Source organism: Pseudomonas sp. LAMO17WK12:I5 (genome assembly GCF_900215165.1).
Lineage (GTDB): Bacteria > Pseudomonadota > Gammaproteobacteria > Pseudomonadales > Pseudomonadaceae > Aquipseudomonas > Aquipseudomonas putida_A.
On record NZ_OBDS01000012.1, the window covers coordinates 56,322 to 113,992 of the forward strand.

Below are 57,671 nucleotides of genomic sequence, written 5' to 3' on the forward strand. Positions count from 1 at the left end.
GTTGGACAGATCGACCATCGTCGATTCCAGCCGTGCCAGACGAATGCTGTCCAGGCGCCCGGCTTTGTATTCCCGGGCGAGCAGCGCTGCGGAACCGGTGAGTATGTCGTTGGCAAAGTTGTTGGTGGTGCCGCTGCGGGCGAATTCATCGGCCGGGATGAACGCGCGGACTTCCTCCGGGCAGGGCTGACCTTGCAGATGCGCTGCGAGGCAATTGACGTACGCCACATGGCGGCGCAACAGCGTCGCCTTCACCGGGTTCACTTCGTTGTCGGGATCATCCAGCAGCGTCAGCACCTGCCGGGCGAAGCTGCGCGAGCTGTTGATCATCATGCCCCACAGCGTGCGCGCTTCCCACCAACGGTTGTAGGCGCTGCTGTTGCGGAAACTGATCAGCACCACCAGCGCCGAACCGAGCAGCGTCAGCGGCATCAGCGGCAAGTTGATCTTGGCGTTGAGGAACAACATGAAATCGACGGTGACGGCGATGTCCCAGAGCAAGAGCCAGAACAGCGACCAGCCCACGTAGCCCATGGTCTTGATGATCAAACGGTATTTTTTGACGATGGCTGCTTTCAAACGGAAACCTCGTGGCGAGCGGTAAGCGTTAACGCCCTAGCTCCGACGCTGGTTCGGGGGTAAAGGTTCGGTGTCGAGTGAGCTTCTTGGTTACGACAATTTTCAGGCAATAAAAAACCCGGTCATTACGCCGGGTTTTTTATTGCCTGCAGTTCTGCCAGAAGTCAGAGCGAAGCTTTCACCTGCAAGCCAAACACCAACGCATTGTCGATGTCCTGCCCGGAAAACGCGCCCGGTTCAATGATGTATTGCATGTTCGGGCGCAGCGTCAGCCAAGGCGTGGCCTGGTAGCCGTAGCCGAGTTCGATCAACTGCTCGCCACTGTCCAGGTTCGGGAACTGCGTGCCATTGGCCATGGCGGCGTCCTGCTGTACGTCGCGGCTGCGCGGGTTAGGCACGGCGCGGCCATAGCCCAGAGCGACGGTGTCACGCGGGCGACCTTCGAACGGTTTGTACAGCACCAGACCGGTGCCGTACCACTTGCTGAATGGCGAAGCCGCTTCGCTGGCCGCCGAGTATTGGCCGAACGCATGCAGGCTGCGGCCCTCGGACGTTGGCGAACTCCATACGGCCTGATCGATCAGCAGATAGTGACCGCCACGGCCGGAGACTTCCTTGTCGCTGCCGATGCGTTTCACGTCGGAGCTGTCGTAGTAGTAACCGAGCTTGTATTCGCCAGGCAATTGGCCCGCGTGCTTGTAAACCAGTTCGATCGGCACCACGGTGCCGGTGGTGTGTTTCGGGCCCAGATGCCAAGCGCGGCTGGAGTTGCCGTTGCTTTCCGGATCGACGTTGAACGCGGCCACGCGCAGTTGCCAGGACGGCGACAAGTCGTATTTCACCCGCACACCCAGGTGTGCGTTCGGGTAATTGGTCCAGCCGCTGCCGCCGGACATGTTCAGCGGATGGCCGCAGAAACCGGCGTTCATGAAGTTGCACAGAATGCCGCTGTCGAGGCCGCCGAGGTCGTTGCCCATGGCCATGTAACCCAGCTTCACGTTGAGCGCCGGGGTGAACAGGCTGCGCTCGTAGCTGAGTTCCGTCAGGCGGGTGTAGAGGCCGCCGTAGTTTTCCTGGATCGGCAGACGGTTGCCGACCAGGTCTTCGGAGGCGCTGTTGCCGCGGCGGTCGTTGATGGTCAGCTGAACCTTGCCGGCGTTCTCTACGCCATACAACTTGCTCAGGTCGAACTGCGCGCCGAGCTTGATGTTCTGCGAATAACGACCGGAGCGGTGCAGGCCGCCGTCGGCGTTGTAAGCCATTTCGCCGGTGTAATCGCCGGTGAACTTGATCCCGTCTTCGTCCATCTGGTGGCGCAGGCCACCCCAGTCACCGGTCAGGGTGTTGCGGGTCAACAGGTTCGAATCGGTATCGGCGAAGGCGGGCAGGGTGGTGCAGGTCAGGCCCAACAGCACGCCGTTGACCCAGCCGTTACGAGTAAAACCAAACATGGAGATCTTCCTGCTCAAAGCGGTAGCAATATCGGAAAGCGGCGCGGCACCCTCAGGTGCCGCGCGCAAAAAGAAAGCGCCCGTGTTCAGCACGGGCGCTGCGGTTTACGGCAAGGCGTAAGCCATCACGTAATCGCCGCGATCGGTCGACTGACGTGCACCACCGGCGGTGATGACGATGTACTGCTTGCCGGTCTTCGGCGAAACGAAGGTCATCGGCCCGCCCTGACTGCCAACTGGCAGACGCGCTTTCCACACCTCTTCACCGTTGCCGCTGTTGAAGGCGCGCAGGTAGAAGTCTTGAGTACCGGCGATAAAGATCAGGCCACCTTGGGTCGACAGGGTGCCGCCGAGGGTCGGCAGACCGATCTTGATCGGCAGGTGCATGCGGATGCCCAGCGGACCTGTGTCTTCAACGGTGCCGACCGGAACCTGCCAGGCAACTTTCTGGGTCTTCATGTCGATCGCGGTCAGAGTGCCGAACGGCGGAGCCTGGCACGGAATGCCGGCCACCGACAGGAAGCGGTTTTTGTTCACCGCATACGGCGTGCCTTTGAGCGGTACCGCGCCCATGCCGGTGTTCAGCGCTTCACCACCGGACGAGGCCTGCGCCTTGTTCTGCGACGGGATCATCTGAATCCACAGACCCAGGCGCATGTCGTTGACGAAGATGAAGCCGTGCACCGGGTCAGTGGAGATGCTGCCCCAGTTCATGCCGCCCAGCGAACCCGGGAAGCTCAGGGATTTATCGGTACCCGGCGCGGTGTACAGGCCGTCGTAACGCATCGATTTGAAATCGATCCGGCACAGCAACTGGTCGTACGGGGTGGCGCCCCACATGTCCGACTCAGTCAGATGCTGGGCACCGATCTGTGGCATGCCCACCGATTTCGGCTGGGTTGGCGAGTACGGTTCGTTCGGGATGTTCGCGGCTTTGACCGGGACTTCTTTAACCTCGGTCAACGGTTTGCCGGTGGCACGATCGAGCACGTAGATCTGCCCGGCCTTGGTGCCGATGACCAGCGCCGGAACGCTTTTGCCGTCCTTGGTGAAGTCGATCAGGCTCGGCTGCATCGGCAGGTCGAAGTCCCAGAGATCGTTGTGCACGGTCTGGAATACCCAGCGTTCATCACCGGTGGTGGCGTCCAGCGCGAGGATCGAGGCGCCGTAGGTGTGATCGAGTTTGCTGCGCTCGACACCATAGATGTCAGTGGACGAGCTGCCCATCGGCAGGAACACGGTGTTAGTCGCCGGATCGTAGGACATCGGCGCCCAGCTGTTCGGCGTGCTGCGTACATACGTGCTGCCGTCGGCCGGGGCCTTTTTGTCCTGCGGATTGCCCGGGTCGAAGGCCCAGCGCATGGCGCCGGTGATTACGTCAAAACCACGGATCACGCCGCCCGGCATGTCGGTTTGTACGTTGTCGGCTACACGACCGCCGACCACCACAGTGGTACCGGCCATCAACGGCGCGGAGGAGAGCTGGTAGTAGCTGTCCGGCACGTCACCGAGACCGGCCTTCAGGTCAACCTGACCGTTGTTGCCGAAACCCTGGCAGAACTCGCCGGTGTCGGCATCGACCGCGATCAGGCGGGCGTCGATGGTGTTGGTCAGCAGACGGCGCTGGCAATTGGCGGCCGGCGCCGGTTTGGCTTCGATGATGCTCGAATTGCTTGGTTGAGCGATGCTTTTCGTCGCATCGAAATAGGCCATGCCACGGCAACGCTGCCAGACTTTCGACTGGGCGTTGATCGCGTTCTTCCACAGCTCTTTGCCGGTGTCGGCATCCAGCGCGATCAGGTTGTTGTGCGGGGTGCAGATGAACACTTTGTTGCCGATCTGCAGCGGAGTGAGCTGGTCTTCGGCACCGTTGCCATCGCTCTCGGCGACGTCACCGGTGTGGTAGGTCCACGCCACTTTCAGCTTGTCGACGTTATTGCGGTTGATCTGGTCCAGCGCAGCAAAGCGGCTGCCGCCCTCGGTATTACCGTAGTGCGCCCAGTCTTTTTGCGCCTTGTCTGGCTCAACCGGGGTCAGGCCCGGGCCAGTGCCGGTGGCAGCGACGGTCGGGTGCGCAACGAACATATTGCCGGCAGCCACCGCCAGTCCCACGGCCAGGACAGCGGCAACGCCGTAAGCGCCACGACCCGGAACATCACCGTTGGCACGCTTGAGCAGCGGATAGACCAGCGTCACCGCCAGACCCACGGCGCTGAACATGAACAGACGCGAGAACACCGGCCAGAACACCAGCCCGGCATCGCTCACCGCCCAGATCGCTGTCCCGACCAGAAACGCCGCGAACAGCCAGGCGCCGGCCGTCTTGAAGCGAGCGATCAGCAGACCGGAAACGGCCATCACCAGACCACCCACAAGGAAGTACCACGACCCTCCCAGGCTGACCAGCTTCACTCCGCCAGCCGCAAGTGCCAGGCCGAGCAGGGCGATGATCACCCCCAGCCCGACCAGAATGAATTTTGATATGCCCGAGAGGCGTTGACTCTGCTTCACGTTGAATGTCCCGTTGAAATGAGGCGTGCATTATATAGATAGGTAACTACCTAGTTAAATCACTAATTCAGTAATGAACTGTTGTTCATTGCGAAATCCCCGTCCTGAGCGGGGACCTGCGCTTTCAAGGGGTTGCAAAGATATTTTGAATGCCTGAAAAAGAGCCTTTTTGTCAGAAAAAATGCGAGTTATGACAGCTGCCGTCATCAACCACGGTTATTGCGCAGAATCGAGAAATTCAACGCCGCCGCCACACACAACCAGGCCAGATACGGAAACAGGATCAACCCGGTGATCAAATCCAGGCGCAATGCCATAAACACCATCACCGCGACCACCAGCCACAACAGCAGCAGAATCACCATGGCGGCGGCCACCTGATGCGCGCCGAAGAACACCGGCGTCCACAACGTGTTCAAGGCAATCTGCGCGGCCCATAGCGCCAGTACTGTCTGACTGCCAGGAATCAGACTCAAGCGATAACCGGCCCAGGCCAGCAATAGATAGATTATTGTCCAGGCCACCGGAAACGCCCAGTTGGGTGGAGTAAATCCGGGTTTATTGAGCCCTTCGTACCATGGCCCGGGCTTGAAAATCACCCCGGTAGTCGCCGCAGCGCCGCACGCGATCAGAAAAATCAGAAACGTCACCATTTTTCACTCCTTGGCCGCAGCCACTATCTCTGGGATTACAGCGCCGCAACGGTCGCTCATTCGGATTTCATCGCCATCAGGTCGCTGACCCGCGCCACCAGCGTGTCGACGGCAAACGGCTTGGTCAGCACCTGCATGTCCGGGCCCAATTGACCGGCGCCAATCACCGCGTTTTCTGCGTACCCGGTGATGAACAGGGTCTTCAGGTTCTGGCGGATTTCCCGGCCGGCATCGGCCAGTTGCCGACCATTCATGCCACCCGGCAAGCCGACGTCGGTGATCAGCAAGTCGATGTGAATGTCCGAGCGCAACATCTTCAGCCCGACCACACTGTCAGCGGCCTCTATCAAGGTGTAGCCGAGATCGCCGAGCACGTCTGTCAGCAGCGCACGCACCGTAGGCTCGTCGTCCACCACCAGAATTGTCTCGCCAGATTTGGGCAAGGCTGCCGGCGTGTTGTCCTTGTGATCCTGATTCGGCACGGGCTCGCCATGGTAGCGCGGCAGGTAAATGCACATCTCGGTGCCCTGGCCGACCTGCGAATGCACGCGCACCTGACCACCGGACTGCTTGGCGAAACCGTAGATCATCGACAGCCCCAACCCGGTGCCCTGGCCCAGCGGTTTGGTGGTGAAGAAAGGGTCGAAGGCCTTGGCGATCACATCGGCAGTCATGCCGGTACCGGTATCGGTCACGCACAGGCACAGGTATTCGCCCTCGGGCATGTCCAGGGTGCGCGCCGTCTCGCAGTCCAGCGCACGGTTGGCCGTTTCGATGGTGATGCGCCCGCCATCGGGCATCGCATCGCGAGCGTTGATGCACAGGTTGAGCAGGGCATTCTCCAATTGGCTGGCATCCACCAGCGTTGGCCAGAGCCCCGGTGCGGCGCGGGTTTCCAGGACGATGCTGGGGCCGACCGTACGCTGGATCAGTTCGGTCATGCCGGTCATCAGCGTGTTGACATCGGTTGGCCGCGGATCGAGGGTCTGGCGTCTGGAAAACGCCAGCAGACGGTGGGTCAGGGCGGCGGCTCGCTTGACCGCGCCCTGGGCGGTCACCATGTACTTGTCGACTTCGTTCAGCCGGCCCTGACTTATGCGCGCGCCCATCAACTCCAGCGCGCCGGAAATGCCGGCCAGCAAATTGTTGAAGTCATGCGCCAGGCCCCCGGTCAGTTGGCCGACGGCTTCCATTTTCTGCGACTGACGCAGCTTCTCTTCGGCCTGCATCAACTCTGCGGTGCGCGATGACACGCGCTGCTCCAGCGTATCGTTGAGCGCGCGCAACGCGGCGATGGCGCGGTCGCGCTCCGCTTCGACATTGCGCCGCTCCTCGACATCGATCAGCACGCCGGGAAAGCGCAGCGGCGTTCCATCATCGGCACACTCAACACGGCCGTTGGCTTCGATCCACTGATATTTGCCGTCTGTGCGGCGCACACGGTACTGGTGGGAGTAGGCGCCACCACGGCCGATGGCTTCGTTGATCGCGGTGGTCAGTCCATCCTGGTCTTCGGGATGCACGGTCACCATGACTTGTTCGAGGCTCAGCCCTTCGCGGCCCAGCGCCGGGTCGAGGTCAAACACCCGGGCGAACGCTTCGTCCACGGCAAAACGGTCGGTGAGCAGGTCCCAGTGCCAGGTGCCGATGATCGCACCGGCGGCGAGCGCCAGTTGCACACGCTCGACGTTCTCCCGCGCCAGCGCTTCACTGGCACGCAAACGCTCCTCGGCGTCGCGCCGCTGGGTGACGTCGTTGAACAGGATCGCGATCTGCCGGTCGGCCGGATCGCCGACACGCACCGCGCGCACGTCGAACCAGCGTTCGAAGGTGTTGGCGTAATTTTCGAAGTTCGCCGGCTCTCCGGTTTTGGCCACATGGCCGTAGGTTTCGAACCAGAAGCTTTCCAGATTGGGCGCGAACTCGGTCACCCATTTGCCGCGCAGGTTGACCCCGCATTGGTGTTCGAACGCCGGGTTGGCTTCGACGAAGTAGTAATCGACGGGTTTATCGTCAGCGTCGAATTTGACCTTGACGATGGCGAACGCCGATTCGATGGTTTCCAGAATGGTGATGAAGCGAGCCTCGCTGCGGGCGAGCGCATCCCGACTGGCTTGCAGTTGCGCCGCCATGTCGCGATCGAGGTCAACGTCCTGCGTGTCGACCTGAGGGCACTGAAGCGCCGCGCGCAATCGCCTTACCTCTGACTCAAGCGCTTCGCGACTAAGGTGTTCAAGGGTATCCATGTGACCTGCTTTATTGAATGTTCAGGGGCTGGCTTCATAGAGCGCGTAGGCACAACGCGAGCAGTGAACGTCGCGCTCGCAGGGGACTTGAGCGCCAATCATCCGTTGACCGGGCGCGCTGTGCTTAAGTTTCACCACTCACGCATGCGAGCACTCATTTCAGATCGATTCGCCGTTATCCAGACGCGCCAACAGGTTTTGCCCGCGTTGCCACAGCGCCTCCTGTCTGGCTGGTGGCATGCGGTCGAGGTTCTTGTACATCATCGCCATGCGCTGATTGCCGCGCAGTTGTTCGCCGTGGCGCATCAGAAAATGCCAGTACAACGCATTGAACGGGCAGGCATTGTCCGCGGTACTTTCGCTGACCTTGTAGGCGCAGCTTCGGCAGTAGTCGGACATGCGATTGATGTATTGGCCACCGGCGCAATAGGGTTTGGAACCGAGGTAACCGCCATCGGCATGCATGACCATGCCCAGCGTGTTGGGCAGCTCGACCCAGTCAAAGGCGTCCATATAGATCGCCAGGTACCACTCACAGATCTGGCTCGGCGCGATGCCGGCGAGCAGGGCAAAATTGCCGGTGACCATCAGCCGCTGAATGTGGTGCGCGTAGGCGTGCTGCAGACTCTGGCCAATGGCCTGGCGCATGCAGTTCATCTGCGTAGCGCCAGTCCAGTAGAACTCGGGCAGTGGCCGGTCGTTGCCGAATGCGTTGCCCAGTGCGTAGTTCGGCATTTTCAGCCAGTACACGCCGCGCACATATTCCCGCCAGCCGATCAGTTGCCGAATGAAGCCTTCGGCAGCATTCAGGGCAATCCTGCCGGCCCAATAGGCCGACTCGACGTCACTGCACAACTGCCGCAAATCCAGCAGGCCTATGTTGAGCGCAGCGCTGATGCGCGCGTGAAACAGGAACGGTTCGTCACTGGCCATGGCGTCCTGATAGTCGCCGAATCCTGCCAGGCCAAAATCCAGAAAATACTCCCACAGCGCCTGCGCGTCGGCGTGGGTGACCGGGTAGTTGAAGTCGTCGAGTGCACCGTAATGCTGACTGAAGCGCGCCTTCACCAGATCCAGCACTTCGCCAGTGATGACGTCGTTGCCGAAACGGATAGGGTAGGGGGCTTTCACGCCTTTGGGCAGGGCCTTGCGATTCTCCGAATCGAAATTCCACGCACCACCCACCGGCGTGCCGTCGCCATTGAGCAGCAAGCGACTCTTGCGGCGCATCTCGCGATAGAAGAACTCCATTCGCAACTGCTTTTTGCCGGCGGCCCAGGCGGCGAACTCGGCGCGACTGCACAGAAAACGCGTATCCGCGTGCCAATGGATGGGCAAGCCACAGTCCCTGATTGATTGCTCCAGGCGCCAGTCCCCGCATTCGGTGACGTGCACTTCTTCGACCTGCAACCGCTGTTGCCAGCGGCGTAATTCCCCCGGCACCGAGCCGCTATTGTGCGGATCATCCAGGGTCACGTATTCGACACGAACGCCCTGATCTCGCAGGGCCTGGGCGAAATGGCGCATGGCACTGAAGATCAGGGCAATTTTTTGCGGGTGGTGCGGCACATGGCTGGCTTCTTCCATGACCTCGACCAGCAGCACAGTGTCGCGCTCGCTATCGAGCGTCTGCAAGGAAGCCAAGTCGAAGGACAACTGATCGCCCAGTACCAGGCACAACCGACGGTTCTGGTTCATTCACAGCATCCGTTTCATAGCGATGTGGTCAACGAAAACGGAATCCGCAGCTCTTCGACGGGCCCGCTATCACGCCCGCACATTTCGTCGTGCACGCATTGCTGCACCAACACGCAGGGGAATGCCGGCACAGTCTGCAGCAGGTCACGCAGATGGGTGATCGAGCGCAGATGCATCGGTTTGGCTGCATCGTCGAGCAAGGTGAACTGGCCGTGATCCAGACGGATGCGGGCCAGATAAAAACCACCTTCAAGCGACAGCAACTCCAGCTCACGTATTTCGCTGTTGGCCGCACGTTCGGTCAGGGTTTGCAGATTCATGCTTCACTCCTTGCCTATCAATTCAGCACTGTTCATTGATTTTCTCCCGCGCTCTGGCGACGGAAGAACAAGGTCACCTGACCGACTTCAACCCCGAGTTTGGACATGCGGGTGCGATTGATCAGCGTGTCTTCGTCCATCTGGTACATCCAGTCGTCCATGCTCATTTCATAGGTCGAGCCATCAACCGGCAGGTTCAGGCGATACCGCCAGTGCAGCGCATTTCCGGCGACCTGACCTGTGGCGACGCCCACCACATCACCCGCACGCCCGCGCCAGCGCCCCTGGCCCTCGGGCGTCAGGGTCCAGACGCGGCGTTGGCGCGTGCCGTCGCTGTACAGGAAGCGCTCATCGAGAATCAGGTTGTCGCCTTCACGATGGCTGACGATGTTGACCTCAAAGCGCTTGACCACTTCCCCGGAGCGCTTCTGAAACATCCCCCAGGCTTTCACGGGTTTGCTGAAAAAGCGTTGCAGATCCAGCGTCGGTTGCTGATCGGCATAGTGGCTGACATCCACGCTGCCGCAGCTTGCAACGCCGAGTGCCAGAGCCAGTAAGAGCACAAGTCGGGCCATTGCCGTTCTCCCTGAGTGCACAGGTATAGGGGTGAAAATAGGAATATCGTGCTTGTACAGTGGGGTTGCTGTGTACAGGTTTATCGCGCCTGTCGAAGGTCGGAAATCAACTTCGCCGCCCGATCAATTGCAGGAACTCCTGACGCGTCGTGGAGCTGTCGCGAAAGGCACCGAGCATCACCGAAGAGGTCATGATCGAATTCTGCTTTTCGACGCCGCGCATCATCATGCACATGTGCCTGGCTTCAATGACCACGGCCACGCCGGCGGCATCGGTGATCTGCTGGATCGCCTCGGCGATTTGCCGGGTGAGGTTTTCCTGGATCTGCAGACGGCGGGCGAACATGTCCACCACGCGCGCTACTTTCGACAATCCCAGCACCCTGCCGGTGGGGATGTACGCCACGTGTGCCTTGCCGATGAAAGGCAGCATGTGGTGCTCGCACAAGGAATAGAGCTCGATGTCACTGACGATCACCATCTCATCGCTCTGCGATTCGAACAGGGCACCGTTGGTGACATCTTCCAGACTCATTGAATAGCCGTTGCACAGATACTGCATCGCTTTGGCCGCACGTTGGGGTGTGTCGAGCAGACCTTCGCGCTCGGGATTCTCACCGACGCCGACGAGGATTTCGCGGTAATGGCTGGCTAGTAGTGGGTTCATTCAGAGTGCTCGCGGCAGTGCTGTGCGTGGGGGCCAATCCGTAGCGGAAGAGTTGTACGTAAAGAAGTGCTTTGTATAGGTTTTATTCAAGATAGGCTGAAAAAATAAACCTGACAATCAATCGGCAATCTTTTTTGTGCAGATGCGAAAACCTCGCAGCGCAGCGCGCGAGGTTGCGGGTATAGCGGGGGAGAAGAGGAAGCGCTCCCGGTGAGTGGGAGCGCTGTGCGAATTCGCGGAATTATTCGCTGTAGGTCGGGTAATCCACATAGCCTTCGGCATTGCCGCCGTAGACCGTCGCGGGATTCAGTGGATTGAGCGGCCAGTCATTGGCGATGCGCGCCGGCAGGTCCGGGTTGGCCATGAACGGACGGCCGAAAGCCACCAGATCCGCCAGGCCCGATTCAAGCAATTGCGCACCGGATTCAGCGTTGTAACGCCCGGCGTAGATGATCGCGCCACTGAAGGTATCGCGCACTGCACGGCGGAAGATTTGCGGCATCGCGGGCGCGTCGTCCCAGTCCGCTTCGGCGATGGACAGGTAGGCAATGCCCACATCCTCAAGCACCTTGATCGCTTCGATGTAAGTGGTGTGTGGGTCCTCTTCGACCATGCCCAGATAGGTGCGCGCTTCATCGGTGGTGGTGAACAGCGGCGCGAAACGTACGCCGACTTTCTCTTTACCGATGCACTCGGCGACACCCGACACCACTTCGCGCAGAAAGCGCAGGCGGTTGTGCAGCGAGCCACCGTACTGATCGGTGCGCACATTGCTGTGGGCAGAAATGAACTGGTTCACCAGATAGCCGTTGGCGCAGTGCAGTTCGATTCCGTCGAAGCCGGCGTCCATCGCATTGCGCGCCGCCTGTATATAGAGCTGAACCAGTTCCTGGACTTCATCGGTGCTCAGTGCTCGCGGCGCGGATGGCGTAACCAGCTCGCCGGCGCCCGGCGCAGTTTCGATGAACACGCTGACTCGCTCGGTGGCGATGGCGGACGCTGAAACCGGTGCCGCCCCATCAGGCTGCAGCGCGGTGTGGGACACACGGCCGACGTGCCAAAGCTGGGCGAATATCACGCCGCCCTGTGCATGCACCGCTTCGGTGACTGTGCGCCATCCGGCAATTTGCTCAGGGGTGTGAATGCCGGGAGTCCAGGCGTAGCCCTGACCGCGAGGCTCGATCTGCGTGCCTTCGGTAACCAGCAGACCGGCGCCGGCGCGTTGCTGGTAATACTCGGCCATCAATGCGTTGGCGACATTGCCCGGTTGTGTGCTGCGCTGGCGGGTGAGGGGTGGCAGGACGATGCGGTTCTTCAGGGTGTGCAGGCCCAGTTTGACGGGGGTGAAGTAAGGGCTGTTTTTCATGTGATTCCTGTTTTGGCCTTATTAGACCAGTCGACTAGTAATGCGGTAAAAAAACACCGTGCGGGATGCGCACGGTGTCTGGACGCTGGAGGGCTCAGGCCAACAGTTTCAGCAGTTTTTCGGCGACGGCTGCCGAGCTGGCAGGGTTTTGCCCCGTCACCAGTTGGCCATCGGTCACCACGTGAACCTGCCAGTCAGCGACTTTGGAGTAGCGGCCGCCGAGACGCTGGAATTCGTCTTCGATCAGGAACGGCACGACATCGGTCAGGCCTACCGCGGCTTCTTCAGCGTTGGTGAAACCGGTGACGTCCCGGCCTTGAATCAACGGCTTGCCATCGGCAGCCACCACGCGACGCAGAACGCCCGGCGCATGGCAGACGAAACCGTGAGGTTTGTTGCTGCGGTCGAACGCTTCGATCAGCGCAATCGAGTGTTTGTCTTCGGCCAGATCCCACAGTGGGCCATGGCCACCGGGATAAAACACGGCATCGAAATCCTCGGCGCTGACATCCGCCAGGCGCCCGGTATTGGCCAGCGCCTGCTGAGCAGCAGGGTCCTTGCGGAAGCGATCGGTTTCAGCGGTTTGCGCATCGGGCTCATCGCTTTTCGGATCGAGCGGTGGCTGGCCGCCGGCCGGCGATACCAGAGTGATCTGCGCGCCGGCATCCTTGAAGGCGTAGTAGGGGGCCGCGAACTCTTCGAGCCAGAAGCCGGTTTTCTTGCCGGTGTTGCCAAGCTGATCGTGGGAAGTCAGAACCATCAAGATTTTCATAGAGCGCCCTGTATTGGTCTGGTGTCCTCGACGGGTTCGTCTGCGACACCTCGGAAGGAGTGACGGCCACAGAATAGATTTATATTAGACCGGTCGTCTAGTAAATTTTTACGCCCGTGTTTCCGGGCCATCACTGTGGCAAACTCCTGCCCATCAGAAATATACGACTGGTCTAATGTTTGGTATTTTGCGCCCCATGAAACCGACCTACGACGATACCCGCCAACACCTGCTCGACACTGGCCACCGCATGATGGCCGAAAAGGGCTTCACCAGCGTTGGCCTGAGCGAGATCCTGCAGACCGCCGGTGTGCCCAAGGGCTCGTTCTATCACTACTTCAAATCCAAGGAACTCTACGGCCAGGCGTTGCTGGAAGACTACTTTGTCGGCTACCTGGCAGATATGGAGCGACGCCTGACTCTGCCCGGCCTCAGTGCCTATGAGCGGCTGATGGATTACTGGCAGGGCTGGCAGAACCGCTGCACCCTGGAAGGCCATGGTGATGAATGTCTGGTGGTGAAGTTGAGCGCGGAAGTCGCCGACCTGTCCGAGTCGATGCGCCTCACCTTGCGCGACGGCGCCGAGCGCATCGTTGCGCGCATCACGACGTGCCTGGAAGAAGGGCAGCTGGATAAAAGTTTGCCGCAGACTGACGCTCGGCAACTGGCAGAAACCCTGTACCAACTCTGGTTGGGTGCCAGTCTGTTGAACAAACTGCAGCGCACGGGGCAGTCGCTGCAGACGTCGATGGTGATGACGAAGCGGCTATTGCAGCGCTGAAAACACCCACGACCTTTCATATCGAGTACTTTTGCAAGCATCCGGCATCAGGATTTGGAGAACTTCATGCGTGACATTATCGACGGCTTTCTGCGCTTTCAGCGTGAGGTATATCCGCAACGTGTCGAGCTGTTCAAGCAACTCGCGACCTCACAAAATCCGAAGGCGTTATTCGTTACTTGCTCGGACAGTCGTGTAGTGCCTGAGCTTCTTACACAGCGCGAACCCGGTGAACTATTCGTGATCCGCAACGCCGGCAACATTGTGCCGTCGTATGGTCCCGAACCCGGTGGCGTGTCGGCTACCGTCGAATATGCAGTCGCCGTGCTCGGCGTACAGGACATCGTGATCTGCGGGCACTCGGACTGCGGAGCGATGGGCGCGATATCGCGCTGCACCTGTCTGGATCATCTTCCTGCGGTCGCCAATTGGCTGCGTCACGCGGACGCTGCGAAAGCGATCAACGCGGCGCATGAATTCGACACACCGCGCGCGAAGCTCGATGGTCTGGTTCGGGAAAATGTGATCGCGCAACTGGCGAACCTGCGCACGCACCCCTCCGTGGCCCTCGCGCTCGAGCAAGGGCGCATGAATCTGCACGGATGGGTCTACGACATCGAGGCGGGGTGCATCGATGCGCTGGATGGTTCAACCCGACGCTTTGTTCCCTTGGCTGATTCGCCGACTACCGTGGCGATCACTGCGCGTAACGGCAAGCAGATGTAACGGCTGGCCTCATCTGAAATCGCCAGACTTGTGACCTTATTCCTGTGTGGTCACAAGTTGTCAGCCCGCCATAGGATGAGTAAGCTGCTGTCATGAATCAGCTATCAATATCTGCCTCCTCGCCAAACACTCGTGGCCCGGCCGAGCACGACATTCGTGACCAGATTGTCGCCGCGGCCAATGAGCACTTCAGCCAGTATGGCTACGCGAAAACCACGGTTTCCGACCTGGCCAAGGCCATCGGTTTTTCCAAGGCGTACATCTATAAATTTTTTGACTCGAAACAGGCGATTGGCGAGGCCATTTGCGCCAATTGTCTGGGGCAAATCGTTGCAGCCGTCGAACAGGCCGTTAACGAAGAATCTCTTTCGGCGACCGAGCGTTTGCGCAGATTGGTAAAAACCGTCATTGCCACGGGTGTGAATCTGTTCTTCAACGACCGCAAGCTTTACGACATCGCGGCGTTTTCCGCCTCGGAGCGTTGGCACAGTGCCCAGGTGTATGAAGCACAGATCAAAGACTTTATTGTCGACATCGTGCGGCAAGGACGAGAAGCGGGGGAGTTCGAGCGCAAGACTCCACTGGACGAGACTGTCGAGGCGATCGATCTGGCGCTGCGACCTTTCGTCAACCCCTTGCTGTTGCAGCACAATCTGGATTTCATCGAGCAAGCGCCCACGCTGACCTCCAACCTCATCCTGCGCAGCCTCATGCCCTGACTGTCGCTGGTCAAATCTGTCAGTCGATTCGAGTCAAAACCACATCCCCCACATGACGTTTTCCGTTCCCGGCCAATGAGTGCCGGGAGGGCGCAACATTTCGCTCTTCGTGACCATTGACTGAATTGGTCACATGGATAATATGGCTTCGATGTAGTTCGATGTTCTATTCCAGTGATCTCCATAGAGTCCCAACAATGAAAAGAATAATGCTCAAGAGCCCCGTGGGCCTGGCCGTCGTGCTTGCGTCTTCCAATGTGCTGGCCGGTGGCTTTGCACTCAACGAACAAAGCATCAGCGGGATGGGGTCCGGGTTTGCCGGGCGATCTTCATCGGCCGAAGACGCCAGTACGATCTACGGCAACCCGGCGGGCATGGCGCGACTTAAACAAGAGCAGGTCAGCGTGGGGGCGGCGACATTGTTCGCCAAGTCCGATATCAGCCGGACTCGCAGTACGTTCGGTGGCAAGGAAGACGGCGACATGGTGCCCACGACCACCGTACCGATGGGCTATTACGTCAAACCCATCGATGAGCACTGGGCATTCGGCGTCGGGTTTTATGTACCCTTCGGGTTGATCACCGACTACGGCAGTGGGTTTGCCGGACGCTATTACGCCAACAAGAGCGAAGTCACCACGCTGACTTTCCAACCGACCATCAGTTACGCTTTTAACGAAAAAGTCTCGATCGGTTTCGGTCCGACCATCAACCGTATCGGTGGAGAGATATCGGGCATGGTGCCCAATCCATTAACCCCGGGGCGCAATGACGGCAAGCTCAAAAGCACGGGTGATGACACCGCGCTGGGCTTCAACGCCGGTGTGCTGGTGCAGGCGACAGATCAGACCCGCCTGGGGCTGACTTATCACTCCAAAGTCAGTTACCACCTGGATGCGAAAACCAAGGTCACTGATGGCATCTTCAGCGTGCTGGGCGTCAGCGGCCGCAGTTATGACGCATCGCTGGATGTGGATACGCCGGAGTCGGTGGATTTTTCGGCCACGCATCAATTCAATAACGACTGGACGCTCTATGTCGGTAGCACCTGGACGCGCTGGAGTCGCTTCAAGGAGCTGACCATCGAAAACAGCGGCCTGCCGCCGTTGCTGAGCGGTCAATTAGGGACGATCAGCGAAGAGCAGAACTGGCATGACACGTGGGCACACGCCATCGGTGCCGCTTATCAATTGAATAGCCAGTGGGTGTTGCGTAGCGGGTTTTCGGTAGATCAATCACCCGCCAACAATACCAATCGCGGCCCCCGTATTCCTACGGGCGATCGAAAGGTTATCAGCTTCGGTGCAGGCTGGACGCCGGTGGAAAATGTCACCATCGACTTCGCTTACTCCTATCTCTGGGAGGAGAGCGTGAAGGTCAACGACAGCTCGCCATCCAGAGGTGCCTACAGCGCCAGGTACAAGAACAGTGCGAGCGGGCTCGGTACGTCTGTCAGCTACCGTTTTTAGCTGAGGACTGTACTCACAATGTGGGGCCGGGAGTGCGTGCTGCCTCCCGACCCCACACACGCAAGGGCATGTTGATCGGGCCGATTCTCGCAGAGAGGTTGGCCCTTTTTTATAGATCAACCCCCCATGACTTTGGCCATCAGGTTCTGATGAAAACGCCGTGGCGTGGCCCACGTCAAAACCGCGATCGACCTTTTGCTGCGTACTGTCGAGCCAAATTCTTTGCAAAGCTGGCGAACTTCATCGCGACGCAACAGGCAGGGTTTCGGGAACTTGCCAGCCGCCGCCGAGCGCTTTGAATGCCGCAACCGCAGCCCGCGCCGATTCTGTCCGCGCTTGCGCACGGGCATCGGAAGCCTGGAGCAATGTTTCGTCGGCGTGGAGCACATCAATCAGGCTCGCGGTGCCTTTTCCATAGGCAATAAAAGACGATTGGCGAGCCTGGGTCAGAGAAGCCTCGCCTCCCGCGAGCGTGGTGGCCTGAAGGTTTCGGTTCACCAGGGCGGAGAAGGCATTCTCGACATCCTCAGTGGCGCGTAACACCGACTGACGATAAGCGGCCAGCGCTTCGGCTTCCTGTCCTTTGGCCTGATCGATCTGCGCGTTTATCCGGCCTACGTCAAAAAGTCTCCAGCGCAACCCAAGGACCGCCGCTGACTGACTGGCGCCGCCGGTGAACAGGTTGCCGCCGGAAACAGCCGTGGCGCTACCGAGCAATGCGCTGAGCGAAAGTTTCGGGTAGTACTCGGCAATCGCCACGCCGATGCGTGCATTGGAGGCTGCCAGGCGGCGCTCGGCGACGATCAGATCCGGCCGGCGACGCAGCAGATCGGCCGGCGTTCCCGAGGCGTTTATCGGCGGCACAACAGGAATGCTCGCCGTACCGGTCAGTTGCGTGCGGTGAGTCCCCGGCGGGGTGCCGAGCATCACGTCCAGCGCATTCATTGCGGCATCCAGGCCGGTCTGCAGCACTGGCACGCTCGCCTGGACTTGCGCCAGCGCGCCCTCAGTCTGTTGAACCTGATAGCGGGCAGCGAGGCCCTTGCCGTAGAGCAGGCGGACTTTCTCCAGCAGTCCCTGCTGGGTTTCGACTTGGCGGTTGGCAATCTCCAGTCGCGCCTGCAACCCACGGAGGGTGATGTAGATATCGGCCGTCTGCGCTGCAATGGCCAGGCGTGTGGCGGTCGCGCCCGCCTCGGAGGCCTGGTATTCGGCGAGTGCGGCTTCGCGCTCGCGTCTCAACCCGCCAAAGACATCAATCTCCCAGCCGGCATTGAGGTTGAGCTCGTAGGAACTTCCGTAGCGATCATAGCCAGGCGTTGAGTTCAACACCTGGCCGAGCGGCGTTTCGACGGATTGATAGGCGCGTGCGGCCTGGCCATCAATGCTCCCGGAGGGCAACAGAGCGGCATTGGCGGCCCCCAATCCTGCCCGTGCCTGTGTGACCCGCGCCGCTGCTTGTGCCAGATCGAGGTTCTGTTCCAGCGCCTGGGTGACGAAACCGGTCAACACGGGATCGTTAAAACTCTCCCACCAGTTGACCAGCCGGGCCGGCGCCGTTGCCGGCGTCTGTTCGGCTGCTGGCTGACTCAGGTAACGATCGGGAAGCGCGAGGGCAGGCTGTTGATAGTCGGGACCGACCGCGCAGCCTGCCATCAGACTGGCGGTCACCAAAAGCGTGACAGGGCGAACAGGAGACATTGAGGTACCTGCGACGAAGATGATAAGTGACCATATTAAATGATGGTCACGACATTGAGGTCAACGATATCTTGTCTATGTGCGCCATCCACTTAAAATGAGTGACCATTGACATTAATAGTCACCGCGCTGAAAATGCCGACCATGTCCTATTCTTGAGTAACGGAACCTATGCGCCGGCCTCTAGCTGTACCGATTGCCGTTTGTCTGTTGCCGCTCGTCCTGACGGCGTGTGGCGACTCATCCGTCGTTGACGATCCCCGTACGCATGCCCCGGTGGTGAGGTCCGCTGCGGTTCAGGCCGCATCAGATACTTCACGTTCTTTCACGGGGGTCGTGATCGCCCGCGTCGAGGCTGACCTTGGTTTTCGGGTCTCGGGCAAAATACTCGAGCGCCTGGTTGACACAGGCCAGACGGTCAAACGAGGTCAGCCACTGATGCGTCTCGACCCGATTGATCTCGGGCTGCAGGCGCGGGCGCAGCAAGAGTCGGTCATGGCCGCCCGGGCGCGAGCCATACAGACCGCGGATGACGAGGCCCGGTATCGCGATCTGGTCGCCGCCGGCGCCATCTCGGCCTCGGCCTACGATCAGATCAAAGCCGCCGCAGATACCGCCAAAGCTCAGTTGAGCGCGGCGCAAGCGCAGGCTGATGTCGCTCGCAATGCGTCCGGTTATGCGGTGTTGCTTGCTGATTCCGATGGCGTGGTGGTGGAGACGCTGGCCGAGCCAGGACAAGTGGTGAGCCCCGGGCAAGCCGTGGTTCGACTGGCGCGGGCAGGGCAGCGCGAAGCCATCGTGCACCTGCCCGAGACGCTACGTCCGGCGGCAGGTTCAACCGCGCAGGCCACACTTTATGGCAACACCTCGGGTGCCGTGACAGCCAGGCTGCGGCTGCTGTCTGATTCGGCCGATCGCATGACGCGCACCTTTGAGGCGCGGTATGTGCTGGAGGGCGCGCTGGCCAATGCGCCGTTGGGTTCGACCGTTACGCTGCAGATCGCTGGCAGCCGCGCAAATGCACAGGTGTTGCAAGTGCCGCTGGCGGCGGTTTATGACCCAGGCAAAGGCCCCGGCCTCTGGGTGATTGCTGGCAACCCGACCAAGGTGAACTGGCGGCCTGTGCAGATATTGGGCGTGAGCGATGACATTGCGCGTGTCGACGGTGAACTCAAGGTCGGTGAGCAAGTTGTCGCTTTAGGCGCACATCTTCTGCGCGAGGGTGAGGAGGTAAGACTGGCTCAACAGGCTGACGTCCAGGTTGCCGGGAGCCGTCCATGAGCCAGGGGCGTTTCAATCTTTCGGCGCTCGCCGTTCGCGAGCGTTCGATCACGGTGTTCCTGATCTTCCTGATCGGTGTTGCCGGGATCCTCGCGTTTTTCCAGCTCGGGCGCGCGGAGGACCCGCCGTTTACGGTCAAGCAGCTGACGGTCATCACGGCGTGGCCGGGCGCGACCGCGCAGGAAATGCAGGACCAGGTCGCCGAGCCGCTGGAAAAACGCCTGCAGGAGTTGAAATGGTACGACCGTACGGAAACCTACACTCGTCCGGGTCTGGCCTTCACCGTGGTGACACTGCTTGATCGTACACCGCCCTCCCAAGTGCAGGAGGAGTTCTACCAGGCGCGCAAAAAACTCGACGATGAGTCGATCAAGCTACCGGCCGGCGTGATTGGCCCGATGGTCAACGATGAGTTTGCAGATGTGACCTTTGCGTTGTTTGCCTTGAAAGCCAAAGGCGAGCCGCAGCGCCTGCTGGTACGTGATGCCGAATCGCTGCGCCAGCGCCTGTTGCATGTGCCAGGCGTGAAAAAGGTCAACATCATAGGTGAGCAGAGCGAGCGCATCTTTGTCTCTTTCTCCCATGATCGGCTGGCCACGCTGGGGGTGACCCCGCAGGATATTTTTGCCGCGCTGAACAATCAGAACGTGCTGACGCCGGCCGGCTCGATTGAAACCAAGGGGCCAGAAGTCTTCCTGCGTCTCGACGGCGCCTTCGACAAATTGCAGAAGATTCGTGACACACCGCTGGCGATTCAGGGACGTACCTTGAAGCTCTCGGACGTTGCGACGGTCGAGCGGGGTTACGAAGATCCGGCCACCTTCCTTGTGCGTAACAATGGTGAGGAAGCGCTGTTATTGGGTGTGGTGATGCGCGAGGGCTGGAACGGCCTGGACCTGGGCAAGGCACTGGACGTGGAGACCACCCGGATCAACGAAGGCATGCCACTGGGCATGACACTCAGCAAGGTCACCGATCAGTCGGTGAATATCAGTTCAGCCGTCGACGAGTTCATGATCAAGTTCTTCGTCGCCTTGCTGGTGGTGATGCTGGTGTGCTTTCTCAGCATGGGCTGGCACGTCGGTATTGTCGTGGCCGCAGCGGTGCCACTGACGCTCGCCGTGGTGTTTGTGGTGATGGCGGCAACGGGCAAGAACTTTGACCGGATCACCTTGGGGTCGCTGATCCTGGCGCTTGGACTGCTGGTGGACGACGCCATCATTGCGATCGAGATGATGGTGGTGAAAATGGAGGAGGGCTACGACCGCATCAAAGCGTCCGCGTATGCCTGGAGTCACACTGCCGCACCGATGCTTTCCGGCACGCTGGTGACCGCTATCGGCTTTCTGCCTAACGGCTTCGCGCAATCGACCGCTGGCGAGTACACCAGCAACATGTTCTGGATCGTAGGCATTGCCCTGATTGCCTCATGGGTGGTTGCGGTGGCCTTTACCCCCTATCTGGGCGTGAAGCTGTTGCCGGACATCAAACAGGTCGAAGGTGGTCACGCGGCCATTTACAACACGCCCAATTACAACCGCTTCCGCCGGATCTTGACGCGCGTCATTGCCCGCAAATGGCTGGTCGCCGGTACTGTGATCGCGACGTTTGTCCTGGCCGTTGTCGGCATGAGCCTGGTCAAGAAGCAGTTCTTCCCCACCTCGGACCGTCCCGAAGTGTTGATTGAAGTGCAAATGCCCTATGGAACCTCCATCGAGCAGACGAGTATCACCACCGCCAAAGTCGAGGCTTGGCTGCAAAAGCAGCCTGAAGCAAAAATCGTCACGGCCTATATCGGACAGGGTGCGCCGCGTTTCTACCTGGCCATGGCGCCGGAACTGCCTGATCCGTCTTTCGCGAAGATTGTGGTGTTGACGCAGAGTCAGGAGGCACGGGAAGTCCTCAAGCTCCGTCTGCGCGAGGCCGTCGCCGAAGGGCTGGCTCCAGAAGCGCGGGTCAGGGTGACGCAGTTGGTGTTTGGTCCGTATTCACCGTTTCCTGTCGCTTACCGGGTGATGGGGCCCGATCCCTCGACATTGCGTGAGATTGCCGCTCAGGTGCAGACGGTGATGCAGGCGAGCCCCTTGATGCGAACCGTCAATAGTGACTGGGGACCGCTGACACCCGCGCTGCATTTCACCCTGGATCAGGACCGCTTGCAGGCGGTGGGGCTGACCTCCAGTGCGGTCGCGCAGCAGTTGCAGTTTCTGCTTGCCGGGGTACCGATCACGGCCGTTCGTGAGGACATCCGTTCGGTACAAGTGACCGGGCGAGCGGCGGGGGACATCCGGCTCGACCCTGCAAAAATTCAAGGCTTTACGCTGGTAGGCACGGCGGGCCAGCGGATTCCGCTGTCGCAAGTGGGGACAGTGGATGTGCGCATGGAGGATCCCGTCCTGCGGCGTCGTGACCGCACGCCGACCATTACTGTACGGGGCGACATTGCCGAAGGCTTGCAGCCTCCGGACGTTTCAAGTGTTATCACGAAGGCGCTGCAGCCGGTCATCGACACGCTCCCGGAGGGTTATCGTATCGAGCAATCGGGGGCGATCGAGGAGTCGGGCAAGGCCGGCCAAGCGATCTTGCCACTGCTGCCGATCATGATCGCCGTCACACTGCTGATCATCATTCTGCAGGTGCGCTCGGTATCGGCAATGATCATGGTGTTCCTCACCTCGCCACTCGGGCTGATTGGTGTGGTGCCGACACTGCTGCTCTTCCAGCAGCCGTTCGGTATCAACGCCTTGGTCGGGTTGATCGCCCTGTCGGGGATTCTGATGCGCAATACACTGATCCTGATCGGACAAATCCATCACAACGCGCAAGAAGGGCTTGATCCGTTTCACGCCGTGATCGAAGCCACGGTACAGCGTGCTCGCCCGGTACTGCTGACTGCGCTGGCCGCCATCCTCGCGTTCATTCCACTGACGCACTCGGTGTTCTGGGGCACGCTGGCTTACACACTGATCGGCGGCACGTTCGTCGGAACCATCGTGACGCTGGTGTTCCTGCCGGCGATGTACTCCATCTGGTTCAAGATCAGTAAGCCATAGGAAGCCATCTTCAGCGTTCGCGGCTGCTACGGCAGTCGCGGGGCGGTTCTTGCGGTTGATACCCCGAGCATTACGCTCTTCGAATGCTCGGGGCAGGCCGATCTGGACTGGAGTGCGTCGACTCAGGCGGCCTGGTACAGACGGCGTTCGAGCAGCGAACTACCCCGCAGACGATGGCTGGCCTTGGCCGCGGCCAGTACGGCCAGGTCCAGCAGCGGTTCGAGGGTGATTACGGTCATGTAGGCACTGCCAAAGGACAGAACTGACAGGGCGTTTTCGGCTGTGAAGCCTTTTCCGTAGAAAGCCCAGAACGCCACCCAGGCGACAATGCCTGCCTGAAAGGCGGTCGACAGCCCCAGCGCTTGTCTGTAGCTCAGTTCCACATACGGCGTGTCGGGCGCAATGATGCGTTTGGCCAGGGCAGCGACTGCGCACAGCGGTACCAGTAGCGTGGTGACGTTCATGCCATATTGCGGCAGGTCGAATGGCGCGAAGAACAGGCCCTGAATCAGCAGCCCCAGGGCGAGACCCGCCGCAGCAGGTGCGGCGCCAAGCAGCAGAAACAGCGTTGACCCCAGGATGAGATGCACCTCGGAAACACCGACCGGATAGTGCGGCAGCAGCTCGAAGAAGCTGAAGACCAGGGCCGTGGCAGTGACAGTCCGAGCCAGCAGCGAAAAGACCCCACGCTCACCGATGGCTTGCGCAGCGAGTTTGACGGTGTAGGCGCCGACACCTGCGGCAGTGACATAGCTCAGCCAGAGTTTTCCGGCTTCCACCAGATCAGGTTCGATATGCATGACGATTGCTCCTTGGCCGCTTCGCGGCCTCGACAGTAAAAAACGGATGACTGCGGTCTCAGTTTGCGGCTCGGCTGATCGCTACCGGCTCGCGCCGTGGCAGGTGTTCGTGCTCGTGTCCGTGGGGCGGTGGGCAACTCGCATTAAGCAGCGTGACCGGTTGTCCATGGGGCGTGTTCACGTAGGCTTGCTGCCATTCCTCGGTGCGCCGGGTGATGTCTTCGAAAGCGGTCAAACCGAGCGCGGTAACCATCCTTTCCATGGCCGCAATCCACTGCCGGTAGTAAGCGTCGTTGATGCTTTCTCCGGGCTGCGCCGGGCTTGCCTTGATCTCATCGCTGAATGTCTGCACCCAGTCCTTCCAGGGAAATAGACCGGTTTGGTGCAGGTGTAGCAGCAGGGAAAAGGCCTGGGCCTGCCAGGGTTGGTCGAACACTGGGCCTTCATTGTCGAGAGATAGCCCGGTGATGGGCGGGATGTGAAGCTTGCTGGCGTTCATACGGCCTCCAGATAGTTGTCCCACAGATCAATGCAGACACTGTCCGGTCGCGCCACGCCCCACAGTTCTGTCGCACTGAAGCGCACGGCATAGACCTGTTGCGGTTGTTCGCCCAGACCGTGGGCCATGGTGTCCGGGGTGGCAAACGCACCGTGCGAAATCTCGATGGTCCCGACCTTGCCGCGCGCGTAGCGTGGCAGTCGGGTGTGGGTGGTTGGATTGAAATTTTTCGTCCGCACTCGGTCACCGACCCGGAAACGGCCGGCGACAGGCTCCTTCGCCCTGGATGAAGCGCCGCCAAGAGTCACCGCCTCGACGATGTCTGGTGTGAGCACCGTTGGCTGCTGCGTCGGCGAGGTCGGTTTGACCGCGCCCTGCAGTTCGCCAGCGCTGATCACGCCTTTTTCCAGCAGCAGGGTCTCGAAGGCGTGCAGCCAGTGTTCGTAGTAACTCGACTGCAAGTATTCCGCCGGTTGCATGCGTTCGATGCAATGGCGGAATTCGTCGACATTGAAGTAGCCGCCGACGAAGAGCGAGGCAAACAGCGGAAAGATCCTGCGTTCCCAGTCGTGATGGAACACCGGTTCGTTGTCTTCGGTGAGCACCGGGCCGAACCCGTGCATACCGCCTAAGTCGTGTACACCGTTCATGGTTTTCTCCTTCGCAGGGTCAGGCTGCGTCGCCCGGTGTCTTGGCCAGGCCGGTACCGATCATGGCGTCACGCGTCACCAGCTCGATCAGGCGTTCCTCGCTCCAGCCGTCTGTGCCCGCCGGACGTTCCGGCAGTACCAGGTAGCGCAACTCGGCACTGCTGTCCCAGACCCGCACTTCCTTGTCATCGGGAACAAGCAAACCGAATTCGGCCAGTACGCCGCGCGGATCGATGACTATCCGTGAGCGATAGGGCGCGGATTTGTACCAGGCGGGGGGCAGGCCCAACGTCGGCCAGGGGTAACAGGAGCACAGCGTGCAGACCGTCACGTTGTGCACGGCCGCGGTGTTCTCCACCACCACCATGTCTTCGCCCTGCACGCCGGAAAAACCCAATTCGGCAATCGCCGCGGTGGCATCTTCCAGCAGCCGTTTTTTGTAATCGGGATCGAACCAGGCCTTGGCGACCACCTGAGCGCCGTTGCGCGGGCCGACCTTGTGCTGGTAAGTGTCCACCAGTGCATCCATGGCGGTCGGGTCGACCAGACCCTTTTCGATCAGCAGGGATTCGAGCGCCTTGACACGCAGGGCGATGGCCTCGGGGGGCTCGGTGTGATCGTGATCGTGATGATGTTCGTGCGTATGGCTCATGTATTGACCCCTCTGAATTTGCTACTCACGTTCAGTGCGATGCGCCGGTTTACAACGTCCGCCAATCGACAGAGGCCTCGAATGCCGCTGCCGCTTGATAGAGGGTGCCTTCGGCATAATGTTTTCCGACAAGCATCAGCCCCACAGGCAGTCCGTCCACCAGGCCGCAAGGGATCGACATGGCGGGGTGCCCGGTAATGTCCTGAGCGGCGGTATTGCCCAGCATCTCCAACGCACGCGTGACGGTTTCGGTGATGGAAGAGCCCGGTTCAGGGAGTGGCTGGGCGGTGATCGGCACGGTCGGCATGACGAGCAGGTCATAGGTATTCAGCGCCCGGTCATAGGCGGCCCGGGCAAAGCGTGCAATGTTCTGGGCCTTGGCGTAGTAGCGACCGTGGTAGCGCTCCAGACCGAACTGACCCACGAACATGCACAGCTTGAGTGACGGTGACAGTGCTTCGGCCTGATCGCGCCAACCGGCCTGTTTGTCCAGCAGGCCCACGTCGTAAAGCCCTTTCCAGTTAAAGCCCGCGCCGTTGCCGTGCATCATTTGCATGGTCAGGCCTTCACAGCCGATAGGGCTCCACAATGCCCCCGCCAGGTTGTGTTCGGGAACCGAGGCCTCCTCGACCCGAGCGCCCAACGCCTCGAGCCGAGCGATAGCGCTGCGGACCTTTTCTGCGATACGCGGGTCCTGATTAGCGAGCTGGAAACCTTCCTGGAGAATTCCGATCCGCAGCCCGCTCACGCCTCGTTCCAGATAATCGCTATAGGCATCGACCTCGGGCGCGCTCTGGCGCGGGTCGAGGCCATCGGCACCGGCCATCACTTCAAGCATCAAAGCGTTATCGCGGACGTTGCTCGTCATCGGGCCGACATGATCGAAAGTTGCCTCGATCGCCATGACGCCGGTATAGGGCACCAGACCGAAGGTGGGTTTCATTCCGTAAATGCCGCACCAGGCTGCCGGAATGCGGATGGAGCCGCCCTGGTCGCCACCGACAGCCAGGTCGACTTCACCCGACGCCACCAGCGCTGCGCTGCCGGAAGACGAGCCGCCGGTGGTGAATCCATGGCGATAAGGATTGTGCACAGGGGCTGGGTCTGAGGTATGGCTACCACCGGAGAGGCAGTAATGTTCACAAGTGGCTTTGCCGAGGATGGTGGCGCCAGCGTCGAGCAGACGTGTCACCACAGTGGCATCAAACGACGGTACGAATCCTTCCAGTGGCGAGGCACCGTTCATCATCGGGACACCGGCCAGAGAGATATTGTCCTTGAGCGCAACCGTCTTGCCGGCAAGCTTGCCCGAACTGGCGCCCATCACCTCGGTTCTGTAGTACCAGGCGTTCAGCGGATTGTCCGTACTTGAAGGGCGGTAACCGGCACTGCGCTCGTAGCACACCGGGGGGATGAAGTCTGGCAACTCATCGACGAGATCGTAGGCATCAAAACTGGATTGCATGAGCGCCAGGTATTCGCTGGCTTGCTCGGGAGTCAACTGTATGTGCAGGCGGCTGGCGAGATCCTGCACTTGTTCGAGCGTCGGGCGGATGATGGCCATGGGGTGTCCTGTGTCCTGTGCCAACCTGCTGGGTTGGCAATGTCTGTTCAAACGTCGTCTCGGAGAAGCCCGGTTACGGTGCGCACGATTGGCGATGTCGCGACCGGGCTGGTATCAAGCTATCTGCGCACATTGAGCGGCGCTTGGTTGAGGAGGACATTCACTTGGTTGAGCGGGACGCCGTATTGCGGTGGCGCCGGTTTTTGCCGAGCGTGTCAGTCTTCGGATTCGGCCGTGGTCGGTTTTCGGGACGACTTCCCGGGTTTCGGCCAGACAACCCCGACGCTCTTCATGCCTTTGGCCGGGTCCATTTCCGGGTGCGCGAGTACCACATCCCGATAGGAGGGGCTGCCGATCACCGCCGGTTTGAACTTGATGAGGAAGTCATTGACCTCCTTGCGCAGGTCCGGGGCCAGGCCGTAGTCGTCGTAGCAGGCCTCCAGACAATCGAGCACCGCTTGCCAGTGCACCTCGGTCAGCCCCATCCCGCGATGCGCGGTGACCATGTCTCGGCCCCTGTATTTGGCGCTGCCACCCCAGTGCTCGGAAAGGAAGTCGACAAAATTGATGTGTTCCTTCTGGAACGTCGATTCCGACATATGGGCCCAGATGTGGCCGATGGCGGGGTGGCCCATGGTTTTTCTCAACACGGCGCCTGCGAACTGATAAATCGCGTCATAGCCGCCAAGACGGGTGTAGAGGGAAGGTTGTTGTTCTGCGGTGGGTTGCTGGTCGGTCATTGTCGGGTTACTCCGTTTAAGATCAGGGGCATCTCATGAGCCGGTTGGCACGCTGGATACGGGCTGCGCGGAGGAGGGGGCTAGAAAACCCTGACGTAGCGCAGGTTCATGCGAAAGTCCTCTTTGGGGCCGTTCTCCACCGCAAGGTCGCGTCCAAGTTGCACCTGGAATTGGTCCCTGGCGGTCAGAAACTTTCTGGCCGTAACGCGGACGTTAGTGGTTTCCATCCTGTCATCCTGGTTGACACCATCGACCTGGTTTTCCCCACCCCAACTGTGGCCGAAGCCGATCGCCAGCGCCGTTGTCTCGTCGGGCATGTAGCGCCCCATCAACTGGGCGCCATAGGAAACGTCCTGCTCGCGACGGGCAGAGCTGGCGCCGTAGTCGTTGTTGTCCCCGTACCAGATGGCGTCACCCACGAGGTCGATGGCCCACTTTTCTGTGAAGTGCTTGACGTAAGCGGCTTGCAGATCGAATTTCCAACGGTTCTCGCCAAGGTTGAGCGCGTCGTCCTTGTCGTAGTTGCCAGTTGGCACGTACAGGTAAGCGGTCGCGCCGAGAGTGTCGTTGGCGTCGTTGAGACGGTACTTGAGTGGCGCAGTAAGAATGAGGTCGCCGATGCCGCTGGCGTCGCCCAGCGCAGACGCATCACCACCGCCTGACACATGGCCGAAGGGCAACAGGAATTGCGGTTCGATGGTCAGCCGCTCGCTCAACTGGTAGACGTGCAGCAGACGCAAAATGCCGACGTCGGATGTCAGGTTGAAATCGGAGCTGGTCTTGTGCCCGTTGGAATAGGCTTTGTCGGTGCTGGCATGCTGGTAGTAGACCACGCCGATGGTCGCGCCCACGGGGAGCGGCTCGTAGTCGCCAGGATCGACCTCGAGCGCGTGGGAGGAAAGACTGGGGAGCAGGGCTGCAAGCGCCAGGTAGCGGAACCGTTTCATGATCGAAGATCCTTTTTTCGGGCAAAAAGAGCCCCGCTATCGCCAGTCAGGCAACGCGCAGGGCTAAAAGTGGAGTCAGCGATGGAGTCAGGCGGGCGACACGTGTGCGTCGCGCATCATCCCGGTCTGCGGGTGGCAGTTGATGTACTCGAACAGTTGCTGGCTACCATCCGCCACCGAGACCTCGTGATACAGCCGCAGCTTCGAAAGACCGCCGATCACGCGGAAGAACGTGGTGAAAATGCGCAGGTGAGTGGGGTGGGATTCTGCCCAGCGCTCCAGCTTGTCGAGCGATCGCCAGTGACCGATGTCATAGGCGATGTCGAGGAGATTGCCATCGAGGTCGATATTGCGTACGAAACGGTTGCTATAGCAGCCCAGCGCCTGTCCCTCGTCACGCAGGAAGTTCATGCCGTCTTGCAGGGGCGGCAGCATCTCGTTGAAATAGAGCGCGCGTTCTTCCTCGCCAGCTTCGACCCAGTCTTGTCCGGAGCGGATCAGCGTCAGGTTGTCGTGGCCACGTACGACGACCCTGCCGCCCTTGGCCGGATCGCCTGAAATGACTTGCAGCTCACTGGTCGGCTGCATCCAGTCGGTCTGGGAGATGGCAAAGCGGTCGCGCGCCGAGCCCCAGTAGCCGTGCTCTTCAATCTCGCCGCTGATGCCGTCCATGACCGCACCGACGCCTGGCAAATCGTCTTTGAAGGCATACAGCGTTTCGAACTGCTCGGCGCGCGGGGCCATGACTTCGCGGAAATATCCCAGCCCCTCGCTCAGGCGCGCATCGTCGCCCCACCAATTCGCCACCGGCGGTGAAAGCAGCCAACGGTGATAGGCGACGGGATCACGCCAGTAGCCCACGGCGATGAAGTTTCCATACCCCTGATTGTCGAGGTGGTAGGTCAGGTCGTAATGCCCGGGGCCATCGGCGAGGGCGAAGCTGGCGTCAATGTAGCGTATGGCCTGCAGGGCGGCGGCGCGTTGTTCTTCGCGAAATTGCACCCCGAGGTAAGCCATCACGACTTGCTTCACGTTTTCGTCAGCCCGTCCCACAAACATGGGGAAGGGTGGCTGGTATTCGTCGTGGACGCGACGCGACAAAGTCCGCGGACATTTCAGATGTTTATCGATTGCAGATTCCATGGGGGCTCCTTTATTCCCGTCTCAAACGGACGGTTCGCTGTTCTACAGGCCAGTGGATGTTGTTGTTTTGCGATCAGGACCACGCCATCGGCGTTGCAGCGCCAAGGTCCCGAGTTGCACCAGGTAACTGGCGAACTCTTCGGGTGCCATGTCCCAGCGCTGTAAAAACCAGGACGAATCGGACAGTCGCTGCTGTTCTCGTCGTTGCATGAGGCACCTCGTCATTGGTGTCGGGAGGGACACGGCATGGAGTGAAAATTATCGAGGGGAGATGGGATGTGCTTGGCTCGAATGGACAACCGTTTGGTTAAAAAGGACAGCCGTAAATGGCCAGCTCATCGATGCGCAGTGATGGTGCGGGGCTTGTGAAACAAGGGACGAAATGCTCAGGAAAGTTGCAGGGGAAGTGCTGGGGAGGCACTGTCTGCCAAGTGTGCGGAGGGCGATCTCGCGGCGCGGCTAAGCGCTGGACGTGAGACTGAGCAGATGGCCTGATAATTGCTGAGCTCGCAAAAAACGTTACCACGCTTTTTTGTTGAACCGCCGCCGCGAGGTCCATGCAATGAGCCAGACATGTCAGTATTCAACGCTTGCCGTCACGGCGCCCCAACGGTTCGATTACTGGAAGGAGGTGGTGTGTCACCATTGCCTGGACGCCGACAGCAAACTGCTGGCGCAGAGCGATTTCGACGGGGCGCTGGAGGTGCATGGCATGGGGGCATTGGACATCTGCACGTTGTCCGCACCCTTGCATTATTGGGAGCGGACCGCCCAGCACCTGCGCAGCGACCCGAATGACGATTTGTGGTTGGGCTTTACCCGCAGCGGTTATGGCGAACTGGAGCAGGCTGACCGGCGGACGAAGCTGGCAGCGGACGATCTGTTCCTTTATGACGCATCCCAGCCCTTCAGATTCAGCTTCGGTGGTACCGATAACCACCTTGTGCGCATTCCGCGGCAATTGCTCAGCCAGCGGCTGCCCGGCATAGCGGAGTGCACCGCCATGGTTCTGGATGATCGTCGTCCAGGGGTAATTCCGTTACGCGAAATGTTGCGCCAGGCCGCAAGCATGGCTTCAGGCTTCCAAAAACCAGGCCTGTCCAGTCGTTATTCCAGCACGTTGCTCGACCTCTTGGTGGTCAGCCTGGAGCTTCAGGATTTAAAGCAGACACATGACGAGCTGGACCTGTATGGCCGAATCATGAATTACATCCACCAGTATTTGACCGAGGCGGATCTTTCACTCGAGCGCATTGCTCAAGCTCACCATGTCTCCACGCGCACAGTGACGCGCGCTTTCGCCCGCCATCAGAAATCGCCGGTCGCGGAAATCTGGAAGGCACGGTTGTTCGCCAGCCGCGACGCGATCGAGCGTGGTCAAGTCCGTAGCATTTCCCAGGCGGCGCTGGATTTCGGCTTCTCGGACTTCTCTCATTTCAGCCACGCTTTTCGCAAGACCTTCGGCATTGCTCCCCATACTCTTCTGCGACGAGAGTGAAATGGACGGGCTTTAACGCTTCTCAAGCGAAAGACATTCAGCTGCCTGATCACTTATAAGCTGAGCCAAAATTCGCACAGGCTCGGTGAAACTCTGTCGAGATCGATGTACCAGCCCGATATCCCGGTGAAAGGTGTGTTGTCCCAAATCGATCGCTCGTACACCTGCGGGCCATTCCTGATGGGGCTCTGTCTGTGGCACCAGCGCTATGCCTACACCTTTTTCTACCAGTTTGATGATGGCCTCCAGTTCATCCAGTTCGCAAACTTCCTGCAAGGTGAAATGCATCTGTCGCAGGAAACGATCAACCTGCCGGCCGCCGAAAGATGATCGGTCATAGCGAATGAATGGCTGGCTGGACAGCAGTTCCGACCAGTCATTTCCCTCCAGCTCGCGTGGCACGATCAGTCGGTAGGGCTCTCGCGCCAGCGTCGTCCAGCGCAGGTCACTTTGAAGAGAGAAGGGCGGTCGAATGATGACAGCCATGTCGATTTCGCCGGCGTCTACGAGGTTCACCATCTCCATTGAAAGCCCTGGAATGACACGTGTACGGCATTGCGGACACTGCTGGTGAAACTTCGCCAGCGCATCGGGCAAATAGGAACGTTGCACGGATGCGATCGCACCGATGTTGATGAGTATGTTGGTAGGTTGGCCCTGCGCAGTGGAACCCAGATTGTCGTATAGCCTGAGTAACTCCTGCGCCTGCAGAAGTATCTGGTGACCCATTTTGTTCAGATGGGCCGAACGTCCTTTCCTGTCGAAAATCTCAAAACCGAGTTCGGTTTCCAGGCGCTGAATCTGCGCGCTGACAGCGGCCTGGGTCAGGCCGATCTTGTTCCCGGCAGCGGCGAATGTGCCTTCCCGCGCCACCGCAATGAGTGTTTTCAGTTCTTTGATCATTCACAAATATTAATTGTGTTTCTGAGAAATATATATTGATTTTTATGTTTGGTTTTCCGTCCTAGGATGTTTTCCATCCCCGGCACCGGCTGAATCCAGAGAGCCGATGACGGTGGAAATGTTCGCTAACCAACAAAAAATATTTGGAGTTCTGATGAGCCTCTCGCCATTTCACCTCGCGATCCCTGTTTATGACCTGGCTGCGGCGCGCACCTTCTACGGTGAGGTCTTTGGTCTTGAAGAAGGGCGCTCCAGCACGCAATGGGTCGATTTCGATTTTTATGGTCACCAACTGGTGATCCACGAACATCCGAAAACAGCCTCACAAGAGAGCGTTCACAGCAACCCGGTCGACGGACACGATGTTCCTGTTCCGCACTTCGGCATCATTTTGGGTTGGGAACAATGGGAGGCGCTGGCCGAACGCTTGAAGTCCTTTGGTACCGAGTTTGTGATCGAACCGTACATTCGGTTCAAAGGCCAGGTAGGCGAGCAGGCCACCATGTTTCTCTTTGACCCGTGCGGCAACGCTCTTGAGTTCAAGGCGTTCAAGGATATGAGCCAGCTCTTCGCTAAATAGGAACACGCATGGCACAACCCGTTTGTGCCATTCGATCTCAAGTGAGCTGGAAGCTCATGACTCTAGCAACTGCGAATAGACGCAGACCTTTCATTCCAACAAGAAGGCTAGACATGAAACGTATTCCCTTGGTGTGGCAAATCGTTGCCGGGCTATTGCTTGGCGTGCTTGCAGGTTGGTACTTCAATACGCATCCGCACTATCAGACATGGGTGAGTGCGGAGATCCTCAAACCGCTCGGTGACATCTTTATCAAGATGATGAAGATGGTGGTTGTTCCGATCGTGTTCTGTTGCATGATTTTGGGGATCGCGGGCGGCGGTGACAGCAAATCGTTCGGCCGTATGGGGGTGAAGTCGCTCGGCTACTTCTTTGCGATTACCGCGCTGGCCATCGTCATAGGCCTGTGTTTTGCCAACCTCTTCGAACCAGGACGAGGAACCGATATTTCAGGCCTTTCGCATGGCGCTGCATCGATCACGCTTGAGCCGTCCAAAGGGGCGCTGGTGATTTTGCAGAACATCGTTCCAGACAACGTGATAGTGGCAATGTCAGAAGCGAAGTTGCTGTCGGTACTGTTCTTCGCTGTGCTGTTGGGGCTGGCGTTGAATGCTTTGCCCAAAGACCAAAGCGCGCCATTTATTGCGGTCGTGCAGAGCCTTTCCGATGCTATGTTCAAGGTGGTTTCCATTGTGATGGCCTACGCGCCGATAGGGGTGTTTGGCATGATCGGCGCGACCGTCGCGACGTTTGGTTTTGCCTCGCTGCTGCCGCTGCTCAAGTTGATTGGGGTGGTGTATCTGGCGCTGATGGTGTTCGCTTTAGTGGTACTGGGTGGCATTTGTTATTTGATTGGCGAAAACATCTTCAAGTTGATCCGCTACTTCCGTAATGAGTTGATTCTGGCGTTTTCCAGTGCCGCCTCAGCCGCCGTTATGCCGCAACTGATGACCAAACTGGAAAGCTACGGTGTACCGCGTCGGATCGTCAGTTTTGTGGTGCCGGTGGGGTATGCGTTCAATCTCGATGGCGCATCGATTTTTCTCGGTGTGGCGACCATTTTTGTGGCGCAACTCTATGGGATAGACCTGTCTCTGTCACAGCAGATTCTGTTGGTCGTGACGATGGTACTGACCTCGAAGGGCGCCGCAGGTGTGCCTGGGTTTGCAATCGTGATCTTGTCAGCCACCTTGGCCTCTGCCGGTCTTCCGTTGGAAGGTGTGGCATTGATCGCCGGCATTTTCAGGATTATCGACAGCGGCACCACCACGCTCAATGTACTGGGCAATGCGATTGCGCCGCTGGTTATCAGCAAGTGGGAGAAAGTCGCGCTAGAGCCCTCACGAACGGGTCATACAGACGACCACCTGTGTGACCAGGTGCAACGCTGCCGGTAACAGTCGTGAACACGATGGCAGCTTTTGAAACAGCACTATCACCAGCAAACGCCTGCTGACAGAGGGGCGTATTTTTTTAACCTTCCACTAGACGACCGGTCTATTCAGTCGAGGATTTTATGACGGCTAACACGTTTGATACCGACCTTTTTTCGCCCATGCAAATGGGCGCACTCCAATTGGCTAACCGAATTGTCATGGCACCTGTGACACGCAGCCGAATGGCCGAAGACGGCGTACCGAATGAAATGCACGCGACTTACTACGCCCAGCGCGCCAGTGCAGGCTTGATCATCGCCGAAGCGACCAATATTTCTCCCCAGGGGCGGGGTTACGCCATGACCCCGGGTATCTGGTCGGAGGCACAGGTAGCTGGCTGGAAAAAAGTCACTGACGCGGTGCACGCGGCGGGCGGCAAAATCGTCAGTCAGTTGTGGCACGTAGGGCGCTTTTCGAGTGTCGAGCTACAACCCAACGGAGAAGCGCCAGTAGCGCCTTCGGCGATCAAGGCCGAAGGCAGCACTTATACCGAGAAAGGCTTTGTCGAGGTGTCGATGCCTCGCGCACTGGAAACCTCGGAGATCCCTGGAATCATCGAGCAGTACAAGCTGGCCGCAGAAAATGCCCGGCGAGCCGGTTTCGATGGTGTGGAAGTGCATTCCGCCAACAGTTATCTGCTTGACCAGTTCCTGCGCGACTCCACCAATCAACGCACTGACCCATATGGCGGCTCCATCGAGAACCGGGCTCGACTGACGCTGGAAGTCACCGCAGCCGTGATTTCGATCTGGGGTAGCGATCGGGTCGGTATTCGCCTCTCGCCAGTTACACCCGATGCCGGAAATACACCTCCCGACAGCAATGTCATGGCGACTTACGGTTACCTGATTCAGCAGCTCAATCAATTCAATCTGGCTTATCTGCATTTTGTCGAAGGCGCCACGGCGACCTCCCGCACGGTCCCGGAAGGCGTGGATCTGGACGCGCTGAGTGCGCAGTTCGAAGGGCCATTCATTGGCAATAACAACTACGACCTGCCGATGGCGCTAGAGCGTCGTGCGCAGGGGCGGATCGATGCGGTGGCGTTTGGTCGTTTGTTCATTGCCAACCCCGACCTCGTGGAGCGTTTGCGTCGCGGGATCGAGCTCACCATCGCGCCACGCGAGAGTTACTACGGCGGCGGTGCCAAGGGTTACATCGACTGGCCAACCGCGAACGCCTGAACGACGGCATTTATCGATAAGAGGTAATGAGCATGAATTATCTGCATAACAAAGTAGCGATCGTTACCGGCGCGTCTTCCGGCATCGGCGCCGCCACCACCCGCGCGCTTGTCGCCCAAGGCGTGCGCGTAGTGGCCGCTGCACTGGATGAACAGGGTCTGGAAAGCTTTGTCGCCGAGTTGCGGGCGGGCGGTAACGAAGTGGTCGCTTTTACCACCGACGTGACTCAGGCGCATCAGACCCAAGCGCTCGCGCAATTTGCGCATGAGACCTACGGCGCCGTAGACATTCTGGTGAACAACGCCGGGCTGATGCTTTTTTCCAACTGGGTCGACCTGGCGGTACAGGACTGGGAAAAGATGATCGACGTGAATATCAAAGGCTACCTCAACACTACGGCGGCGGTGCTGCCTTTCATGCTGGAGCGCAAGTCCGGGCAGATTCTCAATATGGACTCTGTTGCCGGTCATCAGGTCGGACCGGCGGCCGGTGTTTACAGCGCAACAAAATTTTTCGTTCAGGCCATGACCGAGTCCATGCGCAAGGAGCTCGGTGTGCAGCACGGCATCCGCGTCAACACGGTCAGCCCGGGTGTCATCAATACCGGCTGGGCCGACAAGGTCAGTGATCCTGAAGGGCGCAAGGCTGCCCAAGCGCTCAACCGAATTGCCATCGCCCCCGACGACATCGCGGGTGCCGTGATTTACGCGCTCAACCAACCGGAAAACGTCACCGTCAACGACTTGATCATCTCGCCGACGCGCCAGGATTGGTGACTGTTTACCGAGCCTCGTCCGTAAACCTTCCTTGCTTTCTTCAGCCATTTACTAACTCAGGAATACCTCATGTCCACCTCAACTTATGTTCAGGAATACAACGCAATCGTCGACGTGCTCAGCCAGTACAACGAAGGTGGTGCCAAAGCTGACAGCGCCTTGATGAAGCCCGCATTCAGCCAGCAGGCCACCATGTTCGGGGTCGACGACGGCAAGCTCGTCGGCGGTGCGATCCAGAACCTGTACGACGTCATCGATAACGCGTTCCGCCCGTCTCCGGAAGCGCAAGCGGCGATCGTTCGCATCGACATCGTAGGCACGGCAGCCAGCGCCCGGGTCGATACCGACAATGTTTCAGGATTCCGTTTCACCGACTTCTTCAACCTGCTGAAGGTTGAAGGTCAGTGGACGATTGTCAGCAAGATCTACCACACCCACCCAAGCGCCTGAGCCGTTGAATGCAATTGGCGAGGTGCGTCGCGCCTCGCCCTTACTGGAAGGAGAGACCCATGTCGAAAAACATCAAGGCAGTACCCACCGCTGAGTACAACGCTGTCATCGCCATTGCCAATCAGTATGTTGAAGGGCTGCGTGTGGGCAGTGCACAGAGTGTTGCGCAGGCGTTCCATAAAGACGCTGTGATGTACGGATTCACCAATGGTGAACTGCTGGGCGGCCCGATCAGGAATCTGTTTGATTTCGTAGAGAAGAACGGCGATGCCCCGAACATCATCACCCGACTCGACGTACTGGCGATCACGCCAACCACCGCCGTGGTTCGTGTCGATATGGAACAGGATGCAATCGGCGCTGATTACAACGATTACCTGACCCTGATCAAAATCGACGGGGCCTGGAAGGTCATTGCCAAGGTTTATCACCAGTTCGAAGGTTGAGCGTCTTCCGATCCCGGTTGATCCATACCGGGACCGGATTTCATCCACCTCTGACGTGCGCAGAGGTCAGGTTCGAAAACAGTTGATTTTGAGGGTGTACACGATGTCGATGGTTGAGTTCTCCGCTGTCCTGGACAGCGATATAGCGCACGTCTGGAGCGTGTTGAAGAGGTTTGGTGAGATTGGTAAATGGCATCCCTCCATTTTGGAAAGCAGCATCGAGGACAACCAGCCCGATGGATTGGTTGGCTGTATTCGCAAACTCATATTGGTCGATGGTGCTGTGGTCAGGGAGCGTCTTTTGTCGGTCGATGATCGCAATACGATGCTGTCTTATCGCTTCGAGGAGGCTCCGTTACCGTTGGACAACTATGTAGCTACTGTTCAATTAGCCTCGCTGACTGGACAGTCAAAGACGTTCATCCGTTGGTCGGCAAGCTTCGATCTGCAAGATCTCAATACTGCCGAACACTATGAGGCGCTCGTTAGAGGACTGATCGTGGACGGCCACAACAGTCTCCAGTCATTTCTCCAGCAATAAGCTGCGGAGGGCGGTGAAGTAGGGTGAGGGCAGGGCCATGCCATTGGAAATGACAATTCAGCCACTGGAATGCCAGAAATGCCAGGAATGCGGTTAGAGTGACCCTCCATAAATCCATCGTTATGTGAACAATGAATCGTCCGCTGTTTGTTTCTCTGGATGGCCCCAAAGGCACCGGCAAAACCACGCTGTTGGAGGCCGTTACGACGGCACTGAGGGCCGGCAACAAGAAAGTCATCCGGCTCTGCGAGAGAAAAAGCGATCCTTTCCGGGGTGAAACCATGGCCCTGATCAACTCGCTTGTCAGAAATCCTTCCCGGGATCTGGAATGGGCTGTGTGCCAGCGCCTGGCTGATAGTCGGCGCTGGATTTCCCGAAACGTGCTGACGGAGCAGCCGCTGGACAGCATTATCCTGATTGATCGCTGGTATCCGTCTGATGCAGCGTTTCGCCGAACCATCCCGTTTGCCGAGATTCTCCAGTTGAACCTGGATCGAGACGTGCGAGTGCCTGACCTGCATGTTGGCGTTGTCACCAATCCGGACATTTCATGGGCAAGGGCTGCGACAAGATCGCGAGGATTGGGCGGCACTGTGATCCAGAAGTACGCAGAGCATATGGCGTGTACGGAGATGTTCGAGCAAGCGGTAAAGGAGCACGGCTGGGTTCTGTGCCGTAATGAGGGAACAATCGAAGACGCTACGATGCAGGTGGTTTCTGAGATTTATAGGGTGCTGGAGTGATGTTGGAGTGGAGACAGATGTTGGTGCAGGAAGGCGCGTAGCGTAATACTTGGTTTAACATAATATACATTACACGTAACAAGATGTTTCAGGGTTAGCCCGGTTGCACGCCAGATTTCAATCCAGAGTTTTACCCTGAGTCCTCTTTTCAAAACCTTAGCCTTGCCTGCAATTGGCGGACCTTCAATCAGCATCCCGCGTCAGTTTTTCAATCAGCATCCGGTGCTGTGGAAATTGCGCAATCAGTTTGCGTCGATCACCCATCTCCATATCCGCAAAATCAAATCCCGGCGACACGGCCTCGCTGATCAAGCCAAATCCATGTTCTCCCTCGAGCAGTCGCGAAGCTTTCCAGATTCCGCCAAGCACGTGCATTTGCAGATGCTGTCCCGCCAGAATGTCGTTGCCCATTACCAGCGTTTCCAGCGAGCCGTCAGCATGGATCATGCTGTACTCGATGGGATCGCCCAGATGGAAAAAATGCACAATGTCGGAATGATTGAAATGAAACTGGCCCACTGGTGATTGCTCGGTCAACAGGTAGTAAATCGATGTCATCAGGTACCGTGGGCCACCGACGGTATCGAGCATCTCTCTATGATCGGCCTGATAGGTTCTGCGAAAGTAACCGCCTTCCACGTGAGATTGCAGATCTAGCGCCTGAATCAAGGCCTGTGCGTTTACTGTGCGTTGAGACATGCTCTGCTCCGGTGGATGGCGGCGTATTTTACGATAGCTCTACTAAACGGCTATTTAGTGTAGTTAACAGAAGATCGCTGAATTTCGAAGATTTTACCCTCCTTTTAAGCGCGCACTTGTTTAACAAAGCAAATCAGAAATCCACCGTTGCTGATAGCAGATAAGTCCTCGGCGTCGAAAGCGTCAAACCGGGTTCGCTGTCATCTGATGCGCCTGCCGAACTCCAGTAGCGTTTATCCAATACGTTTTCGACATTGGCGCGTACGGTGATGGTCTTGTCGTCCAGTTTAAAGGCGTAACGCGTCCCCACGTCGAATCGCTCCCATGAGTCGATTTCCTTCTGGTTGGACTGATCCAGATACTGCGAACTCGAATAGATTCCACGGCCTGTCAGCGTCAGCCCCTGCATATTGGGTACATCCCACTCTGCGCCGAGATTGACGTTGTATTTGGGTGTCGCGGGCGCGCGGTTACCGTCAAAGGTTCCATTGGTGGTCTGGGTCAGTTCGCTGTCGATGTACATCACGCCGCCGAGCAATCGAAACCCTTTGAACGGTTCGCCGAACACACTCAATTCCACACCATCGTTTTGTCGTTTGCCGTTCGGGCCGAAGACTCGTGTCGAGGCGTTGGTTTCATAAGCAGGCTGTTTGATCCGGAACACAGACGCTGTAAGCGCATACGAACCCGCGTCATATTTGGCCCCGACTTCGACTTGTCGGCTGATAAAAGGCGGGAAGATTTCATCCTCGTTGATCGACGTCGATGGCGCAATTTTCCCTTGGCTGAGGCCTTCCATGTAGTTGGCGTAGAGCGAGAGCTTGTCCGTCGCCTTGAACAGAATGCCGCCCGATGGCGAGAGTTTTTCTTCGTCATAGGCTGTGTCGCCCTTCACATCATCGCTCCAGTCGTCGACTTGAACCCTTTGCCAGCGGGCGCCCAGGGTCAGCAACAGGCGATCATCGAAGAACCCCAGCGTATCGGACAGTGCGACGCCGCTGAAGCGGTTTTCCGTGTAGACCCTGGCGTCGTAGCGTGTTGGCGTGCGCGGCTTTGCGGTTTCCACCGGGTCATACAGATTGCTGCGCCCTGCTGCATACCGCGCGCCGCCATTTTCGAAATCCATGTAGAAGTAGCTGGCCGCCAGATTGACCTCGTGGCTGACTGAACCGGTATGGAACCAGTTGCGCACACCCGCCGTGGCAGTCCGGACATTTTCGTCACGAGTGAAGTCCCGCGGTTGAACGCTGAAGTCGCCGGCGTCGTTGGTCACCGACACCGCATGCCGAAGGAAATCGTGGTTACTGTTACGGGCGCCGACGCCGCCATACAACATGACCGAATCGCTGACGTCGAACTCGCCATTGAGCGTGCCAAACGTATCTTTGGTTCGCGCCTGGCTCCAGGGTTGCGCGTAGTTGTCGCGCACATCATCAGCATCCGGAACTTTCGCGTTTGCACCGACCTGCACACGTTCTTGCGGTGCATCGGTATCGCGCTCGGTGTGACCGATATCGGTGGAAAGCCGCAGGCGCTCACCGCGAAAATCCAGGCCCAGCACTGCCATGTCGCGATCGACGCTCTGGTGATCCCATTCAGTGTCACCCGATTGTTTGACGCCGTTGAAACGCAGGCCGAACTGGTTGTCCTCACCAAAGCGACGGCCGATGTCGACGGCGCCGCCGAGCTGATTGTTCGAGGCGTAACTGGCCGTCAGCGATGTATTCGGCTGATCGCCGGCGCGCTTGGGCACCACGTTGATCCCCCCTCCTACACTGCCCCGCGGCGAAATCCCGTTGATCAGTTGGCTCGGGCCCTTGAGGATGTCGACGCGCTCGGCCATTTCCATGTCGATCGTGTAAGTGGGCAGAACCCCGTAGAGCCCGTTGTAGGAAACATCGCTGTTGAATAGGCTGAAACCGCGGATGGTGAATTGCTCATAACGGCCGCCTGCCGGGTTGGTCGCACGTACCGAAGGGTCGTTGGCGATCAGATCTCCCAGAGTGCGGGCCTGCTGGTTTTTCACCGTTTCGCTGGTGTAGGTGGTCATGCTGAACGGGGTCTCCATGAAATCCTTGGAACCCAGCAGTCCTTGCGAGCCTCGGCGCGCCACCTGGCCACCGGCAAAGACCTCGGAATCCGTGCTACCCGTCGATCCAAGGATCGAAGTAGGTGCCAGTTCCAGACTGCCGCCGTCCGGCGCAGGAATGACTGTGTAAGCGCGGTCGCCCGCCGGTTGCAGCTGTAGACCGGACCCCAGCAACAACCGGGTAAAGCCCTCCTCCACGCCAAACTCACCCGACAGACCATTGCTGTTGCGCCCGCTGACCAAGGCCGGATCTACCGACAGATTGACCCCGGCCAGTCCGGCAAAACGGGTCAGCGCCGCACCCAGGCTGCCGGCAGGCACCTGATAAGCGCGGCGGTCGGCGCTTTCCGCCCAACTGCTGGGGATCAACAGGGGGCTGGCACTCAGGCTCAACAAAAGGCTCAACTGCAACAACGGACGCAAACGACCTGGAAATACTGCAGGCATAGGAAAAAGCTCTCGATTTGGTTCACTTGCCTGGAATGACCAGCGAGGCGAAAAAAAGGGACAGATCTCAGACTGTTTTTTTGGACTGGGACAATTTTCGCGGAACGAGAGAGACCCAAAAGCGCGTGCGTTTCTGCACGTCGATCGGCAGGCTGGCCGCCAATAGCGAGAGCACTTGATCGGTGTTATCCAGGCGAAAACTGCCGGTGATGCGCAGCGCCTCCAGCTCCGGATCCCAGCGCAGCACGCCAGGGCGGTAACGGCTCAATTCGCGCAGAAAATCCCCCAGCGGCTGGTTCTGCGCCATCAGTACACCGTCGCGCCAGCTCGGCATCGAGACATCAAACGCCCGGACAGCACCCGCGCCAGAAGCCTGCAGCCTGATCTGCTGGCCCTGATCGAGGATCAGCGCCGGCCCGTTTGACGGTTGCAACTGCACCGAGCCACTGACCACCGACACATTGCAGTCACGCTCATTGAGACGCACGCAAATCTCACTGTGACTGACGATGATTCGCCCGTACGGCACATTGATGATCAGCGCTGAGTTGCCTGGTACATCAAGGGCCATCTCTCCCCGCACCAGCGTGAGCTGACCGGCAGCAAGATCCATATTGACGGCGCTGTCGGTATTGAGCTGCAACGAACTGCCATCGGCGAGCGGCAATTTTTTGCGTTCACCGGTGCCCGTCTGCAAATCAGCGCGCCAGACGTCCAGCGGCAGTTGCCGACTGAGCAGCCAGGCCGCCGGCACCAGTGCCGCGATGCCGAGCGCGCGTTTCAGCGCGGCCCGACGCGCAGGATCCGGACGATCCAGCGTAGCCATGGCTAACGCAGAAGGCAGAGCGGAAAACCGTTCGCGCAAGCGCTGGATTTTCTGCCACGCGTGTTCATGCCGGCTATCGCTGTTGCGCCAGGCCTGCAATTGCGCATGATCGTCAGCGCCCGCTTCGCCGGACTCCATCAACGCCAGCCATTGCGCGGCGGCGCGGGCGACTTCGCGGGCTTCATCACTGGGGGCTACGCGCATCAAAGCTCCACCAGCAGACAATGCTCGTAGGCCTGCGCCATGTAACGTTTGACGGTGCGTTCGGACACCTGCAAGCGCTCGGCGATTTCGCGGTAACCCAAGCCTTCAAGCTGACTCCACAAAAACGCCCGGCGCACTGCTCGCGGTAAACCATCAAGCAACTCGTCCAGTGCTTGCAGGGTTTCCAGCAGCAGCCAACGCTGCTCGGGCGATGGCACGCACTCCTCCGGGAGCTGCGCGAGGGCTTCGAGGTAGGCTTTTTCCAGACTGCGGCGGGTGTAGAAGTTGCTCAGTAGACGCTTGCCCACGGTCAGCAGATAGGCACGAGGCTCACGCATGTCGGCAATCGGTTGCGAACTGCACAGCACGCGCATGAAGGTGTCCTGGCTCAGATCCGCCGCATCCCAGGCGTTGCCCATGCGTCGACGCAGCCAGGTTTCCAGCCAGCCTCGGTGATCGCGGTACAGCGCGTGCAGGCTCTGCTCAGATGGCGTGGCGGCTTCAATCATCTCAAGAGACCCTGCGCGAAGTTAGATTCAAATGAGACTGATTCTATTTAACTTCGCTTGGGACACAAAGATCTTTTTGTCCGTGACGGCAATCTCTAGCGTTTCAGCGTCTCGCTCGGCAGCTCTTTGAACAGCGCCCGATAACTGCTGGAAAACCGCCCCAGATGCCAGAACGACCAGCGCATCGCCACCTCAGCCACGGTGGTTTCCGTGGGCCGGCGATTGAGCAATTCGCGGTGTGCACTGTTAAGCCGGCGCAGGCGCAGCCAGTGGCTCGGGGTCATACCGGTATAGGCTTTGAACGCCTGCTGTAATTGCCGCAACGGCACCCCTGCGACCTTCGACAGTTCGAGCAGATTGACGGTGTCTTCCGGCGAATCTGCCGCCCACTCCCCTACCCGCTTCATGATCATCCGTTCTTCGCTACGCCGCTGTAATCCGCCGCGATCAAGACGGGTGTGTGCGTTGTCGAGGATGAACAGGCAGTCTTCGAGTAACTGCTGAGTCAGTGAATCTTTATCAAACGGATCAACAGCTTGCGACAACTTCGTGAGAGTTGAGCTTAACCAGCGACTGAACAAGGCGTTCTGCCCGCAGTTAAGCGGCGCCATGAACAATCCTTCGAGTCTCGCCACATCCAGACCGTGCTGACGGACGAATTTCGGGCCGAACACCACGGCGATTTCCTGGTAGTTCTCCGGGGTGATCCAGATGTTGCGGCTGTCTTCGTTGAGCAGATACAGCGCGTTGTCGCTGCGATCGAAACAGAAGGCCAAGGCACCCGATGGTGCGCTGAACGTTTGCTCGACGCGGGTGTTCATCTGTTCTTCGTAGACCTGCACACCTTCCAGGTCCAGATAGCGGATCTGCCCGGCGAAATGTCCGGGAGACATTTGCTGGTAATGCTGGACCCAACCCGGCGTGGCGCGGATCTGTTCGCTGACATCAGCGGTATTGAAAGCCTGAACCTGAAGCGGATTACACGTTGTCATGGGAGACCTTGCGCACTCTTTTGGTGCGCTTTGGTGCTGCTTAAAGTGGATAGATGGAACGGCAAGGCACGCCCAAGATAGTCGTCAACGCGCCACAGGGGAAGGGGCGGAAGATGAAACCCGCCCTCCCCGGCGTCTATAAAACCAATAACGAGGTCTTTATGAATGCCCCTTTCGATCAGCTGTTCACGTGGCTGAAAGATCACAAGATTACCGAAGTTGAATGTGTGGTCAGCGACCTGACCGGCATCGCCCGCGGCAAGATCGCACCGACCAACAAGTTCCTGCATGAGCGAGGCATGCGCCTGCCGGAAAGTGTGCTGCTGCAAACGGTAACCGGGGATTTTGTCGACGACGACATCTACTACGGCCTGCTCGACCCGGCCGACATCGACATGGTCTGCAAACCGGTGAGCGACGCCGTGTATGTGATTCCATGGGCGATCGAGCCGACCGCCATCGTCATCCACGACACCTTCGACAAGTTCGGCAACCCGATCGAACTGTCGCCGCGCAACGTGCTGAAAAAAGTCCTGCAGCTGTACACCGACAAGGGCTGGAAGCCGATCGTGGCGCCGGAAATGGAGTTCTACCTGACCCAGCGCTGCGAAGACCCGGACCTGCCACTCAAGGCGCCGCTGGGGCGTTCGGGCCGTGCCGAAAGCGGTCGGCAATCGTTCTCGATCGATGCCGCCAACGAATTCGATCCGCTGTTCGAAGACGTCTACGACTGGTGCGAGCTGCAAGGCCTGGATCTGGACACGCTGATCCATGAAGACGGCCCGGCGCAGATGGAAATCAACTTCCGTCACGGCGACGCACTGGATCTGGCCGACCAGATCACCGTGTTCAAACGCACCCTGCGCGAAGCGGCGCTCAAGCACAACGTCACTGCCACGTTCATGGCCAAGCCGATTGGTGACGAACCCGGCAGCGCCATGCACCTGCACCAGAGCGTCGTGGAGATCGCCACCGGCAAGCCGATCTTCGCCAATGCCGACGGCACAATGAGCGAGCTGTTCCGCCATCACATCGGCGGCCTGCAGAAGTACATCCCGAAAGTGCTGCCGATGTTCGCGCCGAACGTGAACTCGTTCCGCCGCTTCCTGCCGGACACTTCGGCGCCGGTCAACGTCGAGTGGGGCGAAGAAAACCGCACCGTCGGCCTGCGAGTACCGACCTCCGGGCCGGAAGCCATGCGCGTGGAAAACCGCCTGCCGGGCGCCGATGCCAACCCGTATCTGGCGATCGCCGCGAGCCTGCTGTGTGGCTACATCGGCATGGTCGAAGGCATCGAACCGAGTGCCGCCGTCGAAGGCCGCGCCTACGAACGCCGCAACCTGCGCCTGCCGATCACCATCGAAGACGCGCTGACGCAAATGGAAGAGTGCGACACAGTTGCGCGTTATCTGGGCAACAAGTTCGTACGCGGCTACGTCGCGGTCAAACGCGCCGAGCATGAAAACTTCAAGCGCGTGATCAGCTCCTGGGAGCGCGAGTTCCTGCTGCTGAGCGTCTGATCCATCTCACAAAGCCCCTTCACCTCTGTGGGATGGGCTTTTGTGGGAGGGGGCTTGCTCCCGAAAGCGGTCTGTCAGTCACAGAAAATGTTGAATGTACCGGCCTCTTCGGGAGCAAGCCCCCTCCCACAGGAATTAGCTAACCACCTGAAAAATCCAAAAAATTCGAAGAGGTGTCGATATGCGTCTATTGAAATCCATGGTTCCCGCCGCACTGGCGCTGTTGTGCAGCACCGCAGCCCTGGCCCAGCCACAGGTCAGCGTCTACAACTGGACCGACTACATCGGTGAAACCACCCTCGCCGACTTCCAGGCCAAGACCGGGATCAAGGTGATCTACGACGTTTTCGACTCCAATGAAACCCTGGAGGGCAAGCTGCTCGCCGGCCGTACCGGCTACGACGTGGTGGTGCCGTCCAACCACTTCCTCGCGCGTCAGGTGAAGGCCGGGGCGTTCCTCAAACTCGATCGCGAGCAGTTGCCGAACTGGAAAAATCTCGATCCGAAATTGCTCGAATTGCTCGAAAAGAACGACCCGGGCAATCAGCACTCGGTGCCGTACCTGTGGGGCACCAACGGCATCGGCTACAACGTCGACAAGGTCAAGGCTGTGCTCGGCATCGATCACATCGATTCCTGGGCGGTGCTGTTCGAGCCGGAAAACCTGAAGAAACTCACCCAGTGCGGCGTGTCGATGATGGACTCGGCGGACGAAGTGTTCCCGGCGATCCTCAACTACATGGGCATGGACCCACGCAGCGAAAACCCGGAAGACTATAAAAAGGCCGAAGCGAAACTGCTGAGCATTCGCCCGTACATCACCTATTTCCACTCCTCGAAATACGTTTCCGATCTGGCCAATGGCGATATCTGCGTAGCCTTCGGTTACTCCGGCGACGTATTCCAGGCGGCCAACCGCGCCAAGGAAGCCAAGAACGGGGTGAATATCGCTTACGCGATTCCGAAGGAAGGCGCCAACCTGTGGTTCGACCTGCTGGCGATCCCGGCCGACGCCAGCAACACCAAGGAAGCCCACGCCTTCATCAATTACCTGCTCGATCCGCAAGTGATCGCCAAGGTCAGCGCTTCGGTCGGTTACGCCAACCCGAACCCGGCCGCCAAGCAGTACATGGATCAGGCGCTGGTGAACAATCCCGAGGTCTACCCGTCGCAGGCGGTGCTGGACAAGCTCTACATCTCCTCTACCCCGCCCCAGTCGATCATGCGTCTGATGACCCGGTCCTGGAGCAAAGTGAAGTCGAACAAATGAATCAGTACACGCAAGAACACGCCCGCTCCTATTACGCGGCTTCGGCCCGGGCCAGTACGCCCTGGCCGACACTCGACGGTGATCTCACCGCCGATGTCTGCGTGATCGGCGGCGGCTTCACCGGGGTCAACACCGCGATTGAACTGGCGCAGCGCGGGCTGTCGGTGGTGTTGATTGAAGCCCGACGCATTGGCTGGGGCGCCAGCGGGCGCAACGGCGGTCAGTTGATTCGCGGCATCGGTCACGAGGTCGAAGGCTTTGCCCGCTATGTCGGCAATGACGGCGTGCGTTACTTGCAGCGCGCCGGGATCGACTCGGTGGAACTGGTGCGCCAGCGCATCACCGAGAACGCCATCGAGTGCGACCTGCGTTGGGGCTTCTGCGAGCTGGCCAACACTCCGGCGCAATTCGCAGCGTTCAAGGACGAACAGGTCAGCCTCGACGAACTCGGTTATCAACACCAGACCCGTCTGGTCGGCCCGGAGCTGATCCGTCAACAAGTGGTCAACGCCGACATCTACGCGGGTGGTCTGATCGACATGGGCTCCGGCCATCTGCACCCGCTGGATCTGGTGCAAGGCGAAGCGCGTCTGGCGGCGTCCCTCGGTGTGCGAATCTTCGAGCAAAGCCCGGTGCTGCAGATCATTCATGGCGAAACCGTTGAAGTGCGCTGCGCCACCGGCAGCGTTCGCGCCGGCAGTCTGGTGCTCGGTTGCAACGCGCATCTGGATGAACTCGAACAGCAACTCAGCGGCAAGGTCCTGCCCGCCGGCAGTTACATCATCGCCACCGAGCCGCTGTCCGAGGCGCGCGCCGCGCATTTGATCCCGCACAACCTCGCGTTGTGCGACCAGAAAGTCGGCCTCGATTACTACCGGCTCTCGGCGGATCGACGCCTGCTGTTCGGCGGCGCCTGTCATTATTCCGGGCGCGATCCGGCGGACATCGCCGCCTATATGCGCCCGAAGATGCTCAAGGTCTTCCCGCAACTGGCGGACGTGCGCATCGACTATCAATGGGGTGGCAAGATCGGCATCACCGCCAACCGTTTCCCGCAGGTCGGCCGGCTCAAGCAGCAGCCGAACGTGTTCTACGCTCAGGGTTACTCCGGGCACGGCCTCAACGTCACGCACTGGTGCGCCAAGCTGCTGGGCGAAGCGATTCACGCCGGCCACAGTCAGGGCATGGATGTGTTCAGCGCGGTGCCGCACATGACCTTCCCCGGCGGCCCGGCCCTGCGTTCGCCGCTGCTGGCACTGGGCATGTTCTGGTATCGCCTGCGTGAAATCCTCGGCTAACGCTCGCCCCTGTAGGAGCTGCCGAAGGCTGCGATCTTTTGACCTTAAAAACCAAGATCAAAACATCGCAGCCTTCGGCAGCTCCTATACGTAACCTTATTTGCTCTATCGCCAAGCACTTCTATATTGATGAAGTGCTTTTGCGTTCCTGACGCTCAGCATCCACCAAACCGAGGAGGACATGGATGAAGTCGTCAGCCGCCGATGAGCCACGAGCACCGGGCCAAGCGCCGATCAAGACGCGTCGCTTCAGTATTTCACTGGTGTGGATCGTGCCGATCGTCGCGGTGCTGGTCGGTATTTCGCTGGTGGTGCACAACCTGATGCAGGAAGGCCCGACCATCGTCGTCAACTTCAAGACCGGCAGTGGCCTGACCGCCAACAAGACCGAGGTCAAATACCGCAATGTGGTGATCGGTCAGGTGACTGACGTCGAGTTGAGCGGCGATCAGAAGAGCGTCGACGCCACGATCAAACTGGCCAAGCAGGCCGAAACCTTTACCCGCGAAGACTCACACTTCTGGGTCGTGCGCCCGCGCATCGGCGCTGGTGGTGTGTCGGGCATCGACACCCTGCTCTCCGGCGACTACATCGGCGCCGACATCGGCCAGTCCGACAGCCGCGCCAAACACTTCAAGGGCCTGGAAAATCCACCGCCGATCACCTACGGCGAACCAGGCAAGCGCTTCATGCTGCACGCGCCGGATCTCGGCTCGCTGGACATTGGTTCGCCGGTTTACTACCGCAAGATTCCGGTCGGTCAGGTGGTTACTTACACCCTCAATCCCGAGGGCAAAGGCGTGGACATAGAGGTGTTCATCCATTCGCCGAACGACGCGTTCGTCACCGAAAACACCCGGTTCTGGAACGCCAGCGGTATCGACATCAATGTCGGCGCCAACGGCTTTGCGGTGAAAACCGAATCGCTATCGACCATGCTGGTCGGCGGCATTGCCTTCCGCGCCCCGGATTACAGCCCCAACGACGTTGCCGCCGCCGACGACAAGGATTTCGAACTGTTCGCCGATCAGCAGGCCGCCCTCGCCCCGCCCAACGGCAAGGCGCAATACATGGTGCTGCGTTTCGAGCAGTCCTTGCGCGGGCTCAAGGTCGATGCGCCGGTAGAATTTCTCGGCATGGAGATCGGCCGGGTGGTCGGCATCAATCTCGATTTCGACGCTAAAAAACGCAGCTTCCCGCTGAACGTCGGCATCGTCATTTACCCGCAGCGCCTCGGTCAGGCCTACAAAAAAATGCTCACCGAATTCAAGCACGATCCCGACGACGAAGCCGCCGGCATTCGTTTGCTCGGCACCTTCGTCGACAACGGTCTGCGCGCCCAGGCCCGCAGCGGCAACCTGCTGACCGGGCAGTTGTACATCGCGCTGGATTTCTTCCCGAAAGCCGAGAAAGTTGCGTTCGACGCGACGGCCCGGCCGGTGGTCTTGCCAACCGTGCCCGGCAGCCTCGAACAGTTGCAGGAAAAACTCGAAGCCGTGGTCGACAAGCTCAACAAACTGCCGGTCGAACGGATTGCCGGCAACCTCGACAGCAACCTCGTCGAGCTGCGCAAAGGCCTGACCCAGTTCAATGCGAAAACCCTGCCGAGCGTGCAGACCACCCTGGCCGACGTCAGCAAGACCTTGCAGTCCGCCAGCTCGACCCTGGCCGAAGATTCGCCACAGCGCGAGAAACTCACCGAGACCCTCGACGAACTCGGGCGCATGTCGCGTTCGCTGCGTGAGCTGTCGGATTATCTCGGTCGCCATCCGGAATCGCTGATTCGCGGTCGTCCCGACAACGCGGCGCCGCTGGATCTGAAAGGACCGCCGCGCAATTGAGCACAGGAGCTATCCCATGGCTTTACCGCTGAAGATCACCGTGCTCGCTGCGTTCCTGCTTTTGGGCGCCTGCCGCAGCGAGCCGATCAACTTTCACACCCTGACCCCGGTGCAACTGCCGCCGTCCCGTGCCGGCGCGCAGATTCCGATCGAGGGGATCAGCGTGCCGCCGCAAGTTGACCGCCCGCAAATCGTCATCCGTCAGGGTAACAATGGCCTGGCGATTCTGGAAACCCAGTGGTGGGGGGCGAGTCTGGCGGATGAGCTGCGCAGTGCCTTGAACGATCAACTGAGCAATACCGGCAGTGGCGGCAACGTCTCGGTGCGCATCGATGTGCAGCGTTTCGACTCGATCCCCGGCCAGTACGGACTGATCGACGTCAAATGGCGCCTGCGTCCCAGCGGTGCGGCGGACAATGCTCTGCTGACCTGCCATTCAACCTTGCAAACTCCGTCCGGCCCGAGCATCGACGAACTGGTGGCCGCGCAACAGAACAACGTCAAACGCCTGGCTGCATTGATCAATCAAGCGGCGGGTAATTCTCGCGCCTGCCCGTCGGCCTCCTGAGCCGCCGACAGCGTGACGGTGAAACGGCAGCCGTTCGGTTCTCGAGTCACCAACTGAACCTGCCAGCGCTGATGGCTGCAGATCCGCTGCACCAGTGACAATCCCAGCCCAAGGCCTTCACCGCGCTGCTCGTCACCGCGCACGAATGGCTGGAACATCGCGTGGCGTTTCTCTTCCGGAATACCGATGCCGCTGTCCTCGACCACGAAGCTGTCCCTGAGCAGGGTCAAGCGGACAAAGCCCTGATCGGTGTAGTGCCAGGCGTTGCGCAGCAGATTGCCCATGACCGACTGCAAGAACGTCAGGTCATAACGCGTGGCGCCCGCCAGTTGTGGCTCGTAGATGAATTCCAGGCCCTTTTCACGAATGAGTCGCCCCCAGATTTCCACCTGGGCATCGGCGATCGATTTGAGTGTGCAGGTCGATTCGGTGCCAAGCTCTTCCGGCTTGCGTGCCAGCATCAAGAAGGTTTCGACCAGTTGGCGCATTTCAGCGCTGGCCCGGGCAATGCGTGTGACCTGCTGGGTGGAACGCGGATCCAGCGAAGGGTTGGCCAGCAACAGCTCGCAGGAGCTGGCCAGAATCATCAACGGTGTGCGCAGTTCATGACTGACATCACTGGTGAAGAGTTTTTCGCGGTTCAGGGTTTCGCGTAACCGGCCGAGTGTCTGGTCAAAAGACAGGGCCAACTCCCCTACTTCATCATCGGCGTAATCCGGATGCAGGGCCGGCGCCAGCGCGATCAATTGATCACGATGCCGCACCTGCCCCGCCAGGCGAATCACCGGCGCCATGACCTGCCGCGCCAACAACCTGCCGAGCGCGACCGCCAGCATGACACTGAGGATGAACCCGACTATCACCACCACGAACAGCAGGTGTTCACGCTGCTCGAAGCTTTCCTGATTGCGCAGCAGCACATACTTGCGTCCGCCGACTGCCTCGACCATCGCGTAGAAATCGTCACCGTTGAAGGTGATCTCCTGAAACCCCTGGGGCAGTGCTGCCAATTGCGGCGTCAGTGCCATGGGCCCCGGGCCGTTCTCGAAAAAAAACAGTTCGCTCTTTTCCGGCTCGTGGCGCCACTGGTTGATGTCGTCCATCGCCAACAACCGGCGCAGTCCACCGCTGAGGGCGGTCATGGTCAACTTGTGCTCGACGACATGCACGGTAGCCACAATGCCCATCGCGAAGACACCGGCCACCACCGCACTCATCAAGGCGAACACAATCACAATCCGATTGGCGAGGCTTTGCTTGAGGTCCATCCGGTTCAATGACTCCAGTGCTGATGTCAGGGCTGCAAGGGGCGGCGCGACGACGTTGACCAATATTCGCAGCTTCGCCTTGCCCGGCGTTGTTGTTAAGTGTTTAAAACAAACAAAACGGGTATTTGAGTTTATTTATCAAATAGCCGTTTTAGTTAACACACGCCGGACCTCGCAAATTTTTCACATGTTCTTCACTGCTCCGCCACGACTCTGAACGTAGTGTTCAGCAGCCATTCAAGTAGACCACCGTAAAGTAACTAACCTCCTGGAGCTTACGTTGCACTGCGCGTGTACTGAGTGGAACTCGGGAATGACAAGGGGCAACGTCGTGGTTGAATTAGTACACGTACAATCAGCGTCCAGGCGATGGGATCTGTCTCGTCCGCGCACCTGGGCAATCATTGCTGTCGGTTTGCTGTTGATTACACTGATTTGTGGCTTCGTCTGGATGCAACGTTCGCCCGCCAACCTGCGCTATGCGAGTGCGTCGGCTACCCAGGGATGGGTGAAGGCCTGGCAGGCCGGTGAGGTCGTCGCACTGGTGCGACATACCGAACGTTGCGACCGCTCGACCAATCCCTGTCTGGGGCCGGCAGACGGTATCACCCAGGCTGGCAGCATTGCTGCAGCCCAGGTAGGCCGTGGCTTTACGCAACTGGGCCTGGAAAAGACCCAGTTCTTCAGCAGCCCGTTGACGCGCACCCTGCAGACTGCGCATTACATGCTCGGCCACGATGCCGTGGCGGCGGAATGGCTGGAAACCTGTGGCCCGACGATGCGCAATGAATTGGTGGCGCACAAGACCCCGGGACAGAACATGATTCTGGTAACCCACAGCGGCTGCATCGCCGATTTCGAACGGCAGACCGGTTACCCGCGCGCGGTCGCCGCCGAATATGGCAGCACTGTTTTAGCCCGGATAGATGCGCAAGGAAAACTTGAAGTAATTGGCATCATGAATCCCGAAGGCTGGCAACGACTGGCCAAGTAATCATCAAACTTAGTCGAGAACAAACGGCTCGGCCAATGCTCTGGCACAGGGTATCGGCGTGTATGAAATTTGTAATAAGAAATGTTTTTTACTTTCCCGAACTGGAAAAAAATAATTTTAAAGCTTGTCTTCTCGAGGAGAACTTAACGCTGGAAGCAGACCCGTTCTCTGAATGCAGGACACGCCCATCGGCCGTGCTCGCCTCTGCATTCATTCAACCCAGTGCCGCACCTGCAACGGAAATTGCCGGGCCGTCACTGAAACGCACACTTTGTACTGCACCAAGGTCCAGTCATGACGTCTGAGAACAAACCGCTGCACCATGCGGCGTTGAATTTGCCGCGCCTCCACCAGCGCACCCTGATCGAGCGTTTTGCGATCCCCGGGCTGGTGCTGGCATTCGTGGTGTTTTATCTGCTGCCGCTGATGACCCACGGTCTGTGGATTCCCGATGAAACCCGCTATGGGCAGATCAGCCAGGAAATGCTGCAGAGCGGCAACTGGGTGGCGCCGCACTTCATGGGCATTCGCTACTTCGAAAAACCGATCGCCGGCTACTGGATGATCGCCATCGGCCAGGCGATTTTCGGTGAAAACCTGTTCGGCGTGCGCATCGCCTCGGCACTCAGCTCCGGGGTTAGTGTGTGGCTGGCCTACCTGCTGGCCCGGCGCCTGTGGAACAACCCGCGAATCAGCGCCGCGTGCGCCCTCCTTTATATGAGCTTCGGCCTGATCGCAGGGCAAGCCGGCTATGCCAACCTCGATCCGCAATTCACCTTGTGGGTCAACCTCAGCCTGGTGGCGATCTGGTTTGCCATCGACAGCAACACCCCGCGCGCGCGGCTGGGCGGCTGGGCTTTGTTGGGATTTGCCTGCGGCATGGGCCTGATGACCAAAGGTTTCCTCGCCTTGATGCTGCCGGTGCTGATCGCCCTGCCCTACATGATCTGGCAGCGGCGCTTCGGTGAACTGGTGCGTTATGGACTGGTTGCCGTGGCGGTGGCCGCGCTGGTCAGCGTGCCATGGGCACTGGCCGTGCACGCGCGTGAACCGGATTTCTGGCGGTTCTTCTTCTGGCACGAACACATCCGCCGCTTCGCCGCCGGTGAAGACGCACAGCACGCACGACCATGGTGGTTCTACCTGCCGCTGCTGTTTGCGTCCACCTTGCCGTGGGCACTGCTGTTGCCTTCGACGCTGCTGCGTACCTGGCGCGAAAAGCGTGATCCGAAAATCGCCTTCCTCGCCTTGTGGTTCCTGCTGCCGCTGGCGTTTTTCAGCGCGAGCAGCGGCAAACTGCCGACTTACATCATGCCGTGCCTGCTGCCTCTGGCCCTGTTGATGGGCCACACGCTGATGGGCTGGCTCGAACGCCAGAACGGCCGTGTCTTGCGCATCAACGGTGTGGTCAACGTGATGCTGGCCGTTGCCGCACTGGTCGCGCTGATCTATCTGCAAGCGACCCGTGAAATTTACGAACACACCGAAATGTTCAGCCTGTCGCTGGGCTATATCGTGCTGCTCGGCTGGCTGATTGCCGGTTCGCTGCAAGCCTTGCGCCCGCTGACGCTGTGGGCGATGCCGGCGCTGGGCATCGGCCTGCTCGTCGCATTGCTGCCGGCCGCGATGCCGGCGACCATCGTCAACAGCAAGATGCCGGATCAGTTCATTGCCGAACATCAGCAGCAACTGAGCGAAACCAGCTCGTTGCTGAGTAATGACCTGGGCGCTGCGTCGGCACTGTCCTGGCGTTTGCGTCGTCCGCAAGTCGACCTGTTCAACACCGTTGGCGAACTCAAGTACGGCCTCGATGACCCGGCCATGGCGTCACGCAAGGTCAGCCTCGACGGCGTAGGCGAATGGATGACCGAAGCGCGCAAAAAAGGCTCGGTGGGCGTGGTGATGCGCGTCAACAGCACCTCTGACGAGCAGCAACTGGAGCTGTTGCCGATCGATGGTCAGCACTTCCGGCGCGGCAACCTGGAAATCTTCATCTTTGCCCAGAGCAAACCATGACCGCAGACAAAAAAGATCGGGGCGCGTTGCTGCTTCTGCTGGCCGCGACTGCCCTGTTGTTACTGCTCGGCCTGGGCAGTCGCGAGCTGTGGGGGCCGGAAACCCGCTGGGCCAACATCGCCTTGCAGATGCTGCAAAGCGGCGACTATTTCGATCCCTATCTCAAAGGCAGTCCTTATTACGACAAACCGCTGCTGTCGTACTGGCTGATCACCGCGACCTCCTGGTTCACCGGCGGACTGGGGCACTGGTCGTTGCGTCTGTCTTCGGTGATTTCCGCGTGGTTCAGCGTGTGGCTGGTGTATCTGCTTGGCGAGCAACTGTTTCGCAAAGGCACCGGGCTGATCGCCGGCTGGATGCTGGCGACCACCTTGTATTTCGTGTTCTGGGCGCGAGTCGCCACCGCCGACATTCTCACCGTCTGCGGCGTGCTGGCGGCCGTCTGGTGGTATTGGCGCGGCCCGGATGACACCCGCTTCTGGCGTTACGTGGTGTTCTTCGGTTTGTTGTCGCTGACGTCGCTGTTCAAGGGCCTGATCGGTTTCATCCTGCCGGGGCTGGTGCTGCTGCCGCACCTGCTCAGCGAACACCGCTGGAAACGCCACCTGAACCTGCGACTGTTCAGCGCGATATTGATCGCCGGGGCGTTTTACATGGCGCCGTTCCTGTTGTCTCACCTCTACGGTGCGCCCAACTACGAACAAAGCGGCCTCGGTCTGGTGCTGCGTGAAAACGTCGTGCGGTTTTTCCAGCCGTTCGATCAATTCGGGCCGATTTACACCTACTTGATCTACCTGCCGGTTTACACCCTGCCATGGGCGCCGTGCTGGTTGATCGCCTTATGGGTTGCCGCGCGCAACTGGAAGCACATCGAACCGGATACCCGCTGGCTGATTCAAGGGCTCGCGCTGCTGATGCTGTTCTTCACCGCCAGTGGCAGTCGCCGCAGCTATTACGTGTTGCCGCTGGTGCCCTTCGCGCAATTGCTGGGTGCCTGGTGGGTGACCCGGCGCATGGCCGCCCGCAACAGCGAAGGCCGTGGGCTGAAGATCGGCTTCGCTGTCACTACTGTGTTGCTCGCTGCGGTACTGGGTGTGCTTTACCCGTGGACCAACAGCGGCGGCGGTGTCATCCGCTTCGGCGAGCAGGTTCGCGAACAGGCCAGTCAGCAGGCACCATTGAATCAATGGCGCATGGTCATGATCGAGGTCGACAACAAAGTACCGATGTACCTGCAAACCGGTGGTGCACCGTTCTACTACGTGCCGGAAACGATCGAGGAATTCCCGCACAATGGCGACACCGCGACGCTGATCGCCTGGCTGCAACGCACCAGCGGCGAACACTGGGATCCGCAACGCACGATTTTCGTGGCGCAATACCGTTCCGGTGACGCCGTGCCACTGGATGCGCTGAAGGCTGATCATCAGGTCATCACCACCACCCCGACCCGTGGCGAACAGGTATTCCACGGGCGTGCAGACCAGAGCGTGGCTTACATCCCCCACTCCTGAGCAATGACGTTAAGACAAAAGGAGAGAGTCGCGGTAAATTTGAATGGCAATGACAAGTATTAACGGCTTCTTTGACGTTTTTTTCTCATTTGCCACCCTACATTGCCGCGACTCGACACTTGCAAATCGTTCGCATTGTTTCCTGCGAGGGTTTGCTCATAACGTCTGAAAACAGGAGCTGCCCGAATGAATCCACGCTTTCCATCCTTCTTCAAGCGCGCATTGCTGGCCACTGCGTTGCTCGGCACCGGGCAGGCTTTTGCCGCCGATTCGGTGGGTCTGGTGGTCTACAACGCGCAGCATGAAACGCTGACCAAGGCCTGGGTGGCCGGCTTCACCGAGGAAACCGGCATTCCGGTGACCATTCGCAACGGCGATGACACCGAGATGGGCAACCAACTCGTGCAGGAAGGCGCCGCCTCGCCGGCAGACGTATTCCTCACCGAAAACTCGCCGGCGATGGTGCTGGTGGACAACGCCAAACTGTTCGCCCCATTGGCGCCGACAACCCTTGAGCAAGTCGATTCCGCCTACAGTCCGGCCCACGGCAATTGGGTCGGCATCGCCGCCCGTTCCACCGTGTTCGTCTACAACCCAAGCAAGTTGACTGAAAAAGACCTGCCCAAATCCCTGCTCGACCTCGCCACCCCGGCCTGGAAAGGCCGTTGGGCCGCCTCCCCGGCTGGCGCGGACTTCCAGGCGATCGTCGCCGCCGTCCTGCAACAGAAAGGCGAAGCTGCCACGCTGGAATGGCTCAAGGGCATGAAGACCAACGCCACGATCTATCGCGGCAACAGTGCGGTGCTCAAAGCGGTGAACGCCGGACAGATCGACAGCGGTGTGATCTACCACTATTACAGCTTCGTCGATCAGTCCAAGACCGGCGAAAACAGCAAAAACACCAAGCTGTACTACTTCAAACATCAGGATCCGGGCGCGTTCGTCAGTACCTCCGGCGCCGGCGTGCTGGCCTCGAGCAAACATCAGGATGAAGCGCAGAAGTTCGTCAAATACATCACCAGCAAGGAAGGTCAGGAAATTCTCGAAACCGGCACCTCCTTCGAATACGCCGTGGGTAAAGACGCGCCGTCCAATCCGAAGCTGACTCCGCTGAAAACCCTCGACGCGCCGAAAGTCGATGCGTCGACCCTCGACAGCAAAAAAGCCGTCGAGCTGATGACCCAGGCCGGATTGCTCTAAGTGATGCCCGAAACCTTGCCTGCACCGGCCGTTGCGACGGCCGCCGCCAGCCTCATTCACCCGCCCCGCACGCTGGCCGGGCGTGGCAGTTCGTGGGTGGTGAGCTCGGCGGTGCTGGTGTCTTTGTTGTCCCTGCTGCCGATCGCGTTCGTCATCGGCGTTGCGTGGTACACCGGCTGGGCGACCATCGAAGCTCTGATCTTTCGCCCGCGGGTCGGCGAATTGCTGATCAACACCGTGCTGCTGGTGCTGATCACCCTGCCACTGTGCATCCTGCTCGGAACCACCCTGGCCTG

Annotated in this window: 52 protein-coding genes (2 of these 52 cut by a window edge); 25 read left to right on the top strand and 27 right to left on the bottom strand. The window is 59.3% G+C overall.

The genetic code is table 11. The annotated features are described in order from the left end of the window. The 11 genes from CRO59_RS21425 to CRO59_RS21475 form a co-directional block, all read right to left on the bottom strand. Window positions 1-579, bottom strand: the 5' portion of a protein-coding gene (locus tag CRO59_RS21425) for a bestrophin family protein (RefSeq protein WP_007967141.1). 324 nt of this gene lie to the left of the window's left edge; 579 of the gene's 903 nt are visible here — the first part of the coding sequence; the start codon lies at window positions 577-579; the stop codon falls past the left edge of the window. Window positions 580-743: 164 nt separating this feature from the next. Next, window positions 744-2,030, bottom strand: coding sequence for a carbohydrate porin (locus CRO59_RS21430; protein WP_027611780.1), 1,287 nt, complete (start codon window positions 2,028-2,030; stop codon window positions 744-746). A 105-nt stretch (window positions 2,031-2,135) separates the two neighbouring features. Continuing rightward, a complete protein-coding gene (locus CRO59_RS21435; RefSeq protein ID WP_097089809.1) occupies window positions 2,136-4,541 on the bottom strand; it encodes a glucose/quinate/shikimate family membrane-bound PQQ-dependent dehydrogenase in 2,406 nt (801 codons plus the stop codon). A 206-nt stretch (window positions 4,542-4,747) separates the two neighbouring features. Further along, on the bottom strand, window positions 4,748-5,191 hold the full coding sequence (locus CRO59_RS21440) for a TspO/MBR family protein (protein ID WP_027611782.1): 444 nt from the start codon (window positions 5,189-5,191) through the stop codon (window positions 4,748-4,750). A gap of 59 nt (window positions 5,192-5,250) precedes the next feature. After that, the gene (locus CRO59_RS21445; RefSeq protein ID WP_097089808.1) at window positions 5,251-7,440 is read right to left on the bottom strand and encodes an ATP-binding protein; all 2,190 of its coding nucleotides are present in this window, start codon (window positions 7,438-7,440) and stop codon (window positions 5,251-5,253) included. A 159-nt stretch (window positions 7,441-7,599) separates the two neighbouring features. Next, entirely contained in the window at window positions 7,600-9,138 is a 1,539-nt protein-coding gene (locus CRO59_RS21450; RefSeq protein ID WP_097089807.1) for a cryptochrome/photolyase family protein, read from the bottom strand. A gap of 14 nt (window positions 9,139-9,152) precedes the next feature. After that, complete coding sequence (locus tag CRO59_RS21455; RefSeq protein ID WP_097089806.1) at window positions 9,153-9,458, bottom strand: DUF6482 family protein; 306 nt, start codon at window positions 9,456-9,458, stop codon at window positions 9,153-9,155. A 32-nt stretch (window positions 9,459-9,490) separates the two neighbouring features. Next, complete coding sequence (locus CRO59_RS21460; protein ID WP_097089805.1) at window positions 9,491-10,033, bottom strand: DUF3833 domain-containing protein; 543 nt, start codon at window positions 10,031-10,033, stop codon at window positions 9,491-9,493. Window positions 10,034-10,139: 106 nt separating this feature from the next. Next, complete coding sequence (gene folE, locus CRO59_RS21465) at window positions 10,140-10,700, bottom strand: GTP cyclohydrolase I FolE (protein ID WP_097089804.1); 561 nt, start codon at window positions 10,698-10,700, stop codon at window positions 10,140-10,142. Window positions 10,701-10,941: 241 nt separating this feature from the next. Continuing rightward, window positions 10,942-12,066 (bottom strand): alkene reductase, encoded by a 1,125-nt coding sequence (locus CRO59_RS21470; protein ID WP_097089802.1) that lies wholly within the window; start codon window positions 12,064-12,066, stop codon window positions 10,942-10,944. A gap of 94 nt (window positions 12,067-12,160) precedes the next feature. Further along, window positions 12,161-12,838, bottom strand: a complete 678-nt coding sequence (locus tag CRO59_RS21475) for a type 1 glutamine amidotransferase domain-containing protein (RefSeq protein ID WP_097089800.1) — start codon at window positions 12,836-12,838, stop codon at window positions 12,161-12,163. 196 nt (window positions 12,839-13,034) lie between these two features. On the opposite strand from CRO59_RS21475, the gene CRO59_RS21480 reads away from it, so the two are divergent. The 4 genes from CRO59_RS21480 to CRO59_RS21495 all read left to right on the top strand — a co-directional run bounded on the left by CRO59_RS21480 (window position 13,035) and on the right by CRO59_RS21495 (window position 16,533). Further along, complete coding sequence (locus CRO59_RS21480) at window positions 13,035-13,619, top strand: TetR/AcrR family transcriptional regulator (RefSeq protein ID WP_097089858.1); 585 nt, start codon at window positions 13,035-13,037, stop codon at window positions 13,617-13,619. A 66-nt stretch (window positions 13,620-13,685) separates the two neighbouring features. Then, window positions 13,686-14,345, top strand: a complete 660-nt coding sequence (locus tag CRO59_RS21485; protein ID WP_027611791.1) for a carbonic anhydrase — start codon at window positions 13,686-13,688, stop codon at window positions 14,343-14,345. Window positions 14,346-14,437: 92 nt separating this feature from the next. Beyond that, on the top strand, window positions 14,438-15,064 hold the full coding sequence (locus tag CRO59_RS21490) for a TetR/AcrR family transcriptional regulator (RefSeq protein ID WP_097089798.1): 627 nt from the start codon (window positions 14,438-14,440) through the stop codon (window positions 15,062-15,064). 197 nt (window positions 15,065-15,261) lie between these two features. Beyond that, entirely contained in the window at window positions 15,262-16,533 is a 1,272-nt protein-coding gene (locus CRO59_RS21495) for an OmpP1/FadL family transporter (RefSeq protein WP_097089796.1), read from the top strand. A gap of 240 nt (window positions 16,534-16,773) precedes the next feature. Here CRO59_RS21495 and CRO59_RS21500 read toward each other — a convergent pair whose 3' ends face one another. Next, complete coding sequence (locus CRO59_RS21500; protein ID WP_097089794.1) at window positions 16,774-18,234, bottom strand: efflux transporter outer membrane subunit; 1,461 nt, start codon at window positions 18,232-18,234, stop codon at window positions 16,774-16,776. A gap of 171 nt (window positions 18,235-18,405) precedes the next feature. On the opposite strand from CRO59_RS21500, the gene CRO59_RS21505 reads away from it, so the two are divergent. Both CRO59_RS21505 and CRO59_RS21510 read left to right on the top strand, forming a co-directional pair. Further along, window positions 18,406-19,515, top strand: coding sequence for an efflux RND transporter periplasmic adaptor subunit (locus CRO59_RS21505; RefSeq protein ID WP_097089792.1), 1,110 nt, complete (start codon window positions 18,406-18,408; stop codon window positions 19,513-19,515). After that, entirely contained in the window at window positions 19,512-22,568 is a 3,057-nt protein-coding gene (locus CRO59_RS21510) for an efflux RND transporter permease subunit (protein ID WP_097089790.1), read from the top strand. Before CRO59_RS21505 ends, CRO59_RS21510 begins: the two co-directional genes overlap by 4 nt. Window positions 22,569-22,690: 122 nt before the next feature. Here the strand turns inward: CRO59_RS21510 and CRO59_RS21515 are convergent, their stop codons facing one another. The 8 genes from CRO59_RS21515 to CRO59_RS21550 form a co-directional block, all read right to left on the bottom strand. Further along, window positions 22,691-23,368 carry an energy-coupling factor ABC transporter permease gene (locus tag CRO59_RS21515; RefSeq protein ID WP_097089788.1) on the bottom strand — a complete coding sequence of 226 codons (678 nt, stop codon included), beginning with the start codon at window positions 23,366-23,368 and terminating at the stop codon, window positions 22,691-22,693. A 58-nt stretch (window positions 23,369-23,426) separates the two neighbouring features. Next, the gene (locus CRO59_RS21520) at window positions 23,427-23,867 is read right to left on the bottom strand and encodes a nitrile hydratase accessory protein (RefSeq protein ID WP_097089786.1); all 441 of its coding nucleotides are present in this window, start codon (window positions 23,865-23,867) and stop codon (window positions 23,427-23,429) included. Then, the gene (gene nthB / locus CRO59_RS21525) at window positions 23,864-24,517 is read right to left on the bottom strand and encodes a nitrile hydratase subunit beta (RefSeq protein ID WP_097089784.1); all 654 of its coding nucleotides are present in this window, start codon (window positions 24,515-24,517) and stop codon (window positions 23,864-23,866) included. The genes CRO59_RS21520 and nthB overlap by 4 nt, the downstream gene beginning before the upstream one ends. Window positions 24,518-24,536: 19 nt before the next feature. Continuing rightward, window positions 24,537-25,169, bottom strand: a complete 633-nt coding sequence (gene nthA, locus CRO59_RS21530; protein WP_097089782.1) for a nitrile hydratase subunit alpha — start codon at window positions 25,167-25,169, stop codon at window positions 24,537-24,539. A gap of 49 nt (window positions 25,170-25,218) precedes the next feature. Then, on the bottom strand, window positions 25,219-26,733 hold the full coding sequence (locus CRO59_RS21535) for an amidase (protein WP_096796028.1): 1,515 nt from the start codon (window positions 26,731-26,733) through the stop codon (window positions 25,219-25,221). A gap of 215 nt (window positions 26,734-26,948) precedes the next feature. Further along, complete coding sequence (locus CRO59_RS21540) at window positions 26,949-27,473, bottom strand: group 1 truncated hemoglobin (RefSeq protein WP_097089780.1); 525 nt, start codon at window positions 27,471-27,473, stop codon at window positions 26,949-26,951. Between the two features lie 80 nt (window positions 27,474-27,553). Continuing rightward, window positions 27,554-28,420 carry a transporter gene (locus CRO59_RS21545; RefSeq protein ID WP_097089778.1) on the bottom strand — a complete coding sequence of 289 codons (867 nt, stop codon included), beginning with the start codon at window positions 28,418-28,420 and terminating at the stop codon, window positions 27,554-27,556. Window positions 28,421-28,507: 87 nt separating this feature from the next. Then, the gene (locus tag CRO59_RS21550; protein WP_097089776.1) at window positions 28,508-29,563 is read right to left on the bottom strand and encodes a phenylacetaldoxime dehydratase family protein; all 1,056 of its coding nucleotides are present in this window, start codon (window positions 29,561-29,563) and stop codon (window positions 28,508-28,510) included. Between the two features lie 562 nt (window positions 29,564-30,125). Between CRO59_RS21550 and CRO59_RS21555 the strand changes: the two genes are divergently transcribed. Beyond that, entirely contained in the window at window positions 30,126-31,061 is a 936-nt protein-coding gene (locus CRO59_RS21555) for a helix-turn-helix domain-containing protein (protein WP_027611804.1), read from the top strand. A gap of 12 nt (window positions 31,062-31,073) precedes the next feature. Here CRO59_RS21555 and CRO59_RS21560 read toward each other — a convergent pair whose 3' ends face one another. Further along, window positions 31,074-31,964: a LysR substrate-binding domain-containing protein gene (locus tag CRO59_RS21560; RefSeq protein WP_097089774.1), complete on the bottom strand. Its 891-nt coding sequence runs from the start codon at window positions 31,962-31,964 to the stop codon at window positions 31,074-31,076. Between the two features lie 154 nt (window positions 31,965-32,118). Between CRO59_RS21560 and CRO59_RS21565 the strand changes: the two genes are divergently transcribed. The 8 genes from CRO59_RS21565 to CRO59_RS21600 all read left to right on the top strand — a co-directional run bounded on the left by CRO59_RS21565 (window position 32,119) and on the right by CRO59_RS21600 (window position 38,120). Next, window positions 32,119-32,544, top strand: a complete 426-nt coding sequence (locus CRO59_RS21565; protein ID WP_039762906.1) for a VOC family protein — start codon at window positions 32,119-32,121, stop codon at window positions 32,542-32,544. A 113-nt stretch (window positions 32,545-32,657) separates the two neighbouring features. Then, the gene (locus CRO59_RS21570; RefSeq protein ID WP_097089773.1) at window positions 32,658-33,941 is read left to right on the top strand and encodes a cation:dicarboxylate symporter family transporter; all 1,284 of its coding nucleotides are present in this window, start codon (window positions 32,658-32,660) and stop codon (window positions 33,939-33,941) included. 119 nt (window positions 33,942-34,060) lie between these two features. Continuing rightward, window positions 34,061-35,164 carry an alkene reductase gene (locus CRO59_RS21575; RefSeq protein WP_027611807.1) on the top strand — a complete coding sequence of 368 codons (1,104 nt, stop codon included), beginning with the start codon at window positions 34,061-34,063 and terminating at the stop codon, window positions 35,162-35,164. Between the two features lie 32 nt (window positions 35,165-35,196). Beyond that, on the top strand, window positions 35,197-35,940 hold the full coding sequence (locus tag CRO59_RS21580) for an SDR family oxidoreductase (RefSeq protein ID WP_027611808.1): 744 nt from the start codon (window positions 35,197-35,199) through the stop codon (window positions 35,938-35,940). Between the two features lie 69 nt (window positions 35,941-36,009). Next, window positions 36,010-36,390, top strand: a complete 381-nt coding sequence (locus CRO59_RS21585) for a nuclear transport factor 2 family protein (protein ID WP_097089771.1) — start codon at window positions 36,010-36,012, stop codon at window positions 36,388-36,390. A 59-nt stretch (window positions 36,391-36,449) separates the two neighbouring features. Further along, window positions 36,450-36,836, top strand: coding sequence for a nuclear transport factor 2 family protein (locus CRO59_RS21590; RefSeq protein ID WP_096796037.1), 387 nt, complete (start codon window positions 36,450-36,452; stop codon window positions 36,834-36,836). A 103-nt stretch (window positions 36,837-36,939) separates the two neighbouring features. Continuing rightward, entirely contained in the window at window positions 36,940-37,377 is a 438-nt protein-coding gene (locus CRO59_RS21595; protein WP_097089769.1) for an SRPBCC family protein, read from the top strand. A 131-nt stretch (window positions 37,378-37,508) separates the two neighbouring features. Continuing rightward, window positions 37,509-38,120, top strand: coding sequence for a dTMP kinase (locus CRO59_RS21600; protein WP_097089767.1), 612 nt, complete (start codon window positions 37,509-37,511; stop codon window positions 38,118-38,120). A gap of 183 nt (window positions 38,121-38,303) precedes the next feature. Here CRO59_RS21600 and CRO59_RS21605 read toward each other — a convergent pair whose 3' ends face one another. The 5 genes from CRO59_RS21605 to CRO59_RS21625 all read right to left on the bottom strand — a co-directional run bounded on the left by CRO59_RS21605 (window position 38,304) and on the right by CRO59_RS21625 (window position 43,886). Further along, window positions 38,304-38,819 (bottom strand): cupin domain-containing protein, encoded by a 516-nt coding sequence (locus CRO59_RS21605; protein ID WP_097089765.1) that lies wholly within the window; start codon window positions 38,817-38,819, stop codon window positions 38,304-38,306. A gap of 133 nt (window positions 38,820-38,952) precedes the next feature. After that, a complete protein-coding gene (locus CRO59_RS21610) occupies window positions 38,953-41,355 on the bottom strand; it encodes a TonB-dependent receptor (protein ID WP_097089763.1) in 2,403 nt (800 codons plus the stop codon). Between the two features lie 67 nt (window positions 41,356-41,422). Continuing rightward, entirely contained in the window at window positions 41,423-42,385 is a 963-nt protein-coding gene (locus CRO59_RS21615) for a FecR domain-containing protein (RefSeq protein WP_097089761.1), read from the bottom strand. Further along, a complete protein-coding gene (locus CRO59_RS21620; protein ID WP_097089759.1) occupies window positions 42,385-42,894 on the bottom strand; it encodes a sigma-70 family RNA polymerase sigma factor in 510 nt (169 codons plus the stop codon). Before CRO59_RS21620 ends, CRO59_RS21615 begins: the two co-directional genes overlap by 1 nt. A gap of 95 nt (window positions 42,895-42,989) precedes the next feature. Beyond that, a complete protein-coding gene (locus CRO59_RS21625) occupies window positions 42,990-43,886 on the bottom strand; it encodes a helix-turn-helix domain-containing protein (RefSeq protein WP_097089756.1) in 897 nt (298 codons plus the stop codon). A 161-nt stretch (window positions 43,887-44,047) separates the two neighbouring features. Between CRO59_RS21625 and CRO59_RS21630 the strand changes: the two genes are divergently transcribed. From CRO59_RS21630 to CRO59_RS21650, 5 genes are all read left to right on the top strand, one after another. Next, window positions 44,048-45,406 carry a glutamine synthetase family protein gene (locus CRO59_RS21630; protein ID WP_097089754.1) on the top strand — a complete coding sequence of 453 codons (1,359 nt, stop codon included), beginning with the start codon at window positions 44,048-44,050 and terminating at the stop codon, window positions 45,404-45,406. 181 nt (window positions 45,407-45,587) lie between these two features. Continuing rightward, on the top strand, window positions 45,588-46,676 hold the full coding sequence (locus tag CRO59_RS21635) for a polyamine ABC transporter substrate-binding protein (RefSeq protein WP_041063835.1): 1,089 nt from the start codon (window positions 45,588-45,590) through the stop codon (window positions 46,674-46,676). Further along, window positions 46,673-47,974: an FAD-binding oxidoreductase gene (locus CRO59_RS21640; protein ID WP_097089752.1), complete on the top strand. Its 1,302-nt coding sequence runs from the start codon at window positions 46,673-46,675 to the stop codon at window positions 47,972-47,974. Before CRO59_RS21635 ends, CRO59_RS21640 begins: the two co-directional genes overlap by 4 nt. Window positions 47,975-48,159: 185 nt before the next feature. Further along, window positions 48,160-49,815, top strand: a complete 1,656-nt coding sequence (locus CRO59_RS21645; protein WP_097089750.1) for an intermembrane transport protein PqiB — start codon at window positions 48,160-48,162, stop codon at window positions 49,813-49,815. A gap of 16 nt (window positions 49,816-49,831) precedes the next feature. Continuing rightward, entirely contained in the window at window positions 49,832-50,383 is a 552-nt protein-coding gene (locus CRO59_RS21650; RefSeq protein ID WP_097089749.1) for a membrane integrity-associated transporter subunit PqiC, read from the top strand. On the opposite strand, the gene CRO59_RS21655 is transcribed toward CRO59_RS21650, so the two are convergent. Further along, on the bottom strand, window positions 50,341-51,651 hold the full coding sequence (locus tag CRO59_RS21655) for a HAMP domain-containing sensor histidine kinase (RefSeq protein WP_097089747.1): 1,311 nt from the start codon (window positions 51,649-51,651) through the stop codon (window positions 50,341-50,343). The genes CRO59_RS21650 and CRO59_RS21655 overlap by 43 nt on opposite strands. Before the next feature lie 451 nt (window positions 51,652-52,102). On the opposite strand from CRO59_RS21655, the gene CRO59_RS21660 reads away from it, so the two are divergent. The 5 genes from CRO59_RS21660 to CRO59_RS21680 form a co-directional block, all read left to right on the top strand. Next, window positions 52,103-52,645, top strand: a complete 543-nt coding sequence (locus tag CRO59_RS21660) for a histidine phosphatase family protein (RefSeq protein WP_256578471.1) — start codon at window positions 52,103-52,105, stop codon at window positions 52,643-52,645. Between the two features lie 294 nt (window positions 52,646-52,939). Further along, a complete protein-coding gene (gene arnT / locus CRO59_RS21665) occupies window positions 52,940-54,661 on the top strand; it encodes a lipid IV(A) 4-amino-4-deoxy-L-arabinosyltransferase (RefSeq protein ID WP_097089744.1) in 1,722 nt (573 codons plus the stop codon). Beyond that, window positions 54,658-56,175, top strand: coding sequence for a glycosyltransferase family 39 protein (locus CRO59_RS21670; RefSeq protein WP_097089742.1), 1,518 nt, complete (start codon window positions 54,658-54,660; stop codon window positions 56,173-56,175). Before arnT ends, CRO59_RS21670 begins: the two co-directional genes overlap by 4 nt. Before the next feature lie 186 nt (window positions 56,176-56,361). After that, window positions 56,362-57,375 carry an iron ABC transporter substrate-binding protein gene (locus CRO59_RS21675; RefSeq protein WP_097089741.1) on the top strand — a complete coding sequence of 338 codons (1,014 nt, stop codon included), beginning with the start codon at window positions 56,362-56,364 and terminating at the stop codon, window positions 57,373-57,375. A gap of 3 nt (window positions 57,376-57,378) precedes the next feature. After that, on the top strand, window positions 57,379-57,671 hold the beginning of the coding sequence (locus tag CRO59_RS21680; protein WP_097089857.1) for an iron ABC transporter permease. 1,303 nt of this gene lie beyond the right edge of the window; the window shows 293 of its 1,596 coding nt (coding positions 1-293); its start codon is at window positions 57,379-57,381; the stop codon falls past the right edge of the window.

Coding starts and splice junctions, on each gene's coding strand:
- CRO59_RS21430 (WP_027611780.1), bottom strand. CDS start 2,030: ATGTTTGGTTTTACTCGTAACGGCTGGGTCAACGGCGTGCTGTTGGGC.
- CRO59_RS21445 (WP_097089808.1), bottom strand. CDS start 7,440: ATGGATACCCTTGAACACCTTAGTCGCGAAGCGCTTGAGTCAGAGGTA.
- CRO59_RS21450 (WP_097089807.1), bottom strand. CDS start 9,138: ATGAACCAGAACCGTCGGTTGTGCCTGGTACTGGGCGATCAGTTGTCC.
- CRO59_RS21455 (WP_097089806.1), bottom strand. CDS start 9,458: ATGAATCTGCAAACCCTGACCGAACGTGCGGCCAACAGCGAAATACGT.
- CRO59_RS21460 (WP_097089805.1), bottom strand. CDS start 10,033: ATGGCCCGACTTGTGCTCTTACTGGCTCTGGCACTCGGCGTTGCAAGC.
- folE (WP_097089804.1), bottom strand. CDS start 10,700: ATGAACCCACTACTAGCCAGCCATTACCGCGAAATCCTCGTCGGCGTC.
- CRO59_RS21470 (WP_097089802.1), bottom strand. CDS start 12,066: ATGAAAAACAGCCCTTACTTCACCCCCGTCAAACTGGGCCTGCACACC.
- CRO59_RS21475 (WP_097089800.1), bottom strand. CDS start 12,838: ATGAAAATCTTGATGGTTCTGACTTCCCACGATCAGCTTGGCAACACC.
- CRO59_RS21480 (WP_097089858.1), top strand. CDS start 13,035: ATGAAACCGACCTACGACGATACCCGCCAACACCTGCTCGACACTGGC.
- CRO59_RS21485 (WP_027611791.1), top strand. CDS start 13,686: ATGCGTGACATTATCGACGGCTTTCTGCGCTTTCAGCGTGAGGTATAT.
- CRO59_RS21490 (WP_097089798.1), top strand. CDS start 14,438: ATGAATCAGCTATCAATATCTGCCTCCTCGCCAAACACTCGTGGCCCG.
- CRO59_RS21495 (WP_097089796.1), top strand. CDS start 15,262: ATGAAAAGAATAATGCTCAAGAGCCCCGTGGGCCTGGCCGTCGTGCTT.
- CRO59_RS21500 (WP_097089794.1), bottom strand. CDS start 18,234: ATGTCTCCTGTTCGCCCTGTCACGCTTTTGGTGACCGCCAGTCTGATG.
- CRO59_RS21505 (WP_097089792.1), top strand. CDS start 18,406: ATGCGCCGGCCTCTAGCTGTACCGATTGCCGTTTGTCTGTTGCCGCTC.
- CRO59_RS21510 (WP_097089790.1), top strand. CDS start 19,512: ATGAGCCAGGGGCGTTTCAATCTTTCGGCGCTCGCCGTTCGCGAGCGT.
- CRO59_RS21515 (WP_097089788.1), bottom strand. CDS start 23,368: ATGCATATCGAACCTGATCTGGTGGAAGCCGGAAAACTCTGGCTGAGC.
- CRO59_RS21520 (WP_097089786.1), bottom strand. CDS start 23,867: ATGAACGCCAGCAAGCTTCACATCCCGCCCATCACCGGGCTATCTCTC.
- nthB (WP_097089784.1), bottom strand. CDS start 24,517: ATGAACGGTGTACACGACTTAGGCGGTATGCACGGGTTCGGCCCGGTG.
- nthA (WP_097089782.1), bottom strand. CDS start 25,169: ATGAGCCATACGCACGAACATCATCACGATCACGATCACACCGAGCCC.
- CRO59_RS21535 (WP_096796028.1), bottom strand. CDS start 26,733: ATGGCCATCATCCGCCCGACGCTCGAACAAGTGCAGGATCTCGCCAGC.
- CRO59_RS21540 (WP_097089780.1), bottom strand. CDS start 27,473: ATGACCGACCAGCAACCCACCGCAGAACAACAACCTTCCCTCTACACC.
- CRO59_RS21545 (WP_097089778.1), bottom strand. CDS start 28,420: ATGAAACGGTTCCGCTACCTGGCGCTTGCAGCCCTGCTCCCCAGTCTT.
- CRO59_RS21550 (WP_097089776.1), bottom strand. CDS start 29,563: ATGGAATCTGCAATCGATAAACATCTGAAATGTCCGCGGACTTTGTCG.
- CRO59_RS21555 (WP_027611804.1), top strand. CDS start 30,126: ATGAGCCAGACATGTCAGTATTCAACGCTTGCCGTCACGGCGCCCCAA.
- CRO59_RS21560 (WP_097089774.1), bottom strand. CDS start 31,964: ATGATCAAAGAACTGAAAACACTCATTGCGGTGGCGCGGGAAGGCACA.
- CRO59_RS21565 (WP_039762906.1), top strand. CDS start 32,119: ATGAGCCTCTCGCCATTTCACCTCGCGATCCCTGTTTATGACCTGGCT.
- CRO59_RS21570 (WP_097089773.1), top strand. CDS start 32,658: ATGAAACGTATTCCCTTGGTGTGGCAAATCGTTGCCGGGCTATTGCTT.
- CRO59_RS21575 (WP_027611807.1), top strand. CDS start 34,061: ATGACGGCTAACACGTTTGATACCGACCTTTTTTCGCCCATGCAAATG.
- CRO59_RS21580 (WP_027611808.1), top strand. CDS start 35,197: ATGAATTATCTGCATAACAAAGTAGCGATCGTTACCGGCGCGTCTTCC.
- CRO59_RS21585 (WP_097089771.1), top strand. CDS start 36,010: ATGTCCACCTCAACTTATGTTCAGGAATACAACGCAATCGTCGACGTG.
- CRO59_RS21590 (WP_096796037.1), top strand. CDS start 36,450: ATGTCGAAAAACATCAAGGCAGTACCCACCGCTGAGTACAACGCTGTC.
- CRO59_RS21595 (WP_097089769.1), top strand. CDS start 36,940: ATGTCGATGGTTGAGTTCTCCGCTGTCCTGGACAGCGATATAGCGCAC.
- CRO59_RS21600 (WP_097089767.1), top strand. CDS start 37,509: ATGAATCGTCCGCTGTTTGTTTCTCTGGATGGCCCCAAAGGCACCGGC.
- CRO59_RS21605 (WP_097089765.1), bottom strand. CDS start 38,819: ATGTCTCAACGCACAGTAAACGCACAGGCCTTGATTCAGGCGCTAGAT.
- CRO59_RS21610 (WP_097089763.1), bottom strand. CDS start 41,355: ATGCCTGCAGTATTTCCAGGTCGTTTGCGTCCGTTGTTGCAGTTGAGC.
- CRO59_RS21615 (WP_097089761.1), bottom strand. CDS start 42,385: ATGCGCGTAGCCCCCAGTGATGAAGCCCGCGAAGTCGCCCGCGCCGCC.
- CRO59_RS21620 (WP_097089759.1), bottom strand. CDS start 42,894: ATGATTGAAGCCGCCACGCCATCTGAGCAGAGCCTGCACGCGCTGTAC.
- CRO59_RS21625 (WP_097089756.1), bottom strand. CDS start 43,886: ATGACAACGTGTAATCCGCTTCAGGTTCAGGCTTTCAATACCGCTGAT.
- CRO59_RS21630 (WP_097089754.1), top strand. CDS start 44,048: ATGAATGCCCCTTTCGATCAGCTGTTCACGTGGCTGAAAGATCACAAG.
- CRO59_RS21635 (WP_041063835.1), top strand. CDS start 45,588: ATGCGTCTATTGAAATCCATGGTTCCCGCCGCACTGGCGCTGTTGTGC.
- CRO59_RS21640 (WP_097089752.1), top strand. CDS start 46,673: ATGAATCAGTACACGCAAGAACACGCCCGCTCCTATTACGCGGCTTCG.
- CRO59_RS21645 (WP_097089750.1), top strand. CDS start 48,160: ATGAAGTCGTCAGCCGCCGATGAGCCACGAGCACCGGGCCAAGCGCCG.
- CRO59_RS21650 (WP_097089749.1), top strand. CDS start 49,832: ATGGCTTTACCGCTGAAGATCACCGTGCTCGCTGCGTTCCTGCTTTTG.
- CRO59_RS21655 (WP_097089747.1), bottom strand. CDS start 51,651: ATGGACCTCAAGCAAAGCCTCGCCAATCGGATTGTGATTGTGTTCGCC.
- CRO59_RS21660 (WP_256578471.1), top strand. CDS start 52,103: ATGCAACGTTCGCCCGCCAACCTGCGCTATGCGAGTGCGTCGGCTACC.
- arnT (WP_097089744.1), top strand. CDS start 52,940: ATGACGTCTGAGAACAAACCGCTGCACCATGCGGCGTTGAATTTGCCG.
- CRO59_RS21670 (WP_097089742.1), top strand. CDS start 54,658: ATGACCGCAGACAAAAAAGATCGGGGCGCGTTGCTGCTTCTGCTGGCC.
- CRO59_RS21675 (WP_097089741.1), top strand. CDS start 56,362: ATGAATCCACGCTTTCCATCCTTCTTCAAGCGCGCATTGCTGGCCACT.